Consider the following 55,499-nt stretch of genomic DNA (forward strand, 5'->3'; position numbering starts at 1 on the left):
GTTGGCCTTGACCGAGGGCACGCCGTACACCTTGGAACCGGGCGGGGCGGCGAGCCGGTCGGCGACCTCCGACTGGACCATGACGAGGGTGCGCTCGATGCTCGGGAAGGTCTCCAGCATGTGCAGCAGCACCGGGACGGCCACGTTGTAGGGCAGGTTGGCGACCAGCGCGGTCGGGGCGGGGCCGGGCAGCTCGGTGACGTGCATCGCGTCGGAGTGGACCAGCGTGAACCGCTCGGCGCGCTCCGGCATGCGGGCCGCGACGGTCGTGGGCAGCGCGGCGGCCAGCACGTCGTCGATCTCGACGGCGGTGACCCGGTCGGCGGCCTCCAGCAACGCCAGGGTGAGCGAGCCGAGCCCCGGGCCGACCTCGACGACCACGTCGTCGGGGCGGACCTCGGCGGTGCGGACGATCCGGCGGACCGTGTTCGCGTCGATCACGAAGTTCTGGCCGCGCTGCTTGGTGGGCCGCACACCGAGGGCGGTCGCGAGTTCGCGGACGTCGGCGGGGCCCAGGAGGGCGTCGGGGGTGGGGCTGGTCACGGGACAAGGGTACGGGGCGCGGGGACCCCGCAGTTCACGCCTGTGGATAACCGAAGGCGCGGGCCGTGTTCGCCGCGAGTGCGGTGGCGAGGGTGTCCTCGTCGACACCGCGTACGGCCGCCATGGCCCGCACCGTGACCGGCACCAGATACGGGGCGTTGGGCCGGCCGCGGTACGGCGCCGGCGTCAGGAAGGGGGCGTCGGTCTCCACCAGGACCAGCTCCGGCGGGGCCACGGCGAGCGCGTCGCGCAGGTTCTGGGCGTTCTTGAAGGTGATGTTGCCGGCGAACGACATGAAGTACCCGGCGCGGGCGCAGATCTCCGCCATCTCGGCGTCACCCGAGTAGCAGTGGAAGACGGTGCGCTCCGGTGCGCCCTCCTCCTTGAGGACGCGCAGCACGTCGGCGTGGGCGTCGCGGTCGTGGATCACCAGGGCCTTTCCGTGCCGTTTGGCGATCTCGATGTGGGCGCGGAAGGACCGCTCCTGCGCCTCCTTGCCCTCCGGCCCGGTGCGGAAGTAGTCCAGTCCGGTCTCGCCGACGCCCTTGACCTGGGGCAGCGCGGCCAGCCGGTCGATCTCGGCGAGCGCCTCGTCCAGGGCGGCCTCACCGCCCGGCTCCCGCGCCCCCTGCCGCGACCAGCCGTCAGGGTCGCCGAGCACGATGCGCGGGGCCTCGTTCGGGTGCAGTGCGACCGTCGCGTGGACGGCGTCGTACGCCGCCGCCGTCTCCGCCGCCCACCGGGACCCCTCGATGTCGCAGCCGACCTGCACCACCGTCGTCACCCCCACCGACGCGGCCTTGGCGAGCCCTTCCTCCACCGTGCCGGACTGCATGTCGAGATGGGTGTGCGAATCCGCGACCGGTACCCGCAGGGGCTCCGGGAGCGGCGGGGCGGCGTTCTTGTCGGGGGTGTTCGAAGGCATGCCCCGATCCTACGGATCGTGCGGAAGGGGCCTTCCCCACCACCGGGGCACCGGCCCGTCAGCCCGCCCTGCGGAAGGAGGACAGCAGGTCGGACAGGTGCCAGTGGTGGTCGCGGTGCTCGTGGTGCTCCCTGTGGGTCGCGCCCAGTGCGGAGGCGACCCGGCCGGGCCGCATGATCCGCACGACGTGGCCGTCACAGTGGAGACACGTCGGACGGCTCAGCGGAGAGGGCACGACCCGGCCGTTCGCCACATAGCGCACGACGTCGTGGCCGTCGGTGTCCTTGTGGTGCTCTATCTCGTACGACTGCTCCCAGCCGTACCCGCAGCGCATGCAGGCGAACGAGTACGACTCCCTGACGACGCCGTCGGCGCGGTGTCCGGCCCTTCCTGCGATCTCGGTCATCCTGGCTCCTGTCGGTCCACGGCGGGCACGGGCCGGTGCGGCCCGTCCCTCCTTCCAGTGGACTCCTCCGAGGACGCGAAAGCAGTAGGGACGGCAGAGTATTGGAGCCGTTTTGAGCGTTTCGTTGCCGAAGGCTCCCAAGCGCTCGGCAGACGTCCCGGGCCGCCCCGGCCCCCGCTCACCCCGCGGGGTGTTTCGCCGCCACCACCGCGTCGAAGACCTCCCGCTTGGGTACTCCCGCCTCCACCGCGACCGCCGCGATCGCCTCCTTGCGCCGCTCCCCCGCCTCCTCGCGCACGCGCACCCTGCGCGCCAGCTCGGCGGCGTCCACCTCCTCGGGGCCCCGGTCCGGCGCGCCCTCGACCACGACGGTGATCTCCCCGCGCACCCCCTCGGCAGCCCACGCGGCCAGCTCGGCGAGCGAGCCCCGCCTGACCTCCTCGTACGTCTTGGTCAGCTCACGGCAGACGGCGGCCCGGCGCTCCGCGCCGAACACCTCGGCCATCGCGGCGAGCGTGTCGTCGAGCCGGTGCGGTGACTCGAAGTAGACGAGGGTGCGCCGTTCCGCGGCCACCTCCCGCAGCCGCCCGAGCCGCTCCCCGGCCTTGCGGGGCGGGAAGCCCTCGAAGCAGAACCGGTCGACGGGCAGCCCGGACAGGGCGAGCGCGGTGAGCACGGCGGACGGTCCGGGCACCGCGGTGACCTTGATGTCCCGCTCGACGGCGGCCGCGACCAGCCGGTACCCGGGGTCGGACACGGAGGGCATCCCGGCGTCCGTCACCAGCAGCACGCGTGCGCCGCCGGCCAGTTCCTCGACCAGTTCGGGCGTACGGGCGGACTCGTTGCCCTCGAAGTACGACACCACCCGGCCCTTGGGGGTGACGCCGAGCGCCTGGGTCAGCCGCCGCAGCCGCCGGGTGTCCTCGGCGGCGACGACGTCGGCGCCGGCCAGTTCCTCGGCGAGCCGGGGCGGGGCGTCGGAGACGTCGCCGATGGGGGTGCCTGCGAGTACGAGGGTTCCGGTCACTCCCCCATCCTCCCAGGGCCCCGGCGGCCGGAGGTTCCGGCCATGGGCGGAACCGAGGGAGAGCCGGGCATACCGCCCATGCGCGGGACTCCCGCAGCGCCGTTCCCTACGATGGCGCGGTGACCAGTACCGCGTCCTCCACGGACACCCGGCAGGACCAGTCGCCGCAGGAGCGGCAACCGTCGTGGCAGCAGCGGCTGCGCCGCTTCGGCCACCCGGCGACGGGGACCGGGGGCGGTGCCCCCGGGGTTCCCGACATCCGTGACCGCCTGGTTCCGCCGTACACCCAGCCGTCCGGCAGGCTGTGGAACACGCTCGGGGTGCCGCCGGTGCTCGCCGACCGGATCACCCGCTGGTCGGCGTGGGGCGGCCCGCTGCTGGTCACCCTGTTCGCGGGGGTGCTGCGGTTCTGGAACCTGGGCAGCCCCAAGGCGGTGATATTCGACGAGACGTACTACGCCAAGGACGCGTGGGCGCTCGTCCACCGCGGCTTCGAGGTCGACTGGGACAAGAACGTCAACGACCTGATCCTCTCCAGGGGCGGGGACGTCCCCGTCCCGATCGAAGCGGCGTACGTCGTGCATCCGCCGGTCGGCAAGTACGTCATCGGGCTGGGCGAGCTGATGTTCGGGTTCGACCCGTTCGGCTGGCGGTTCATGACGGCTCTGCTCGGGACGCTCTCCGTCCTGATGCTGTGCCGCATCGGCCGGCGCCTGTTCCGTTCCACGTTCCTGGGCTGCCTCGCGGGCGCGCTGATGGCGGTGGACGGGCTGCACTTCGTGATGAGCCGCACCGCGCTGCTCGACGGGGTGCTGATGTTCTTCGTGCTCGCGGCCTTCGGGTGCCTGCTCGTCGACCGGGACCGGGCCAGGGCGCGGCTCGCCGCCGCGCTGCCCGTGGGTCCCGACGGCCGGACCCCGCCGGACCCGGACATCGCCGAGAACACCCGGCTGGGCCTGCGGCCCTGGCGGCTGGCGGCGGGGCTGATGCTGGGCCTGGCGTTCGCCACGAAGTGGAACGGGCTGTACGTCATGGCCGCGCTCTGTGTGATGGCGGTGCTGTGGGACGTCGGCGCGCGCCGGACCGCCGGCGCCCGCCGCCCCTACCGGGCGGTGCTGCGGCGCGACCTGGGCCGGGCGTTCCTCTCCACCGTCCCGGTCGCGCTCGCGACGTACGTCGCCTCGTGGCTCGGCTGGTTCCGCTCCGCGGACGACGGCAGCGGCGGCTACTACCGCGACTGGGCGGTGACCGACGGCAAGGACAGCAGCTGGTCCTGGCTGTTCCCCGACTGGTGGCGCAGCTTCTGGCACTACGAGAACCAGGTGTACGACTTCCACGTCGGCCTGTCCTCGCCGCACACCTACGAGTCCAACCCGTGGAGCTGGATCGTCACCGGCCGCCCGGTCTCCTACTTCTACGAGTCCCCGGCGCCCGGCACGGACGGCTGCCCGGCCGACGCGGGCGAGAAGTGCGCCCGCGAGGTACTGGCCCTGGGCACCCCCATGCTGTGGTGGGTGGCCTGCTTCGCGCTCCTCTACGTCCTGTGGCGCTGGTTCTTCCGCCGTGACTGGCGGGCGGGCGCCATCGCCTGCGGCGTCGCGGCCGGCTATCTGCCGTGGTTCCTGTACCAGGAGCGCACGATCTTCTTCTTCTACTCCATCGTCTTCCTCCCGTTCCTGTGCCTGGCGGTGGCGATGCTCCTGGGCGCGCTCGTCGGCCCGCCCCGCTCCAGCGACACCCGCAGGGTCGCGGGCGCGACGGCGGCAGGAGTCCTGGTCCTCCTGATCGCCTGGAACTTCATCTACTTCTGGCCGATCTACACCGGCACGTCGATCCCCATCGACGACTGGCGGGCGCGAATGTGGCTGGACACCTGGGTCTGACCGGGCGGATGCAGCACGAGGGCGCGGCAGTCTGCCGCGCCCTCGTGGTCGTCGGTGGTCCTCGCCGCCCCCCTCGGACGGCCCCAGGGCGGCCCGGCCCCGGCTCCCGACAGATTCACAGTCCCCTTGAGATCACTCGCTCGCACCCTGTCCGACCAGCAGGGATGTGCGTCCGGCGTTCAGGATGCCGCCTTCTCGTGCACGTCTCGTCCAGAGCCGACCACCGCCCTGGCTCTGCTGCGGTCCGCGCGGGAGCGGAGGAGCATGGAAGGCAAGCGACCGAGGAGGCCTGCCATGAAAACCGGAGACACCGGAGACACCGGAGACTCGGCCTACGACCCGTGGCTGTACTCTCACACGCCCTCGCAGGCCGAAGGCGAGCGTGACGATCCCGCCGAACGCGCGGCCGTGCACCCGGACGTCCCCAGGACCGAGCCGTCCCAGGCGGAGGGCGAGCAGGCGGACGACACCGGGACGGCATGACCACCGCCAAGAGATCGCCCCCGCGATCGATGAACGCGTGTGAGCACCGGGCCGGTTCACACCCTCGACGCGCCAACGCCAACCGTGCACGAGCTCGTCAGGGCGCGTGTCGGGGGGCGGCGCTCCGCCGGGTCTTCGGCTTGCTGGGCAGGCGCTCGGCGGGGTTCCTCTCCTCGGCACGATCGACTCCAGGATCGTTTCCGGTGTCGTCAGGTGGATCCGCGAGGGCACGGCTTCGTCGTTCCCGGCGGCTTGTCCGCGAGGTGGTCGAGGGCGCGGGCGACGGCCGAGTCGCAGCGGCGTCCGATCTCCGCGGCCGTGAAGACAGGGGTGCGGAACTCCCGCGGCACCGGGATGCCACGGCCCTCGAAGCTCTGCCCGGCCGCGTCCCGGTAGTCCTCGTTGCTGAGGTCGAGGGACCAGTCGCCGGGCAGTGTCCGCGACAGTTGGTCCGAGAAGACGCCCTGCGTCGGGCGGCCGATCAACGTGGGCTTCGGCGAGCGGTTCAGCAGCGTCATGACCGCCGTCTCGCCCGCGCTCACCGTGAGGTCGCTGACCAGCAGCGCGATCGGCCCGTGGAAGCCGGGGCGGGCGCTGGGCGACACCCGCAGCTTCTCGTACGGCGTGAACCCGGAGGCCGCCCGTGTGTCGCGCGCCCGCTTCTGGAACGCGAAATGGGGCTTGCCCGTCAGCCGGGAGGCCAGTGCGAGGCTGAGGTCGTCGAAACCGCCGTCGTTGAGGCGCAGATCGAGCACGAGGCCGCGCCAGCCGTCCTGCTCCGCGGCGGCGAACACCGTGTCCAGGGCTTGTTCGAACTCCTTCCGGTCGACGTCGTACGAATCGTCCGCGAAGTCGTCGAACTGTGTGATGCGCAGGTATCCCAGATCGCCCGGCAGCCCGCCGGCGTACTCCACCTTGTCGTCGATGACGGGGGTGAGCCGCTTGCCCAGCCTTGCTTCGATCGCGGGTCGGAGGGCATCGGTGTCCATGTCGTCCGATTCGCGCGTGCCCGGCCGTTTGCCGTAAAGGCTGAGGTCCTCCCCCTCGACACCGGTGTGCATGTCGCCGAGTTCGCGGACCGTGTCACCCAGCAGCTTGCCGAGCATCCGGTCGGTGTTGTCCTCGGCCAGGGCCGCCCGGTCGCGCTCTCTGTCCGCCGTGTCGAGCTTCCGGTGCGCATAGGGCGGGTAGTGCTCGGTGAGGTTCTGCCAGAAGACGTCGAAGGTCTGCAACCGGCGGTCGGCCGCGTTCCTCGAGACCTCGGACGGGCAGTCGGGCAGCTTCTTGAGCCGGTTCATGCGGATGTGCCCGGCCGACCCCGGTTCCCGCACGACCAGTCGGCCTCCCTGCCTGCGGACGACCAACTCGGCCTCACCGTCCTCACCGAAGGACGTCGCATCGCCCTCGCGGCCCACCGGTGCCGACGAGTCCCCGCCGAGGCAGCTCCCCGTTGTCCGGTCGTAGGAGGTCAGCCGCGTCTTCCCCGCACCGTCCCGGGCGATGTCGAAGACGTAGCCGTACCCGGTGCTCTGCCATGTCCCCTCGATCGCCGCGTTCCGGTCGCCAGGGGTGCGGTCCGGACCCGAGCAAGCGGTCAGCACCGCGGCGATCCCCACCAACAGCCATCGTCTCCGCACCATGAGCGCGAACGTACCGCAAGGAACCCGAACAAAAGGGCCGCCCCGGCCGCCGGAGGACATCGAGCCGGGCGAGCCGGAGAAGGCGGGCGACGGCCTTCGGGCCCCCCGGACCACCCGTCTCCGTTCGGACAACAATCGGAAACAGCCGTCCCGGTCGTCACTCCTTGTGCGTAGAGTGCTCACTCGCCGAGCGTCCTGAACACGTTCAGAAGGCGTGGGGGGTCCGGCGGGGAGGGGAAAAGCCCGATGGGCAAGGGGGTCAAGGCCACCGTCATCGGTGGCGTGTTCGCGGTCATGGTGGGGGGCGCCGGGTACGGGGTCTACAACATCGTGTCGGCGGTGAACGGCGACGGGGGAGGCGGCGGTTCGGACGCCGCCGTGACCAAGAAGTCCGGGCCGCCGGACGCGGAGGAGGTCGCGAAGGCGAGCGGGGCGTTCTTCGCGGCCTGGGAGAGGGCGCAGGCGGAGCAGGCCGCGTCGTACACGAACAACGCCGGGGAGGCGGCCCCGTTACTGGCGGCCTACGGCGAGGACGCCCGCATAGCCGATGTCGAGATCACGCCGGGCACGGCCACCGGCACCACCGTGCCGTTCCGGGTGAAGGCGACCGTCTCCTACGACGGGAAGTCCGAACCCCTCAACTACAAGAGCGAGTTGACCGTCGTACGGGGAAAGACCACCGGGCGCGCGCTGGTCGACTGGCAGCCGTCCGTGGTCCATCCGGACCTTAAGGACGGCGACACCCTGGTCACCGGGGAGGCGGCGCAGCCGCCGATCGAGGCCCTGGGCCGGGACGGCACGGTGCTCACCGAGGAGAAGTACCCCTCCCTCGGCCCGATCCTGGACACCCTGCGCGAGAAGTACGGCGACAGGGCGGGCGGCACCCCCGGCGTCGAGCTGGTGATCCGGCACGCCGACGGGACCACGGGCGAGGGCGCCGGCGACACGACGCTGCTGACCCTCGCCAAGGGCAGACCCGGCCAACTGCGTACGACGCTCAGCGCGGGGGTGCAGGCCGCGGCCGAGAAGGCGGTGAAGGAGTTCGCCGAGTCGTCGGTGGTGGCGGTGCGGCCGAGCAGCGGCGAGGTGCTGGCGGTCGCCAACCACCGCGCGGACGGGTTCAACGCGGCGTTCCAGGGCCGGGTCGCCCCCGGTTCCACCATGAAGATCGTCACCGCGGCCATGCTCATCGACAACGGCGTGGCCGCGATGAACGGCCCGGCGCCCTGCCCGCCCACCGCCACCTGGCAGAGCCAGACGTTCAAGAACCTCACCGGCATGGAGCCGAACGACAACGCCACCCTCGCCGACAGCTTCCTGCGTTCCTGCAACACGGCCTTCATCAAGCTCATCGACGAGGACCCGCTCACGGACGCCTCACTCACCCAGGAGGCCCAGGAGCGGTTCGGGCTGGGCCGGGACGACTGGAAGACCGGCATCGTCTCCTTCGACGGCAGTGTTCCCGCCGTCGCGGGTCCGGACCGTGCCGCCGGCGCCATAGGCCAGGGCCAGGTGCAGATGAACCCGCTGAACATGGCGTCGGTGACGGCGACCGCGATCACCGGCGCCTTCCGCCAGCCGTACCTGGTCCCCCCGGAGCTCGACGGCCGGCAGCTGGCGCAGGCGAAGGGCCTTCCGGCGGGCACCGCCGCCCAGTTGAAGCAGATGATGCGGCTCACCGCCACCCAGGGCACCGCCCAGGAGGCCATGGCCGGGCTCGGCGGCGACATCGGCGCGAAGACCGGTTCCGCCGAGGTCGACGGCAACGCCGCCTCCGACAGCTGGTTCACCGGTTTCCGGAACGACGTGGCGGCGGCGGCCATGAGCCAGCAGGGCGGCCACGGCGGCGACGCGGCCGGTCCGATTGTCGCAGCCGTGCTACGAGCGGGCGGCTGAGCGCGACGCGCGGGAGGGGGGACTCTAGGCTGGTGGCCGTCGTTGGCATGTGAGCGCCATGGCGGGTGAGAGCCATGGCGGATGAGAGCCACGAGGGCAGCGTACGGGCATCGGGGGAGCCCGGCGGAGTTTTTTGCGGAGGATCGGACAAGCAGTGGGCAACAGAAAGCGCGTCGCCGAGCGACGGAAGACCCCGCCCGCCGTGCTCGGCGGGGTGATCGCCGTCGTCGTCGGCGGTGCCGGGTTCGGCGCCTACGCGCTGTTCGGGGGTGGGGGCGGAGGCGAGGACGACACCCGGACGTCCTCCGCCCAGCAGGCCGAGGAGGCCAGGACCGGTCCGCTGTCCGCCGCCGAGGTCACCGCCGCGGCGGACCGTTTCCTCACCGCCTGGCAGCAGGGCGAGGTGAGCGAGGCCGCCGAGGCCACCGACGACCCGGAGGCGGCCACCGCCCTGCTCACCGGCTACACCAAGGACGCCCGCGTCGAGGACGTCACCCTCACCGCCGGCGCCCGCACCGGCGACAAGGTCCCGTTCTCCGTCAAGGGCACGGTGGCGTACGGGGACTTCTCCGAGCCGCTCGCCTACGACAGCGCGCTGACCGTCGTACGCCGGGACGGGGACGGCGAACCGCAGGTCGCGTGGGCGCCCTCCGTCGTGCACCCCGACCTCAAGGACGGCGACAGGCTGGTCACCGGGGAGGCGGGCACCCCGCCGGTCAAGGCGCTGGACCGGGACGGCGGCGAACTGACCACCGCCACCTATCCGTCCATCGGGCTGATCCTGGACGGGCTGCGCGAGAAGTACGGCAAGACGGCGGGCGGTGAGGCCGGCATCGAACTGCGCGTGGTCCGCGGCAAGGAGTCCAAGAAGGCGGAGGCCTCCGACAAGACCGTGCTGGAGCTGAGCAAGGGCACCCCCGGCACGGTGCGGACCACGCTGGACCCGAAGCTCCAGGCCGCGGCTGAGGAGCAGGTGGCCAAGAAGGCCAGGTCGTCGGTGGTGGTGCTGCGGGCGTCGACCGGTGAGATCCTCGCCGCCGCGAACGCCTCGCGCGGCTTCAACACCGCCTTCCAGGGGTCGCTGGCCCCCGGCTCGACGTTCAAGGTGCTCACGGCCTCGATGCTGATCGAGAAGGGCCTCGCGTCCATCGACGAGAAGCACCCGTGCCCGAAGTACTTCAGCTACGGCGGCTGGAAGTTCCAGAACCTCGACAAGTTCGACATCAAGGGCGGAACGTTCCGGGACAGCTTCGGCGCCTCCTGCAACACCGCCTTCATCAGTCAGGCACCCGAGTTGACGGACGACGACCTGACCAAGCAGGCGCAGCAGGTCTTCGGGCTCGCGAAGGACGACTGGCAGGTCGGGGTGTCGTCCTTCGACGGCGCGGTGCCGGTACAGAAGGACGCCCCCATGGCGGCTTCCCTGATCGGCCAGGGCGGGGTGCGGATGAACCCGCTGAACATGGCGTCGGTGTCGGCGACCGTCAAGGCGGGCGTGTTCCACCAGCCGTACCTGGTGTCGCCGGAGGTGGACAACCGCCGGCTGGCCACGGCCTCGCGCACCATGTCGCCGGAAACGCTGTCGCAGCTGCGGGAGTTGATGTCGTACACGGCGACCAGCGGCACGGCGGCGACGGCGATGGCCGGGGTGAGCGGTGACAAGGGCGCGAAGACCGGGTCGGCCGAGGTCGAGGGTCAGAAGAAGCCCAACGGCTGGTTCACCGCGTACCGCGGGGACCTGGCGGCGGCGGGGGTCGTGCAGTCGGCAGGCCACGGCGGCAAGACGGCGGGCCCGATCGTGGCGAGCCTGCTGAAGCTCGGCGACGGCTGACCCGGGCGCGGGCGGCGGTTCACCGACCGCCGCCCGTCAGCCCGGTCAGCGCGGGACCGGTTCGGCGGCGGCCGCCGCCGTGTACGTACGCCGCAGGAACCGCGTCAGGGCCTTCGTCTCGAACTGCACCACCGACACTCCCTGCGCGGAGTGGAACTCCACGACGGTCTGCACCCGGCCGCACGGCCACACCTGCACGTCGCCGCTCCCCACGGGGGTGCGCAGCCCTTTTTCGAGCAGCGCACGGGGGACGGACCACTCGTGGCTCCCGGGGCCGGGCATCCGCACCGTCACGGTGCGGGGGTCGTCCTCGGAGTCGTAACACAGCGTCACGGGCACCGCCCCGCGGTCCGCGGCCTGCGGGGCGTCCGCATCCGTGACGATCTGCGCGCGTGCGTACTGCTCGACTGCGTTCATGGGTGGCCCCTCACGGTGCTCTACCTGTACGAAAGCCGTATACCCACTTGTACTTACAATGTCGCACACATTTCGGAATCCCACCCTCCGTGCGGTGCTCGTCACTGACAAGTCGGCCTCTGCTCGACACAGCCCAGGAATCACAGGCGGACGGCCGCTGTTACGCCCCATGTCAGAGGTGAACGACGGGACTGACGACAGGTGAACAGAGAGGACCGACGGACGTGGGCGTCGAGGTGCACGGCACAGTGACCGAGGGCTTCGAGCCGGTCGGGGAAGCATTCGAACGGAACTTCGAGCACCTCGGGGACCGGGGCGCCGCCGTCGCCGTCTACCGGGACGGGCGCCGGGTCGTCGACCTGTGGGCCGGTACGAAGGACGTCGACGGCACCGAGCCCTGGCGGCGGGGCACCGCCCAGGTCGTGCGCTCGGCGACCAAGGGCGTCGCCGCCGCCGTACCCCTGCTGCTGCACCAGGACGGCGAACTGGACCTGGACGCACCGGTCGGCCACTACTGGCCGGAGTTCAAGGCCCACGGCAAGGAGCAGGTACTGGTCCGGCACGTGCTGAACCACCGGGCCGGACTCCCGCTCCTCGACCGCCCGCTCACCCCGGCGGAGGCGCTCGACCCGCTGCGGGGCGCCGAGGCGGTCGCCGCCCAGGCACCCGTGTGGGAGCCGGGCACCGACCACGGCTACCACGCCCTCACCTACGGCTGGCTGCTCGACGGACTGGTCCGGCGCGTGACGGGCCGGGGAGCCGACGAGTGGATCGCGGACCGGATCGCCGCTCCGCTGGGGCTCGACTTCTGGCTGGGGCTGCCCGACGCGGAGGCCGGCCGGGTGGGGCGGGTCGGCCCGGTCGAGGGGCCCGAGCCGTCCGGCGCGCTCCGCGCCCGCCCCAAGCGCTCGGTCACCGCGGCCTACGGCGACCCCGCCTCCGTCACCCGCCGGGCCTTCGCCGCGATCAGCCCGTCCCCGGACCAGAACGACCCGGCGTTCCGCGCACTGCCCCAGCCCGCCGCCAACGGCATCGCGACGGCGGACGGACTCGCCCGCTTCTACGCCTCACTGATCGGGCGGGTCGACGGCGTACGCCTCTTCGAGGCGGCCACCGTCGCACGCGCCCGCGCCGAGGAGTCGGCGGGCCCGGACCGCGTCCTGATCGTCGGCACCCGCTTCGGCCTCGGCTACATGCTGCACGGCAGCGCGTCGCCGTTCCTGGCCCCGGGCTCCTTCGGCCACCCCGGCCGCGGCGGCTCCCTGGGCTTCGCCGACCCGGAGTCGGGCATCGCCTTCGGCTACGTCACCAACGGTTTCCGCACGACGGTGACCTCCGACCCCCGTGCCCAGGCCCTGGTACGGGCGGTGCGCTCGGCCCTCGCCGGCTAGCTCACCCCTCGTCGCTCACACGTGGATCGGGTGCGAGGTCCGGCCGGACACTTCGTCGATCTCGTCGTGCGCCTTGGTCAGCAGTTGCATCGCGAGTTCGTTCAACGCGCGTGCGCCGGCGACCTCCTCCCCGACCCTGGGCTGGTTCGCGTCCACGTGGTGCCGGCTCGCGTGCCCGTGGGCCCGTACCTCGGTCCCGTCGGGCAGCCGGACCAGCGCCACCGCGCGCGTGTGCTGGTCGTCCTCCATGAACTCCATCTCGACGTGCCACCCGACCGTGGTGCGCATCGTGCTCGTCATGACGGTCACCTCCGGAAGTCCTGCTTCCAGGGTGCCCCTCCCCCCGCCCGACCGCACCCGGCCGCCGCGCTCACCCGGCGCGCAGCATCAGCCCGATCCCGACGACCAGCAGCCCGGCCGCGGCGACACGCGGAGCACCGAAGCGTTCCCGGAAGAACACGCCCCGATACCGGCTCCCACGATGATCGACGATTCCCGCAGGGCCGCGACCGGGGCGAGGGGGGCGCGGGTCTGGGCCCACAGGACGAGGGCGTACGCGGTGACGGAGAGGGCCGCGCCGAGCAGGCCGAGGGCCGCGTACGGGCGCAGCAGGGCGGTGGTGCCGCCCCGTCGGCGCCAGAGCGCGTAGGCCGGGATCACCGTGCTCTGGACGGCCATGAGCCAGGCGATGTAGCCGAGGGAGGAGCCGGTGACGCGTACGCCGAGGCCGTCGACGACGGTGTACGCGGCGATGGTCAGCCCGGTCGCCAGTGCCGCCCCGGTCGCCGCCCAGTCGGGCCGGTGCCCGCGCAGCCCCCACAGGGCGACGCCGGTCAGTCCCGCGCAGGACAGGGCGATCCCGGCGGCGGCCCATCCGTCGGGCACCTCGTGCGCGAACACGGCGCGAGGACCGCGACCAGCAGCGGCGCGCTGCCTCTGGCGAGAGGGTACGCCTGCCCGAAGTCGCCCAGTTCGAAGGACTTCATCAGCAGCATGTAGTAGGCGATTTGACATCCTCCGCCTCTTAAGAGAGGGGGATTCCGACCCGGGGTGGGTCGAGGTTCACGGGCGCTCGAGCGGCCGGCGGCCGCTGTCACCCCTCCGGCACCGGCTGCCCGCCGGGGGCGGGGGATCCCGCCCTGTCCTGCCGCGACGTTGACCGCCGCGTTCTCATCCGCGTTGCAGCTGAACCCGCAGGAGACGCAGACGAACTCGGCTTGGCTCTTGCGCGAGTCCTTCTCGATCCATCCGCAGGCACTGCACCGCAGCGAGGTGTAGGGGGCGGGCACGTCCTCGACCCGGCCCGGGGCCTTCTCCCCGGTCCGGCGGCGCAGCAGGCCCCAGCCCCGGGCGAGGATCGCCCGGTTCAGCCCGGCCTTCTGCCGCACCCGGGTGCCGGGCTGTGCGACGGTCCCCTTCGCCGAGCGGGTCATGGTCGTGATGTTCAGCTTCTCGAACCGGATCAGACCATAGGTGCGGGCGAGCATGGTCGAGGTCTTCTCGCACCAGTCCTTGCGCCGGTCCGCCTCCCGGGCCTTGGTCCTGGCGACTACGGGCACGTCATCGACCGCGAAGATCAGCGACTTGCAGATCTGGCTGAGCTCGCAGCCGATCGCGGCGGCGGCCTCGGGAGCGGTCCGGGCGGCGTCGGGGAAGCGCCGGACCCGCCCGATCACCTCCGGGAGCCCCAGCTCCCGCAGGGCCTCGGCGAATCGGGGGTGGGCGGCGGATCCCTCGTGGTCAGTGGCGGCTGTCGTTATGCGGGGCACGCTAGCGGGCGGCGCGGGCGGCGGGCGAGCGGGTCGTCCCGGTGGTGGGCGCGGCAGGCGCGGCAGGCGCGGAACGAGGAAGCCGGTGAGGGCTCCCCGTCCCCACGGGGCCCTCACCGGCTGGTACCGGGGACCGCAGGAGTCGACGCCCTGCGGTCCGGTGCGGTCATCCGCTGCCGTCAGACACGGACCAGTTCCTGGTCCTCGCCCTTCCTGTCGTCCTGCGTGCGCAGGCCCTCGCCCTCGACGTCCACGTTGGGCAGGACGCGGTCCAGCCACTTCGGGAGCCACCAGGCCTTCTTGCCCAGCAGGGCCAGCACCGCCGGGACGATCGCCATACGGACGACGAACGCGTCGAAGAGGACGGCGACGGCGAGGCCGAAGCCGATCATCTTGACCATCGCCTCGCTGGAGCCGATGAAGCCGGCGAAGACGGCCATCATGATCACCGCCGCGGCGGTCACGACCCGGGCGCTGTACCGGAAGCCGGTCACCACGGCCTGGCTGGGGTTCTCCCCGTGGACGAAGGCCTCCCGCATCCGGGTCACGAGGAACACCTCGTAGTCCATGGCCAGTCCGAAGACCACGCCGACCATGAAGATCGGCATCATCGACATGACCGGGCCGGTCTCCTCCACGCCCATCAGGCCGGACAGCCAGCCCCACTGGAAGACCGCGACCACGGCGCCCAGGGCGGCCAGCACGGAGAGCAGGAAGCCGAGGGCCGCCTTCAGCGGGACCAGGATCGACCGGAAGACCACGATCAGCAGCAGGAACGCCAGTCCGACCACCAGGGTCAGATACGGCACCAGCGCGTCGTTGAGCTTCTGCGACACGTCGATGTTCATCGCCGTGGCACCGGTGACCAGAACATCAACGTTGCCGTTGCCGTTGCCGTTGCCGCCGGCGTCGGCCTTGATGTCCGCTCCGGCGTCCCGGATGTCGTGCACCAGGTCCTCGGTCGCCACGGACGACGGCTTGGAGTCCGGGATGACGGTGATCGTGGCCGTGTCGCCCGCCTCGTTGGGTGTCGGCGGGGCCACCGTGACGACGCCGTCGAGGCTCTTGACGGCATCGCCGGTCTGCTGGAAGACGGCCTGCGGGTCGTCGCTGTTCTTGGCGTCGACCACGACGACCAGCGGACCGTTGAAGCCGGGGCCGAAGCCCTCGGACAGCAGGTCGTAGGCGCGGCGCTGGGTGGTGGACGTCGGCTGCGAACCGTCGTCGGGCAGGCCCAGTTCCAGGGAGCTCGCCGGGACGGCCGCCGCGCCGAGGCCGACGACGCCGAGCAGGAGGACGGCCACGGGACGGCGTACGACGAAGCTCGCCCAGCGGGTGCCCATGTTCGGACGCTGCGCCTTGTCCGCACCCTTGCCGCGGCCGCCGCCGAGCAGCCTGCTCTTCTCGCCGGCCGGGCGGACCCTGCGGCCCGCGTAGCCGAGCAGCGCCGGGACCATGGTGAGCGCGATGAGGACGGCGATGGCGACGGTGCCCGCGGCGGCGACGCCCATCTTGGTCAGCATCGGGATGTTGACGACCGACAGACCGACGAGGGCGATGACGACCGTGAGTCCGGCGAAGACGACCGCGGAGCCCGCGGTGCCGACGGCGCGGCCCGCCGCGTCCTCGCGCTCCCTGCCCTCGGCCAGTTCGGCGCGGTAGCGGGAGACGATGAACAGCGCGTAGTCGATGCCGACGGCGAGGCCGATCATCGTGGCCAGGATGGAGGTGGTGGAGCCGAGGTCCAGGGTGGCGGCCAGTGCGGAGATGCTCGCGACACCGATGCCGACGCCGATGATCGCGGTGAGCAGCGGCAGGCCGGCCGCGATCAGCGAGCCGAAGGTGATGACCAGGACGACCGCGGCGACACCGATGCCGATGATCTCGGCGGCGCCGGTCTCCGGGACGGCCTGCAGCGCGTCACCGCCGATCTCCACGGTCAGTCCGGCGTCGCGGGCGTCCCCGGCGGCGGCCTTCAGGGAGTCGCGCGAGGAGTCCTCCAGTTCCATGCCGGAGACCTTGTAGCTCACCGACGCGTAGGCGACCGCGCCGTCCTGGCTGACGCCTCCGCCCTGGTACGGGTCGGTGACGAGGGCGACCTGGGAGTCGCCGGAGAGCTCCTTGACGGTCTTCTGGACGGTCGCCTTGTTGCCGGCGTCGGTCATCTTCTCGCCGGCGGGCGCCTTGAAGACGACGCGTGCGGTCGCTCCGTCGGCACTGGTGCCGGGGAAGCGTTCTTCCAGCACGTCGAAGGCCTTCTGGGCCTCGGTGCCGGGGATGGAGAACGAGGTGTTGCCGGCTGCGGGAGCGCCGGCCGCGCCGACGCCGGCGAGTGCCAGCAGCGCCACCCAGAACAGGGCGGTGAAGTGTCGGCGCCTGAAGGCGAAGCGTCCGAGTCGATAGAGGAATGTGGCCACGAGGGAGTACTCCCGGTCAGGTCGTGGATTCTCAGGGCAGGGGGGTCCAGCCCGACGACGTGAGCGGTGGCGTCCGTCAGGTGGTGAGGGTGGTGATGGGGGGGGAGAGCCGACCGGGGCGGTCAGCAGGGGGGCACGCCGAGGGCGGGGAGGACCACGGCGTCGATGTACGAGGTGAGGAAGTCCCGCGTGGGCGGCCGGTCGTCGATCAGCGTCCGTGTGGCGAACGCCCCGACGAGCATGTGCACCATGTAGGCCAGCGCCGGGTTGTCCGGGCGGACCTCGCCGCGCTCGACCGCGCGCCGGACGATCCCCTGGAACTCGTCGACCTCGGGTTCCACGAACAGGTCTCTGAAGGCGCGCCGCAGGTCGTCGTTGGTGTGGACCGCCATGGCGAGCGCCCGCATCAGGGCGGCGTTCTGCTCCATGACGCAGTCGTCCTCGCGGCCGATGAGACCGTGCAGGTCGCCCCGCAGGGAACCGGTGTCGATGTCACCGATGCTGCCCGGCTTCTGGTGCCGCATGGCTCTCACCACCAGCTCGGCCTTGCCGCCCCACTGGCGGTAGAGGGTGGCCTTGCTGGACCGGGTGCGGGCGGCCACGGCGTCCATGGTGAGGGCGTCGTATCCGACCTCGCGAAGCAGGTCGAGCACGGCCGCGTATATCTCGGCCACGCGCTCCGGGGTGATCCGGCTGCGCCGCGCCGTCGCGGCCTCGGTCATCCCGCTCACCTCTTCTCACTCCGGATCTCACCGCGCCGAACGACACGGTTTCGTACACGACGAATGTACCGCAGCCCTTAGGGGAACGAAACCGTTTCGTACGTGCGCTGGGTCACGTCGGGAGAGCCGCCGCCGCTCCGCACGAGTTGCTGCGGTCCGTCACCGGGAAAAGCATGGGAAGAGTGAGTTATCTGCGCCTGCCGCACCTCAACGGCGACCTGCTGTGCTTCGTGGCCGAGGACGACCTCTGGCTCGCCCCGCTCGACGCCCCGGGCCGGGCCTGGCGGCTCACCGTCGACCGCACCAAGCTCGGCCACCCCCGCTTCTCCCCCGACGGCCGCCACATCGCGTACACGAGCTGGCGCAGCCTCGACCCCGAGGTCCATCTGGTGCCGGTGGACGGCGGACCGGGCCACCGACTGACCTACTGGGGCAGCCCCGACACCCGGGTCTGCGGCTGGACGCCCCCGAACCCTGACGGCGACGAGAGTCCCGAGATCCTCGCCGTCGCCTCGCACGGCCAGCCGTTCTCGTACTTCACCTGGTCCTACAAGCTCTCCGCCGACGGCGGTCCGGGCCGCAAACTGCCCTGGGGGCCGGTGAGCGACATCCAGGTCGCCGAGATCGACGGGGAACGCAGAACCCTGCTGCTCACCGGCACCCCGCCGCACGAGCCGGCCGGCTGGAAGCGGTACCGGGGCGGGGCGACGGGCAGGCTGTGGCTGCACGGACAGCGCCTGCTCGACGGGCATGACGGGCTCGACGGGTTCGCCAAGGTCGACGGGCATCTGCACTCCCCGATGTTCGTCGGCGGCCGGGTCGCCTTCCTCTCCGACCACGAGGGCGTCGGCAACCTGTACTCCTGCGCGTACGACGGCTCCGATCTGCGCCGCCACACCGACCACGACGCGTTCTACGCCCGGCACGCGTCCAGCGACGGCACCCGGGTCGTCTACCAGTGCGCCGGCGACCTGTGGATCGTCGACGACCTGTCCCCGGACTCCGTGCCGCACCGGCTGGACATCACGCTGAGCGGGCCGCGCGCCGGGCGGCGCCGTTACCAGGTGCCCGCCGCGCACCACCTGGACGGCGTCTCGGTCGACGAGACGGGCCGGGCCAGCGCCGTCGTCGTACGCGGCAGCCTGTACTGGCTCACCCACCGCGACGGCCCCGCGCGCACCCTCGCCGACACCCCCGGCGTGCGGGTGCGGCTGCCGGAGATGCTCGGCGCGAGCGGGCGGGTGGCGTATGTGACGGACGCCGAGGGCGAGGACGCGATCGAGATCGTCTCCCTGCCCCGGGCGAGCGGCCGCCGCCCCACCCGACGGCTGGCCTCGGGGAGGCTGGGACGGGTGCTGGAGATGGTGGCCGACCCGGACGGCGAACGCCTGGCCGTCGCCTCCCACGACGGCCGCCTGCTGCTCATCGACACCAGCGAGACCGACACCGGCGAAACCGGCACCGGCGAGGCCTACGACGGCCAGGGCTCCGCCCCCGCCCCCGCCCCCGAAAACCCGGTCACCGAGCTGATCCGTTCCATCAACGGGCCCGTGCGCGACCTCGCGTTCTCGCCCGACGGCGGGTGGCTCACCTGGTCGCATCCCGGTATCGGGCGGACGCTACGTCAGATCAAACTGGCCCGGATCAAGGACCGGTTCGTCATCGACGTCACCAACGGCCGCTTCGAGGACGAGAATCCGGTCTTCACCCGGGACGGCCGCTACCTCGCCTTCCTGTCCTGGCGCGGCTTCGACCCGGTCTACGACGTGCACACCGGTGACCTGTCCTTCCCGCTGGGCTGCCGCCCGTACCTGGTGCCGCTGTCCTCGGCGACCCTCTCCCCGTTCGCCCTCAGCCCCGAGGGCCGGCCGGCCGCCGGGGGCCTGGACCCGGTGGAGGCCGAGGAGGAGGACATCGGCGACAGTGGCGGCGCGGTGACCGTCGAGACCGAGGGCCTGGAGAACAGGGTCACCCCCTTCCCGGTCACCGCCTCCAAGTACTCGGCGCTGCACCCGGTCGCGGGCGGCGGGCTGGTCTGGCTGCGCTGGCCGATCTCGGGCGCACTCGGCGAGACGTTCGCGAACCCGGACGACACCAGCGGCCGGCCGACCCTCGAGCACTTCAACATCGGCAAGGCGAAGAAGTCCGAACTCGTCGATCACCTGGACCTCTTCGCGGTCAGCGGCGACGGGACGCGGCTGGTCGTGGCCGACGGGGGCGAGCCGCGCGCGGTGCCCGCGACCGAGCCGGGCGACAGCGACTCCACCGTCTGGATCGACGTCCGCCGCATCGTGCACGAGGCCGACCCGGCGGCCGAGTGGCGGCAGTCGTACGAGGAGGCCGGGCGGCTGATCCGGGCCTACTTCTGGGAACCCGGCATGTGCGGCATCGACTGGGGCGCGGCGCTCGACCAGTACCGCCCGCTGATCGAACGGGTCGCCTCCCCCGACGAGTTCGCGGACCTGTTGCGTGAACTGCTCGGCGAACTCGGCACCTCGCACGCCTACGTCAGCGCCGCCCGCCGCAACGAGGGTCCCCCGCACTACCAGCGCCGCCAGGGCTTCCTCGGCGCCAACCTCGTCCCTCGGGAGGACGGTTGGACGGTCAAACGCATTCTGCCCGGTGACTCCTCCGACTCCCGCGCGCGTTCGCCGCTGGCCGGCACCGGCATCCGTGAGGGCGCGGTCCTCACCCATGTCCACGGCCGCCCGGTGGACCCGGTCGCCGGGCCCTACCCGCTGCTCGCGGGAGCGGGCGGCACGACGGTGGAGCTGACGTTCGCCCCGGCCGAGGGCACGGGCCTGCCCCGCAGGGTCGCCGTCGTCCCGCTGATCGACGAACGCCCCCTGCGCTACCAGGACTGGGTGGCCAAACGCCGCGAGGTGGTACGGGAGTTGAGCGGCGGCCGGTGCGGCTATCTGCACATCCCCGACATGGGCGGCTCGGGCTGGGCCCAGTTCAACCGAGACCTGCGCATGGAGGTGTCCCGCCCGGCGCTGATCGTCGACGTGCGCGGCAACGCGGGCGGTCACATCAGCGAACTCGTCGTCGAGACGCTGACCCGCACCATCCTGGGCTGGGACCTCACCCGCGACGCCCAGCCGGTGTCGTACGCGGCCAACGCCCCGCGCGGGCCGGTGGTCGCCCTCGCGGACGAGGCGACGAGCTCCGACGGCGACATGATCACGGCCGCGTTCAAGCTGCTGAAGCTGGGGCCGGTGGTCGGGCAGCGCACCTGGGGCGGGGTGGTCGGCATGACCGGCCGGCACCGGCTGGGGGACGGCACGGTGATCACGGTGCCGATGAACGCGGCCTGGTTCGACGCGTACGGCTGGTCGGTGGAGAACAGGGGCGTCGCCCCCGATCTAGAGGCCCTGCGCACCCCGTTGGACTGGGCGGAGGGCCGGCACGCGGTGCTCGACGACGCGGTCCGACTGGCCCTGGAACTCCTGGAGACGGAGCCCCCGGCCACTCCCCCGACCTACAGCGACGTCCCCGACCGCTCCCGCCCGAAGCTGCCACCGAGGACGGGCAGGGTGTGAAAGGCCCGGAGACGCGAGGGACATGGAGACGTGAGAAGGGGCGCCCCCCGCGGGGGCGCCCCTTCCCGCTTCAGCGAACGGCCATCAACGGCCGTGCCGAGCAGCGGCGTTCAGCACACGACGTCAGGCGTCCTAGTCCCGGTCGTAACGCTCCTCGGAACGCTCCTCGGACTCCTGCCGCCCGCGCTGCGGGTTGTTCGGGTCCTCTTCGCGGCGACGACCGCGATTCTGGATCTGCTCCTTGGCCTGGCCGGCCTTCTGCTTGGCCTGCTGCTGCATCTGCTCGGACTTCTCCTGAAACTGGTCCTTCATGCCCATGTGAGTTCACTCCCGTTGGGGTGTGGGGGATCTTGCCCGACCAGATTCACACGGGCGGTCACCCCGCGCATGTCGATCAGTCACGCACCGTAGTTCTCTGCTGTTCATCGGCGTTGCCGCCGGCCCCGACCAGGCCCGTGCGCATGCCGGTGAGGCGGTCCGCGAACCGCCGCATCTCCCGCTGCCCGACGGTCCCGATCACGCCGGGCAGGTATCCGCGCACGCCCTGCATCCCACGCAGCCACCACTGCCCGTACACATGGCTCGAGCGCCGCTCGATCCCGGCCACGATCCGGTCCACCGCGGGCCCCGGCGGATACGTCTTGTTCGCCGGCCACGGCAGCCGCTGCCTGAGTTCCCGCATCACCTCGTCCTGGTCGGCCCCGCGCACCATGTCCGTGTCGGTCCAGGAGAGATAGCCGACGCCGACCCGCACTCCCCGGTGTCCGACCTCGGCCCGCAGACAGTGCGCGTACGCCTCCACCCCGGACTTGGAGGCGCAGTACGCGGTCATCATCGGCGCCGGGGCGATCGCGGCGAGCGAGGCGATCTGGAGCAGATAGCCGCGGCTCGCGATCAGCGGGGGCAGGAACGCGCGGGCGGTGACCGCCGATCCGATCAGGTTGACCTCGACGACCCGCCGCCAGATCTGCGGATCGGAGTCGGCGAACGGACCGCCGTTGGCCACACCGGCGTTGGCGACCACGATGTCGACCCGCCCGAACCGTTCCTCGACCTCCTCCGCGACCCGGGCCATCGCCTCGTGGTCGGTGACGTCCGCGTGCCAGTGGCCGCTCTCGCCGTGCAGCCGCGCCGAGACCTGCTTGAGCGCGTCCGGCTCCAGCCCGACCAGCGCCACCTTCGCCCCGCGCGCGGAGAGCTTGCGCGCGAGCAACTCCCCCACCCCGCGGGCCGCTCCGGTGACGACGGCGACCTTTCCTTCGAGACTGCCCCTGCTCATGCGGCCACCTCGGCGTTCTCGTGGGGCGCGGCGGTCTTCTTCGCGGGCGCGCGCAGGACGGCGTACTCGGACAGGTCCACGCGCCGGGTCTCGCGCCGGAACTCACTGGTCGTGCCCGGCCAGACGGTGGTGTTGCGGCCGTCGGCGTCCAGGTACCAGCTGGTGCAGCCACCGGTGTTCCACACCGTGCGCTTCATCCGTTGCTGCACCCGGTGGTTCCAGACGCGGACAGAACTCCGGCGGGCGTCGAGAGCCACCCGGCCGCCCAGGACGTCGAGTTGGCGGAGGTAGTCGGCGAGGTAGTTCAGCTGGGACTCGATCATGAGGATCATCGACGAGTTCCCGAGGCCGGTGTTCGGGCCGATGAGCGTCATCCAGTTGGGAAACCCGGCGGCCGAGGCGCCGCGCAGGGACTCCATCCCGCCCGTCCACGTCTCGGCGAGGGTCCTGCCCTCCGCGCCGACGACCCGCTCGGCGATGGGCATGTCGGTCACGTGGAACCCGGTGCCGAACACGATCGCGTCGACCTCGGCCTCGGTCCCGTCGGCGGCGACGACGGTCGACCCGCGGACCTCGCTCAACCCACTGGCGACGACATCGACGTTGGACCGCGCGATCGCCGGATAGTACGTACTGGAGAGCAGGATCCGCTTGCATCCGATGCGGTAGTCGGGGACCAGTTTGGCGCGCAGGGCCGGGTCCTTGACGGCACGGGCCATGTTGCGCTTGGCCAACTGCTCGACGAGACCGAGCTCGCCCGGGTGCTTGGTGAACGCCTGCACCTGCAACTCCCTGACCCCCCACAGCAGTCCGCGGCGCAGCCGGGTGGTGAAGGGCAGCGTTCGGTGCAGGGCCCGTTCGGCGCCGCTGATGGCCCGGTCCAGGCGGGGCAGGACCCAGGGCGGGGTGCGCTGGAAGAGGGTGAGCCGGGAGACGAGCGGCTGGATCGACGGCACGATCTGGATCGCCGAGGCCCCCGTGCCGACCATGGCGACCCGCTTGCCGCGCAGGTCGTAGTCGTGGTCCCAGCGGGCGGAGTGGAAGACCTTGCCGGGGAAGGTGTCGAGCCCGGGGATGTCGGGGACCCTGGGGTCGGACAGCGGCCCGGTGGCGGAGACCACGACATCGGCGGTGAGGGTGCCGCTGCCGGTCTCGATCTCCCACCACAGCCGCTCCGTGTCCCACACCATCCGCTTCACCTCCGAGTCGAAGCGGAGGTGCGGGCGCAGGCCGAAGGTGTCGGTGACGTGCTCCAGGTAGGCGCGGATGTGCTCCTGCCCCGAGAAGGAGCGCGGCCAGTCGGGGTTGGGCGCGAAGGAGAACGAGTACAGATGGGACGGCACGTCGCACGCGCACCCGGGGTAGCTGTTGTCCCGCCAGGTGCCGCCGACGGTACCGGCCCGCTCCAGGACGACGAAGTCGGTGACCCCCTCGCGCCGCAGCCGCACGGCGGCCCCCAGCCCGCCGAACCCGGCCCCCACCACCGCGACCCGTACATGCTCGTGCTCGGCCATCCCGAAGCCTCCAGCCCTCGCGCACCACCGAAAACCCCGCCAGTGAACACTGGCGCAATGGGGAGAGTAGGGCAGGGCCGTACTGATGGGTAGGGGGCACGCAAGGAAAGTTACCGCTGGTACGCCCTAGGCTGCTGCCGTGGCAGAGGAGAACGCAGGACCCGGCGAGCGGCGCGAGTACCGCATGGAGGAGCTGGCCCGACGGGCCGGCATCACCGTACGCACGCTGCGGTTCTACCGCGAACGCAAACTGCTCCCGCCACCCCGCCGCGAGGGCCGCATCGCCTGGTACGACGACCATCACCTGGCCCGGCTGCGCACGATCACGGCACTCCTGGAGCGCGGCCACACCCTGAACGGCATAGCGGAACTCGCCGAGGCCTTCGACCACGGCCGCGACGTCGGCGAACTCCTCGGCATGAACACCCCCACCGAGGAGACCCCGGTCCGCCTCACCCCCGAGGAACTCGCCGACCGTTTCACCGGCGAGGCCACCCCGGAGAACCTCGCCGCCGCGATGGACCTCGGCTACCTCGGCACCGACGGCGAGGAGATCGTCCACATCAGCCGCCGCCTGCTGGACGTCTCCTCCGCCCTGGTCCGCGAGGGCATCCCGCTCGCCGAGGTGCTGCGCGCGGGCCGGGAGGTCCGCGCCCACGCCGAGGCCATGGCCGACCTCTTCGCCGAACTGATCCTCCGTCACACCCCCGAGGACGCCGTCCACCGCCTGCGCCCCCTCGCCCGCAGCGTGGTCGACGCCGAACTCTCCCTGGCGATGGACCGCCGCCTGCGCAAGCGGGACTGACGGCTGCTAACGGTCGTAGACCACGGTCACCGGAGCATGGTCCGACCACCGCTCGGTGTGAGCGGCGGCCCGCTCGACGTACGCCTTGACCGCTCGCTCAGCAAGCCCAGGGGTCGCGACGTGGTAGTCGATCCGCCAGCCCGTGTCATTGTCGAAGGCCCGCCCCCGGTACGACCACCACGAGTACGGCCCGTCGACATCGGGGTGCAGCGCCCGTACGACATCCACGTACCCGCCGTCGGCCGGATCGAGAACGCGGGAGAGCCACTCCCGTTCCTCCGGCAGGAAGCCGGAGTTCTTGGTGTTGCCGCGCCAGTTCTTCAGGTCGGCCTGCTGGTGCGCGATGTTCCAGTCCCCGCACACCACGACCTCCCGGCCGTCGGCGGCGGCCCGCTCCCGCAGACCCTTCAGATAGGCGAGGAACTCCCCCATGAAGCGGATCTTCTCGTCCTGCCGCTCGGTGCCGACCTCGCCGGAGGGCAGGTAGAGCGAGGCGACGGTGACGCCGGGCAGGTCCACCTCCACGTACCGCCCGCTGCCGTCGAACTCGGCCGACCCGAAGCCGACCTGGACGCGATCGGGCGCGCGCCGCGCGTACAGCGAGACCCCCGCGCGCCCCTTCGCCGCCGCGGGTGCGTGCACCACATGCCACCCCTCGGGCTCCCGGACGTGCTCGGGCAGCTGCTGCGGCTCCGCGCGCACCTCCTGCAGACACACCACATCGGCGGAGGTCTGCTCCAGCCACTCCACGAAGCCCTTCTTCGCGGCGGCACGCAGTCCGTTGACGTTGACGGAGGTCACAGTGAACATCAGGGCACGATACCGGCACACTGGACGGGTCCCGCTCCGGGCCCGGAAAACGGACCCTCACCCCACCCGGATTGATATACCTTACTGCGCATGAATATCCGCCGCGTCTCCTACGACCACCCCGACGCCGTCAAGCTGAACGACGAGGTCCAGGCCGAGTACCACGTCCGCTACGGCGACGGCGGCGACGCCACCCCCATGGACCCCGCGGACTTCCGCCCGCCGAACGGCGTCTACCTGCTCGCCTACGACGAGAACGACACCCCCGTCGCCTCCGGCGGCTGGCGCGTCCAGAACACCAACGGCGAGGGCAACCGCGACGGGGACGCCGAGCTGAAGCGGATGTACGTGACCGAGGGGATGCGCGGCCGGGGCCTGGCCCGCCGCATTCTGGCCGCCCTGGAGGACGACGCCCGCGCGGCCGGCCGCCTCCGCATGGTCCTGGAGACCGGCACCCAGCAGCCGGAGGCCGTCGCCCTCTACACCTCCAGCGGCTACGAGCCCTGCGAGAAGTTCGGCTACTACCGCTTCCACGAAAGCAGCCTCTGCTACGCGAAGCCGCTGTAGCAGATCGACTACGGCCCCAGAACGACTGACCCCAGATCATCACCGATCATTGCCAGAAAACCTCTTCCACGATGATCTGCGGGTCTTCGGTGCGCCGGACAAAGGTGTAGTGCAGCCAGCCGTGTCCGTGGTCGAAGAGGAAGACACGACTGCCCTTGGGAAGGTCGGACCGCACAGGCTGGACCTTCATACCTTCGGGAAGGTCCACATCTGTGTCGACACCCCGGAAATAGGGGTCCTTCGCCGTAACCAGTTCGGCGCGCACGGCATCGATCGTCTTTCGCACATGCTCCGGCAGCGCATCGCGGACAGCCTGAGCCTTGAGTGTCCAGTCCATCTGCCAGGGCGGGCCCATGAACCCGTCGCCGGTCACTGACCGGGCTCCAGCCGCTGCACCTCGTGCCGGATGTGGGAGGCCTCCTCCATGAGCGCCTTGGCTTCGGCGATGTCGGTGGATTCTGCCGCGCGGTGGTGGAGATTCGCCATGTGAGCGTCGAGTTTCGGATCTCGGGCGATCGCGAACTCACCCCACCAGCGGGCCATGAAGGCTGGCACGGTACTGATGTCGTAGGCGTCCGCCACGGCCCACTTCCAGTGCTCGTCAAAGTTGGGAAGGAGCTGCGGGGCGTGCTGGGCGATGGCAGCACGCAGCGCCTTCGGGTTCCGCTCGGGCATGGGCGGAACGACCGGCGTGGGTTCTGCGGCGTGTGCGGTCATGACCGGATGTACTCCTTCGTGCTCCTTCGGCGCACCGTGACTCAGACGATAGCCCGCCTCGATGACGTGGGTGAGCCGTTCATTGCCGGGGTTCTGGCGCCGGGCCGGGTACGCGGCGCGAGGGATCACGCCGGTGCTCCCGGGGCGTGGGCATCGGTTCCGTGGCTGTCACCTGCGCCACAGGGCTCGTCGGTGTCGTCCGGCGAAGGCAGGCGTCGGCCGCGGGATTCCGCGACGCGCAGTGCGTCGGCGAGGCACTCGGTCAGCCGGAGCGCGGTGTAGCGGACCTCGACGTTCGGGGTCAGGGGGTCGTCCAAGACCCGGCGGGCGGCGCGGAGGACATCCAGCCCGTCCGCGAGTTGCCGGGTCTCCGTCGCGTCGGCGAACCGGGACACGATCCCGCCCTCCTCGCCGGGGACGAGGAAGCAGGGCTCGCCTTCCGGCGACAGCCAGGGCAGCAGCCGGAGCGCGGTGAACGAGTTCGTCATGCGGCCGCCCTCCGGGCGCCGCTGGTGTGCTGGTCGAGGCCGGCACCGAAGCCGGCGGCGAGCACGAGGACCCGGCGACGGTGCCGCCGACGCGCCTGCCCCTGCTCATGAGCGATGAGGTAGGGCCGGACGAGACGGGAGTCGGTGCCGTCGAGGGGGAGGTGCAAGGCAGTACGGGGAGCGGTGAAGGGGAAGGCGACCGGGGTCGACGGTAGGGGGAACGGAGTACGCGGGTCCGGCGGGGCACCGGTCCCCCGCGCGATGGGCTCCGGTGCCGGGCCCGAAGAGAAGGCCCAACCAACGGGCAACCCGGCGGATAAGGTCATGCATGTCGACGCTCCTTTTCAGCGTTGGCCATGCCCCGGGAGGTCTAGCCACCTCGCCGGGGTCTTCAGTTTGTTCTGCGGTACCCGCTTTGCATCAGGATGCGTTAGGTAGCAATAGGAACCATACGGTTGCATCCGTACGTGGTGGGTCACTTCTCGGCGCTTTAGCGTTCACGCATGCCTGATGAGCGTGACTGGAAACCCGATCCGGCAAGCCACGTCTATGTGTATCTGCAGGTCGTACACCACATCGCCGATCAGATTCGGACGGGACGACTTCCCGCGGGGGCACGCCTCCCGGCCGAACGGGACCTCGCAGAGCAGTACGGCGTAGCCGTCAACACGATTCGTCGTGCCGTCCGCGACCTCCGCGATCAAGGCCTGGTCATCACTGTCCCCATCAAGGGAACCTTCGTACGTCCCGACCCGTCCCCCAGCAGTTCACCGGCAAACGAGCCCGGGCCCACCGACTGACGGTCCGCCTGCCACCCCTGCTCAGCCGACTCCGTGCTGCACTGCCGGGCACCGTGTGACGACGCTGGGCGCGCAGGCAGCGACCGGAAACTCACGAACCCGGAACCGAGAGGCCGGGGGCGGGTGCCTTGCTGAAAACCGTGAGCAGTTGGCGAGGAAGTGTTCCTTTTTCGCTCAAACGAGCGACATATGGACAGTGACGGCCGAAGTGCTCACGGATTTACCACCGCATGGCTCAGCCGAGGCGTCGTACGGGCTCGCCGGCCAGGAACGCCTCGATGTCCTCGACGGCCTGGCCGTAATAGGTGCGGTAGTTGTGCTGCGAGACATAGCCGAGGTGGGGGGTGGCCAGGAGCCGGGGCGCGGTGCGCAGTGGGTGGTCGGCGGGCAGGGGCTCGACGTCGAACACGTCCACGCCGGCTCCGGCGATCCGTCCCTCCCGCAGCGCGGCGAGCAGGGCGTCCTGCTCGACGAGGGCCGCCCGCGAGGTGTTCACCAGGTAGGCGGTCGGCTTGAGCAGGGCCAGTTCGGGCGCGCCGAGCAGCCCGCGGGTCCGGTCGCTCAGGACGAGGTGGAGCGAGACGAAGTCGCTGGTGGCGAGGAGTTCCTCCTTGGAGCCGGCCAGTTGGACGCCGACCTCGTCCGTGCGTTCCTCGGTGAGGTTCTGGCTCCACGCGACCACCTCCATACCGAAGGCGAGGCCCACCTGGGCCACCCGGCTGCCGATCTTCCCCAGACCGAGCAGGCCGAGACGGCGGCCGTGCAGGTCGGCGCCGACCGTGGACTGCCAGGGGCCGTTCGCGCGCAGCGCGTCGTTCTCGGTGACGATGCCGCGGGCGAGGCCGAGCAGCAGCGCCCACGTCAGCTCGACCGGCGGGGTCGACGTGCTTTCCGTACCGCACACGGTCACCCCGTTGCGCTCGGCGGCCGCGTAGTCGATCACCGAGTTGCGCATGCCGGAGGCGATGAGCAGCTTGAGCCGGGGAAGCCGGTCGAGCAGGGAGGCGGGGAAGGGCACCCGCTCCCGAAGGGTCACCACGATGTCGAAGTCCTTGAGCGCGAGGGCCAGTTCGCTCTCGGTGGCGATGTGCTCGGTGAAGCTGACGACCTCCACACGTTCCTGGACGGGGCCCCAGTCGGCCACGGTGGTGGCGACGCCCTGGAAGTCGTCGAGCACGGCACAGCGAAGCCGCATGTCAGTCCTTTCCGTGGACCCCACGGTGGCGAGCGTCGGCGGCGGCCCGACGAAGGCCGAGCCGGTCGGGGAATGTACGTCCTGGGGACGTGCTCAGCCGTGCCCCGGGGGCTGCGGCAGCGGCAGGATACCCATTGCGGCGGACCGGATGTGTGTGAAGGCTCGTCCCCGGCGTACACCGATGTACAGGCCGCGCGGCAGGTCGCCACGGTCCTCCCCGACGCCGACCGGCACGGGGCCGGGCACGGACCGGTGCTCGGCCCCGTCGGTGCGCTGGTCGACGACGGCTGTGCCGCTCGCGTCCGCGTCGTGGAAGGCACCGGTTCCGGTGTCGGTGACCCGCGCGACCAGGTCCCCATGTACGCGACCCGCTTCGCGGAGCCGTCGGGACGGATGCCCGGCACGCGCTGCACCACTTCGTCGACGACGGGCTCGCCGTGGACGGGGAAGTCGCAGCCGCCGGGCAGCAGGTGCCCGACGGCTGAACTTGCCTGATGCGCCCTCGGTCCGGACGGGACGTAACCGGATCCGGGCAGCCGGGGCACGTGCGCCACCGGTCCGCGCTGCGGGCGAAGTTCGCTTACCTGTCAGGTCGTCGGCCCCGGTGGCTCTGCGTGCCATGATCCCGGTGTACGAAGTTCGACCGACCGGAAGGACACCATGCCCGCCTACGTCATAGCCCACCTGCAGGAGGCCGCTCCGCACCCGGAGATCGTCGAGTACATCGAGCGCATCCCCGCCACCTTCGAGCCGTACGGCGGACGCTTCCTCGTGCACGCCACGCAGCACGAGGTGAAGGAGGGCCGCTGGCCCGGTCACGTCGTGATGATCGGCTTCCCCGGGATCGCCGAGGCGCGGGCCTGGTGGGAGTCACCCGCATACCGGGAGATCGCACCGCTGCGCTCGCGGCACATCGAGGGCGACATCATCCTGGTCGAAGGCGTGCCCGAGGGCTACGAACCGACCGGCGTCGCACAGGCGATGCGGGAAGCCCTTCCCGCCGATTAGCCCCGCAAGCTTCCGACAGGGTCGGATCGTCCACTCGGACAAGCCGTGCGCCCCTCTTTCGGGTGATGGCGCGGGCAGCATGACGCCCGCCGCAGGACCAGGAGGGGTGCTCGCGTCGACACGAAGAAGCCCCCGCCGGTTTCCCGGCGGGGGCTTTCAGCTGCGGTGGACCTGTGGGGATTTGAACCCCAGACCCCCTCGATGCGAACGAGGTGCGCTACCAGACTGCGCCACAGGCCCTTGCAACGAGAGAAACCTTAGCACCCCGATCGGGGTGCTCGGAAATCCGTTGCCGGTGGGGGGTCGGCCGCGGGTTTTCCAAGGTCATTCGTTGACGGCCCGGGGGCGGTCACCGTCCTCGTACTGGTCGAACAGCGGGGTGCGGCCGCGCTCGCGGGCGCGGCGGGCGGAGGCCGCGCGGAGGGCGTCATTGCGCCCGTCGGCGTCGGCCTGCTCCTCCGTGCCGGCCCGGTCCCCTTCCGGAGCCGTGCCGTCGGCGGAGCCGGCCGTCTCCTCCGGGCTCGGGGCCACGGCGCTCGAACGCGCCGAGCTCCAGGTGTCCGCGGCGCCGAGGTCCACGTCGCTGGTGGCGCGCGGGGCGACCGGGGCGGTCACGTACGTGGGCAGCGGCACCGGGACCGGGTCCCAGCTGTCGCCGCCCTGGCCGGGCCGCCGCCGGCGCTCCCGCTGCTGGTCGACCCACTCGGCGTGGTCGGTCTGCTCGACGAGCGCGCGCCGGTCGGCGGCGAGCGCCAGGAGGCCGGGGTCGGTCTCCGGACCCGGCTCGAGGCCGGGGTCGACGCCCGGCTCGTGCCCCTCCGGTTCGTCGGGGTCCACCTCGTCGACGGACGGGCGGCGGCGCGGCTGACGCTCCCGCAACCGCTGTGCCGCGGCCTCGGCCTGACGGCGGTCCATCTGGTACGCGAAACGGCGGCGTTCCTGGGAGCGCAGGTAGGCGATGTAGACGCTCAGCAGCACCGCGGGCACTCCGGGCGCCCACAGGAAGGCGAGCCCACGGACCGCGGCGACGATCGCGCCGAGCGTGAAGGCAAGGAAGAGCATCGTGGTGGTGCGCCGACGCCGGGCGAGCACCTTCGAGCGCCGGGCGCGCGCCGCGGCGGCCTGCGCGGACGGAGACGGCTGGGACGGCTGGGACGCCGGGGAGGACGCGACGGACTGCGACGGCGGGGCCTGCTGGGCCGGGAGCGCGGGCTGCGCCCTTCGCGGGGGTGCTCCGCGCCGGGCGGACGGGACGCGCTCGCGCGGGGGGCGTCCGGTCGGCTCGTCGGGGGCCGGTTCGGATACCGCCCGTTCCGGCCGCTGCGCGGGGTGTGGCCGTACGGGCGCCTGCACCTGCTGCGGACGGGTCTGGGACACGGCGAAGGCCCGGACGTCCACCGAATCGGTGACCGCGTCCGGGTCGTGGACGTCCTGCTCCCCCTCGTCGGCGGAGCGCGCCCGCAGGTCCTTGGCGTACCGGCGCTCCATTCCCGCCCGTCCGGACAACAATCGGATGGCGGTGCTGAAGCGTTCCGTCGGACGGGCCTCGTTCAGCTCGTCCTGCCTACGGAGCCACATCGGCACCAAGTAGGCGGCCCAGGCCCCGACAATGACTGCGTAGATGAGGCCGCTGCTGCTCACGCCTCACACGGTAGAGGGGTTTAGGTGAGGCCATCCGCCAATTGAGCCGGTGTGTCGCCCGATCCGGCTGATATTTCGAACTTTTTTTGCGAACGGTGCGATCAGCTGACCACTTAAGCCGGGAATTTTCCCACCTTCAGACGGTCATCACGCGATCAAATTCGAACATTTATTCAATTACTTGGGCGGTGCGGGATTCCGGGATTACGCCGCTCGCCACCGGATCGCTCGTCGCCGGCTCGCTCCTCACCGGGCTGCCCGTTCCCGCCCGGCCGCTCGTTCCGGGAGCGTGCCCGTTGCCAGCGCCCGAGCAAACCCTCGGGCACTTCCTCCGCCGTGAGCGCGAAGACGAGATGGTCGCGCCAGTCGCCGTCGATGTGCAGATACCGCGGGCGCAGCCCCTCCTCGCGGAATCCGAGTTTCTCCACGACCCGGCGGCTGGGCCCGTTCTCGGGGCGAATGCACACCTCGACGCGGTGCAGCCCGACGGTACGGAAACAGTGGTCCACGGCCATCGCCACGGCCGTCGGCATCACCCCGCGGCCGGCCACCGCCTCGTCGACCCAGTAGCCGACGTGCCCCGAGCACATCGAGCCCCAGGTGATCCCGGCGACCGTCAACTGGCCGACCAGGCGCTCCTGGTACTCGATGACGAACGGCAGCATCCGCCCCGCGTGCGCCTCCGCCCTCAGGTGACGGACCATCTGGCGGTAGGTCGGCCGGTGCACGATCGGACCGGACGGGGTGGGCGGCGGGATCGTCGCCTCCCAGGGGCGCAGCCAGTCGCGGTTGCGCCGGTTGACCTCGCGCCAGGCCCGCTGGTCGCGCAGCTTTATCGGCCGGAGGACGACGTCGCCGGCCACCAGCTCCACGGGCCAGGATGAACCGTTCAGCTCGCACCCCCGCCACTGGTGCCGGTTCCGGAGTGGTCACCGCCGCGCAGCTGGTCGACCGCGTGCCTCAGCAGCGGTTCCAGGACGGCCAGGCCGTCCTTCACCCCGCCGCTGGACCCGGGCAGGTTGACGATCAGCGTCCGGCCCGCGACGCCCGCGAGGCCCCGGGAGAGGGCCGCCGTGGGCACCTTGTCCCGGCCGTACGCCCGGATGGCCTCCGCGATGCCGGGCACCTCGTGATCGAGCACCGCGCGGGTCGCCTCGGGGGTGCGGTCGGTGGGCGAGACGCCGGTGCCGCCGGTGGTCACGACGACGTCGTACCCGGCCTCGGCGCCCGCGCGCAGCGCGGCCTCCACGGGCTCGCCGTCCGGGACCACCTGCGGGCCGTCGACGGCGAAGCCGAAGCGCCGCAGGCCCTCGGCGATCAGGGGGCCGCCCGTGTCCTGGTAGACGCCGGCGGCGGCCCGGTTGGAGGCGGTGACCACCAGTGCGCGATAGCTCATGCCCTGCTCCAGTCGCCCGACTTGCCGCCCGTCTTCTCCTCCACCCGCACGTCCGTGATGACCGCCTTCTTGTCGACCGCCTTGACCATGTCGATCACGGTGAGCGCGGCGACGGAGACCGCGGTGAGCGCCTCCATCTCCACGCCCGTGCGGTCCGTCGTCCTCACCGTGGCCGTGATCTCCACGGCGTCGTCCGCGACCGACAGGTCCAGTTTCACACCGGACACCGCCAAGGGGTGACACAGCGGAATCAGGTCGGGGGTGCGTTTGGCGCCCATGATGCCCGCGATCCGCGCGGTGGCGAGGGCGTCGCCCTTGGGGACGCCCTCGCCGCGCAGCAGTTCGATCACACGGGGCGAGACCAGGACGCGGCCGGTGGCGCGGGCGGTGCGCGCGGTGACGTCCTTGCCGGACACGTCGACCATCCGGGCGGCGCCCGCCTCGTCGATGTGCGTCAGACGGCGCTGGTCGGGGTGTCCGGGGGTCTCCCCCCGGGAAGGCACGGTCATGATCGTGTGGCGCTCCCGGTCCGGGCCCGCCGCGGTGCGGCGCGCGGGCCTCCTGTGCGCGACACGGTACCGCCAACCGGTCGGGCTCAGCCGAGCAGGACCACCTCGACCTCGGTGCCGGGCGCGACGGACTCGACGTCCTCGGGGACGACGATCAGCGCGTTCGCCTGGGCGAGGGCGGCCACCAGGTGGGATCCGGCGCCGCCGACCGGGGTCACCTCGCCGTCGGCGTACCGGCCGCGCAGGAACTGGCGCCGGCCCTTCGGCGAGGTCAGCGGACCGCCCGCGGTCAGGGTCGCGCGGGCTCTCGGCCGGTGGACGTCCGTGAGGCCCATCAGGGTGCGGATGGCGGGGCGCACGAACAGCTCGAAGGAGACGTACGAGGAGACCGGGTTGCCGGGGAGGGCCAGCAGCGGAATGTGGTCGGGGCCGATGGAGCCGAAGCCCTGGGGCTTGCCGGGCTGCATGGCGAGCTTGCGGAAGTCGATGCCGCTGCCCGGCTCGTCCTCGTCGCCCACGGACGACAGCGCCTCCTTGACGACGTCGTACGCCCCGACGCTCACCCCGCCGGTGGTGACCATCAGGTCGGCGCGCACCAGCTGGTCCTCGATGGTGTCGCGGAGGGTGTCGGCGTCGTCCGCGACGGCGCCCACGCGGTAGGCGATGGCGCCGGCGTCCCGGGCGCAGGCGGTGAGGGAGAAGCTGTTGGAGTCGTAGATCTGACCGGCGCTCAGCTCCTCGTCGGGCTGGACGAGTTCGCTGCCGGTGGACATCACCACCACGCGCGGGCGCGGGTGCACGCGTACCGTGCCGCGGCCGATCGCGGCCAGCAGGGAGATCTGCAGCGGGCCGAGGACGGTCCCGGCCGTCAGGGCGCGGTCACCGGCCCGTACGTCGCTGCCCTCGGCGCGCACATGCGCGCGTGCCCGGGCCGGGCGGTGGACGAGCACCTGCCCGGTGGCGCCCTCGGGGGCCAGGCTGCGGGCCCGCATCCCGGTGACCGGGCCCTCGCCGAGCCCGCCGTCGGTCCACTCGACGGGGACGACGGCCTCGGCGCCGGGCGGGAGCGGGGCGCCGGTCATGATGCGTACCGCCTGGCCGGGTCCGACCCGGAACAGGTCGGACTGGCCGGCCGCGACGTCACCGACGACCTCGAGGGCGGCCGGGTACCGCTCGCTCGCGCCCGCGACATCCGCGACCCGTACCGCGTACCCGTCCATGGAGCTGTTGTCGAACGGCGGCAGCGACACCGGCACCGTGACGTCCTCGACCAGGACGCAGCCCTGGGCGTCGAGGAGGTGCAGCTCGATGGGTTCCAGGGGGCGGACGGTGGCGAGGATGTCGTCCAGGTGCTCGTCCACCGACCAGAGGTGGTCCGGGCCTGCGGTGCGGGGCGCGGCGGTGCTCAACGTTCCTGCATCTCCTCGGTGACGTAACGGCGGAGCCAGGTCCGGAAGTCCGGGCCCAGGTCTTCACGTTCGCACGCGAGTCGGACAATGGCACGCAGGTAGTCGCCTCGGTCGCCGGTGTCATAGCGGCGGCCCTTGAAGACCACGCCGTGCACCGGGCCGCCGATCTCCTCGTCCGCGGCCAGTTGCTGGAGGGCGTCGGTGAGCTGGATCTCGCCGCCGCGGCCCGGCTCGGTCTTGCGCAGTACGTCGAAGACGGCCGGGTCGAGGACGTAGCGGCCGATGACGGCGTAGTGGGAGGGCGCTTCGGCCGGTTCGGGCTTCTCGACCAGGCCGCTGACCCGGACCACGTCGGAGTCGGCGGTGGGCTCGACGGCGGCGGAGCCGTAGAGGTGGATCTGCTCCGGGGCGACCTCCATGAGCGCGACGACGCTGCCGCCGTGCTGCTCCTGGATCTCGATCATGCGCTGGAGCAGGCAGTCGCGCGGGTCGATCAGGTCGTCGCCGAGCAGGACGGCGAAGGCTTCGTCGCCGACGTGCGGGGCGGCGCACAGGACGGCGTGGCCGAGCCCTTTGGGGTCGCCCTGGCGGACGTAGTGCATGGTCGCGAGGTCGCTGGATTCCTGGACCTTGGCGAGGCGCGCGGCGTCACCCTTCCGGTCGAGGGCCGACTCCAGTTCGTAATTTCGGTCGAAATGGTCCTCCAGGGGGCGCTTGTTGCGGCCCGTCACCATGAGGACGTCGTCGAGACCGGCGGCTGCGGCCTCTTCGACCACGTACTGGATCGCCGGCTTGTCGACGACCGGCAGCATCTCCTTGGGAGTGGCCTTGGTGGCCGGCAGGAACCGGGTGCCGAGGCCTGCTGCGGGGATGACAGCCTTGCTGATCCGAGGGTGCGACTGAATCATGTCCGCAACCATATCCGGTGCCTTTGCGGGGAATCTGCGACTCCGCATATTTAATGCTCATATGAGCACAATGAGACAGTTCAAGGACAGAGTTGAGACACGACGACCGCGCGAACGATCCTGACAAGCGGGTATTGCGACGGGAAATCCTTCTGGCGAGGAACAGGTTGACGGCGGATGACGTGCGGGAGGCCGCGACCGCGTTGGCCGACCGCGCGCTCGGGCTGCCCGAACTGACCCACGCGCGCACGGTGGCGGCGTACGTCTCCGTCGGAAGCGAGCCCGGCACGCTCGTGCTGCTCGACGCGCTGCGCGCGCGGGGTGTACGCGTGCTGCTGCCGGCCCTGCTTCCCGACAACGACCTGGACTGGGGCGCGTACACCGGCGAGGGCTCGCTCACGCGTGTGCGCCACGGCGGGCGGATGGCCCTGCTCGAGCCGGCCGGGGAGCGCCTCGGGCCGGACGCCGTGACCGGAGCGGACGCCGTGCTGCTGCCGGGCCTGGCCGTGGACGCCCGCGGGATGCGACTGGGGCGCGGCGGCGGCTCGTACGACCGGGTGCTGGCCCGGCTGGAGCGCGCGGGCGCGCACCCGGCCCTGGTGGTGCTGCTGTACGACACCGAGGTGGTCGAGCGGGTTCCCGAGGAGCCCCATGACCGGCCGGTGCACGCGGTGGCGACCCCGTCGGGGGTGCGGCGGTTCGGCTGAGCGACGACACCGTTTCGGCGGTCCGGCAGCCCCGGCAGTCCCGGCATGAGGAAAGCGGCCGCCACGCGCGCGTGGCGGCCGCTTTCCTCATGCCTCATGCGTCGGGGGCCGGGCCTCTCAGGGCTTGAGCAGCAGCGTGTCGCTGGTGCTGCCCTCGACCGCCTTGTCCGAGTACGCCCACTCGAGCAGTTCGCCCTCGGCCCACTTGTCCGTCTGGTCGACGTAGTGGGAGTTGTAGGCGTGGCCGGAGGCGCCGGTGAGGTTGATCCACCGCGACTTGTCGAGGTCGCCGAGGTTGACCACCATCCGCATCGACGGCACCCACACCACCCCGTAGCCGCCCGCGGCGTTCCAGCCGGTCGCGTTGACCGTGGCCTCGCCGCCGCCGAGCTTCCAGGGGCCGCGGTTGAGGACGTACTGCAGGAAGTCGGGGCCGGAGGTGCCCAGGGTCTGGTTCTTCAGGAACAGGCGGTGCAGCCGGCCCCAGCTCCAGGTGTCGATGTCCTTGCCGAGCTTGGCGGTGAGCTCCCAGCGGGCGTCGACCATGGCGCGCCTGAACAGCTTGTCGCGGTTCTCCGCGCCGTCGCGGGAGCCCGCCTTAGGAGTCGTCCACCAGTCGTTGTCCTCCTTCTCCATCAGCGTGCGGACCACCTCGAACCAGCGGTCGCCGCCGTCGGGCTGGGCCTGGTCGGCCTCGCGCATGCCGCACTCGCGCACCTTGCCGCCCTCGTCGGCGGGCCCGGTGGGGTTGACCGCGTCGACCCACAGGCACTGGCCCTTGACCCGCAGCTCCTTGGGCAGCTTGTGGCTGAAGGCGAGCCTGAGGATGTTGCGCCAGACGGAGTTGAAGTAGGCGGCTGCCGCGGAGTCGGCGTCCTGGGTGTAGTCCCAGCCCTCCAGCAGCTTCTGCGCCTTGCGGACCTCCGCGTCCTTGACGTCGATCTTGAGCAGTTCGGGCACCAGCAGCTTGGCGATACCGCTGCTGTTGTCGAGCTGCATCTGCCGCATGTCGTCGGTGGAGATCTTGCCGCCGTCCTTGATCTTCGACTGGATCAGATCGTTGATCCGCTGGCTGCGGGCGCCGTAGCCCCAGTCGGTGGTCAGGGTGTACGGGTACGTGTCGGGGTCGACCACGGCCTGGTTGGCGGTGACGATGTAGCCGCGCTTGGGGTCGAACTCGTAGGGCAGCGCCTCCTGGTCGACCCAGCCGGTCCAGCGGTACTTCGAGTTCCAGCCGGGCGCCGGGACGGAACCGTCGTGGTTCTCCGCGCGGGTGGGGATCCTGCCCGGCAGGGTGTAGCCGATGTGGCCCTCGGTGTCCGCGTAGACGAGGTTCTGCGAGGGCACCTCGAAGAGGGTGGCCGCCTTGCGGAAGTCGTCCCAGTCCTTCGCGCGGTTCATCGCGAAGACGGCGTCCATGGTGCGGCCCGCCTCCAGCGCGGTCCAGCGCAGCGAGACGCCGTAGCCGTCGCCCCGGTCGGGCGCGGCGGAGTCGACGGTGGCCTTCTTCCCGGTCCGCACCAGGTCGGGGGACCGGTCGGAGAGCAGCGGGCCGTTGCCGGTCTCCCTGACGACGATCTTCCGCGGCGCGCCGCCGGCGACCTTGATGGTCTCCTCGCGCGCCTTGAAGGGCACCACCTTGCCGTCGTGCTGGTAGCCCTCGCCGGTGATCTTCTCCAGGTAGAGGTCGGTGACGTCGACGCCGGAGTTGGTCAGGCCCCAGGCGACGTCCGCGTTGTGTCCGATGACCACGCCGGGCATGCCCGCGAAGGTGAAGCCGGTGACGTCGTACTGGCACGTGGCGGAGACGCTGCGGCAGTGCAGGCCCATCTGGTACCAGACGGACGGCAGCGAGGCCGACAGGTGCGGGTCGTTGGCCAGCAGCGGCTCACCGGTGACGGTGTGATTGCCGGAGACCACCCAGGAGTTGGAGCCGATGCCGTCGCCGTTGACGCCGACGGCCGTGGGCAGGTTCTGCAGGACCTCCTGGAGGCCCGAGAGCTGGCTCTCCAGACCGCCCCCGGTGCCGGCCGTCCCGGACTCGCCCTCCACGCCGCCGACGCCCGTGCCCGGGACGGTGCCGTCGCCGATTCCGGTTCCGGTGCCGTCGCCGGTTCCGGTGCCGTCGCCGGTCCCGGTCCCGTCGCCGGTGCCGCTCTCGCCGCCCGCCTCGTAGGCGCCGGTCAGCTCGTTGTACTGGCCCTCCTGGACCACCGGCTTGTTCCGGCGGGACGGATACGCCGGGTACAGGTCGGCGATCTGCTCGGAGTCGAGGCGGCTGGTCATCAGGGCGCGGTCGATCTCGTCCTGCATGTTGCCGCGCAGGTCCCAGGCCATCGCCTTCAGCCAGGCCACGGAGTCCACCGGGGTCCACGGCCCGGGCGTGTAGTCGTTGGTGAAGCCCAGCGCCGCGTACTCCAGGGAGATGTCCGCGCCCTCCTTGCCCTCCAGGTAGGCGTTGACTCCCTTGGCGTAGGCGTCGAGGTACTTCTTCGTGGCGGGGGAGAGCTTCTTCTCGTACTCCTGCTTCGCGACCCGGTCCCAGCCCAGGGTGCGCAGGAACTCGTCGTTCTCGATCTGGCTCTCGCCGAACATCTCCGACAGGCGTCCGGAGGTCATGTGCCGGCGCACGTCCATCTCGTAGAACCGGTCCTGCGCCTGGACGTAGCCCTGCGCCATGAACAGGTCCTCGTCGGAGGAGGCGTAGATCTGCGGGATGCCGTGGCCGTCACGTTTGACGTCGACGGGGCCCGACAGGCCCTTGAGCGTGATCGATCCCTTGGTCTGCGGGAAGGAGGCGCGCACGGTGCCGATCGACCAGTACGCCCCGTAGGCGACACCGCCGATCAGGGCCAGCACCAGGACGAACACGAGCAGACGGGCTTTGCGCCCCTTTTTCCTGCCGGACTTGCCGAGTTGCTGACCCGTGGAGGCGGTGGTGTCGGTGGGCATCGCTGTCCTTGCTGTCCTTACGCGAGCGGCAGGGCGGGCTGTGCTTTTAACTGAGCGCTGGAGCAACGATAGGCGCAGGGCCCCGCGCCGCTTGACGCGGAGTCGGGAACCAGCCCGGACGGACGTTCGATCATGCCAGGCGAGTGCGTCAAGAACGCGTCAAGAGTTAGGTAAGGTAACGAAGCGGTTTGCCGCGAACGCGTCGGCTCCACGCGCCCCGCAGTCGAGGTCGGGCGCGCCGCGCGTGAGCCAGGGAAGGGAACGGCCGCTGACTGTCCACCACCTCAACCAGCTCCTGCTCGTCTGCTCGCTGGTCCTGCTCGTCGCCGTCGCGGCGGTCCGGATCTCCTCGCGCAGCGGGCTCCCCAGCCTGCTCGTCTATCTCGGCATCGGCATCGCCATGGGCCAGGACGGCATCGGCGACATCCAGTTCGACAACGCCGAGCTGACGCAGGTCTTCGGGTACGCGGCCCTGGTGGTGATCCTGGCCGAGGGCGGTCTGGGCACCAAGTGGACCGAGATCAGACCCGTCCTGCCCGTCTCCGCCGCCCTCGCGACCGTCGGCGTCGCGGTGAGCGTCGGGGTCACCGCGACGGCCGCGCACTTCCTGGTCGGGCTGGAGTGGCGGCAGGCGCTCATCATCGGCGCGGTGGTGTCCTCGACCGACGCGGCGGCCGTCTTCTCCGTGCTGCGGCGCATTCCGCTCCCCCCGCGCGTGACGGGCTCGCTGGAGGCCGAGTCCGGCTTCAACGACGCCCCCGTGGTCATCCTGGTGCTCGCCTTCTCCACGGCCGGCCCGATCGAGCACTGGTACACCCTGCTCGGCGAGATCACCCTGGAGCTGGCCATCGGCGCCGTCATCGGACTCGCGGTGGGCTGGCTGGGTGCCTGGGGGCTCAGGCATGTGGCGCTGCCCGCCTCCGGCCTCTACCCGATCGCCGTCATGGCCATCGCCGTCACCGCCTACGCGGCGGGCGCCATGGCCCACGGCAGCGGCTTCCTCGCCGTCTACCTCGCCTCGATGGTGCTGGGCAACGCCAGACTGCCGCACTGGCCCGCCACCCGCGGATTCGCCGAAGGGCTCGGCTGGATCGCCCAGATCGGCATGTTCGTCCTGCTCGGCCTGCTGGTCTCCCCGCACGAACTGGGCGACGACATCGTGCCCGCGCTGGTCATCGGGCTGGCGCTGACCGTGGTGGCCCGCCCGCTGAGCGTCGTGCTGTGCCTGCTGCCGTTCCGGGTGCCCTGGCAGGAGCAGACGCTGATGTCGTGGGCGGGACTGCGCGGCGCCGTGCCCATCATCCTGGCGACGATTCCGATGGTGGAGGGCGTCGAGGGCAGCCGGAGGCTCTTCAACATCGTCTTCGTCCTGGTCGTCGTCTACACCCTCGTCCAGGGGCCGACGCTGCCGTGGCTGGCCGGCAAGCTGCGTCTCGGCACGGGCGCGGAGGCCGCCGACCTGGGCATCGAGTCGGCACCCCTGGAGCGGCTGCGCGGGCATCTGCTGTCGGTCGACATCCCGGAGGAGTCGAAGATGCACGGTGTGGAGGTCGCCGAACTCCGGCTGCCGAAAGGGGCGGCCGTCACACTCGTCGTACGCGGGGGCACCTCGTTCGTCCCGCTGCCGACGACGATGCTGCGGCACGGGGACGAACTCCTCGTCGTCGCCACCGACCCGGTCCGGGACGCCACCGAACGCCGCCTGCGCGCGGTGGGCCAGGGCGGCAAACTGGCCGGCTGGCTGGGGACCGACGGCGGAGATCCGGGGCGCTGACTGGCCCGTCATTCACAGGGCCACGGTCCCGCAGTGCTCGGTTTCACAGGCTCACAAGCCCTTGCCGCCTGTGGATACCCGATCGCGCCAAGACAACGCCTGTAACATGCAACGAGTACCCAGATCGAACCAACTCTGCCTGACGCAGAGCTGGCGCGACCGTATGGCGGCCGGCACGCCCCGAGCTGTGGCACCCGGCATCTACCGCAGTCAGCGCAAGAGGACAGCTCTCGGCGTGCCCGAAGCCCGACCGTGAAGGGCCGCGCGCCACCAGGCGGCAGAAAGGCACGGGCCGTGGCATCCACGGTCACCACGTCGAAGGGCTCTGCGGCCACCTCCCGTCCGGGGTACGGCCGACTGCTGCGCACCCGCGGCGCCTGGACGTTCCTGCTCCCCGGTTTCGCGGCACGCCAGCCGTTCGCGATGCTCACCATCTCCATCGTGCTGCTGGTGCAGCACACCACCGGTTCGTACGGCGCGGCCGGCGCCGTCGCGGCGGCCACCGGTGTGTCCATGGCCCTGTTCGCGCCCTTCAGCGGCCGGCTCGCCGACCGCCACGGGCAACGCGCCGTACTCGTCCCCGGCGTTCTGCTGCACACCCTGGCCGCGCTGGTCCTGACCTCGCTGGCGCTGACCGACGCCCCGCTGTGGGCACTGTTCGCCGCGGCCGTGCCCACCGGCGCCTCGGTGCCCCAGATCGGGCCCATGGTGCGCGCCCGCTGGGGCGTGAAGCTCAAGGACTCCCCGCTGATGACCACCGCGGCGGCCTTCGAGTCCGTCACCGACGAGCTGACCTTCGTCGTCGGACCGCTGCTGGCCACCGCCCTGTGCACGGCCGTGAACCCGGCTGCCGGCCTGGTGACCGAGGCCGCGCTGACCCTGGTCGGCGGCCTGCTGTTCGCCGCGCAGAAGGGCACCCAGCCCGAGGTCGCCGCCGGCGGGCACGCGCGCATGGAGCACGCTTCCGCCCTGCGCGTCCCCGGGGTGCGCGTCCTGATCGTCACCTTCCTGGGCATCGGGTCCGTCTTCGGCGGCATGCAGGTGTCGCTGGCCGCGTACACCGAGTCGATCGGCGAACCCGGCCTGAACGGCGTCCTGTACGGCGTCTTCGCCGCGGGCAACATGCTCTCCGGCATCGCCTGCGGCGCCATCGCCTGGAAGGTCGCCCCGCAGCGGCGCCTCGTCGTCGGGTACGCGGCGCTCGCGGTGACCGCGTCCGCCCTGTGGACCGCCCAGTCGTCGCTGCTCCTCGCGGGGCTCGGGCTCCTGGTCGGCATGTGCATCGCGCCCGCCCTGATCACCGGCTTCACCATGGTCGACGACCTGGTCCCGGCGGGGGCCCGCACCGAGGCCTTCACCTGGCTGACCGGCGCGGTGGCACTCGGTCAGGCGGCCGCGGTCACGGTCTCCGGCCAGTTCGAGGACCGCCTGTGGGACGGCGCCGGTTTCCTGGTGCCGATGGGCGGCACGGTGCTCGCCCTGGTGACCCTGCTGGCGCTGCGGTCACGGCTGGTGCCGGCCCCGCACGGACGCACCGTCGCACGTGGCGTGGGTCACCGCTCGCCCGTCGCAGTGGACTGAACACGGGGAATACGGCACTATGAATCGTCGTTTAGCACTCATCGAGTGAGAGTGCCAGGAGGAAGACAGTGCCCACCTATCAGTACCAGTGCACCGAGTGCGGCGAGGGCCTCGAGGCGGTGCAGAAGTTCACCGATGACGCTCTGACCGAGTGCCCGAACTGCCAGGGCCGCCTGAAGAAGGTGTTCTCGGCGGTCGGCATTGTCTTCAAGGGATCCGGCTTCTACCGCAACGACAGCCGCGGCTCCTCGTCGAGCAGCACCCCGGCGGCGTCGAAGTCGTCCGACTCCTCGACGAGCTCGTCCTCGGACTCGTCGGCTTCCTCGACTTCCTCGACGTCGTCTGCTTCCTCGACGTCGTCGGGCTCGTCGACCGGTTCCAGCAGCACCACCGCCGCTTAGGGCCGGTTTCCCGCGGACCCCTGTCGTCGTCCGACGACGGGGTCCTCGGTGTTTTCCGGGGCGGCCCCGGGGCGTTTTCGGGGCGGTTAGGGTGCGGAGCATGGCGAACATGGCGCACAAGGCGAACGCCGAGATCGGCGTGATCGGCGGCTCCGGTTTCTACTCCTTCCTCGACGATGTGACCGAGGTCCGGGTGGACACCCCGTACGGGGCGCCCAGCGACTCCCTCTTCCTCGGCGAGCTGGCCGGCCGGCGGGTCGCCTTCCTCCCCCGGCACGGGCGCGGCCACCATCTGCCGCCGCACCGGATCAACTACCGGGCCAACCTGTGGGCGCTCAGGTCGGTCGGCGCCCGCCAGGTGCTCGGGCCGTGCGCGGTGGGCGGGCTGCGGCCCGAGTACGGACCGGGGACGCTGCTGGTCCCGGACCAGCTCGTGGACCGTACGAAGTCCCGGGTCGGCACGTACTTCGACGGGCTGCCGCTGCCCGACGGCACGGTGCCGAACGTCGTGCACGTGTCACTGGCCGACCCCTACTGCCCCGTCGGCCGGGCGGCCGCCCTGAAGTCGGCGCGCGGGCGGGACTGGGAGCCGGTGGACGGCGGCACGCTGGCCGTGGTCGAGGGTCCGCGCTTCTCCACCCGCGCCGAATCGTTGTGGCACCGGGCGCAGGGCTGGTCGGTGGTGGGCATGACCGGCCATCCCGAGGCGGTGCTCGCCCGTGAGCTGGAGCTCTGCTACACGTCCCTGACCCTGGTCACCGACCTCGACGCCGGCGCCGAGACCGGCGAGGGTGTCTCGCACGACGAGGTGTTGCGGGTGTTCGCGGCGAACGTGGACCGCCTGCGGAACGTGCTCTTCGACGCGGTGGCGGCGCTGCCCGCCACGGAGGAGCGGGACTGCCTGTGTGCCTCGGCACTGGGTGGGATGGATCCGGGGTTCCCGCTGCCGTAGGGCCGCACGTTCGGGTGAGGGAGTTTTCCACAGGGCGCGGTGTGTCCACAGGCTCCGGCGGAGAACGGCGGGAAGCCTCATCGTGGGGTGCGCAAACCGTTCCCTCGCCGCCAGGTGGTGTCCCGTGTCGTTCCCCCCGTCCCGTGAACCCTCACGCCACTCCCCTACCTTCTCTTCCTCCCTCTTCTCGCCTTCTTCGCCTCCCTCCCCTTCCTCCCCTTCTTCACCTTCCTCGCCTTCCTCTCTCTCGGCCGGTGTCCCGCACCCTCCCCGTGCCGGTGTCCCGCCCCGGCGCGAGGTGCCGCACTTCGCACCGGTGCGGGTGCGTGGCGGTCTGCTGCGGTCCGGTCGGCTCGTCCGGCACCGGCGGCGGGCTGCGGCGGTCGGCCTCGCCGTCACGGCGGTGGCGCTGGTGGCGGCGGGCCCACGGGAGACGGACCGGTCCCGCGGGCATCCGGACGGCACTTCGGGCACACGCGTCGCCTCGGCGTCGGCCGCCTCGGCGGGCGGGTCCACGGGAGACCGTGCCGTACGGACTCGGCGTGCGGGAGCCCGCGTCACAGCACCGGTGCGGATCGCCGACGCCGCCACGGTGCGACTGCTGCGGCCGGGCGACCGGGTCGACGTCATCGCCGCCGAGGAGCGGGGCACGGGCGGTGCGGCCGGCGGTGGAGCCCGCGTGGTCGCGCGTGGAGCACGGGTCACGGAGGTGCCGGAGCCGCTGGAGGCCCCGGACGCGGGCGGGGCCCTGGTGGTGCTGTCGGTTCCGCGTGCCACCGCTGCCGAGCTCGCGGGCGCGAGCGCCACGGCCCGGCTGGCGGTGACGCTGTGGTGAGGGGTTCTTCGACCGTTGGCACCACCTTCATGTCACGTGCCTCGTTCGAAGGGCCCCACTGGGCAGATGGGCGATGCCCTGTCGTAGGTTGCGGAGCGTTCGATCACCGGCGTCACGCATACGAGATGGAGCTCCGAGGTGAGCGAGAAGAACGAACCGAGCGTCTGGCAGGGCTTCAAGGCCTTTCTGATGCGCGGGAACGTCGTCGACCTGGCGGTGGCCGTGGTCATCGGCGCGGCCTTCACCAACATCGTCAACTCGGTGGTGAAGGGCGTGATCAATCCGCTGGTCGGCGCCTTCGGCACCCAGAACCTGGACAGCTACAGCTTGTGCCTGAAGGGCCGCTGCACGGGCACCGGCGACGCCGCGACGGGAGTCAGGATCCTGTGGGGCTCGGTCCTCGGCTCGACACTCCAGTTCGTGATCACGGCCGCTGTCGTCTACTTCCTGATGGTGCTGCCGATGGCTCGCTACCTGGCCCGGGTGGAGGCCCGCAGGAAGGCGAGGGAAAGCGCGCAGGAGGTCTTCGAGATCTCCGAGCTGGAGGTGCTCAAGGAGATCCGCGACGAGCTGGTCGCACAGCGCGGCTCGAACAACGGCGGGCGATAGCCGGCACCGGCACGGCATCCGGTCGTCGGACCGCCGGGCCGCGCCCGGTCAGATGTGGTGGGGCGGCTTCTCGTCGAGGAAGCGCTTCAGGTCCGAGGCGCTGTCGCCGGACGGGCGCTCGCCCCATCCCCGGTCCGTGTCGTCCGAGGACTGCTGGTCCAGCGGATCGTCGAAGACCAGCGCGGGCTTCGGCTCGCGCGGCCGGGGTTCGGGGGCAGTGCTCATACCCCCAGAGTACGGCCTCGCCGTTCCCTTCCTCCGCCGGTGACCGCGTGGGGGGAGGCCCTGCACGAGACTGGCGCCATGACAGTTGACGCGCTCACAGATGTGGCCGGTGTTCGCGTGGGACACGCGACCCGCTCCGGCGGCGGCCTGCTCACCGGCACCACGGTCGTGCTCGCGCCCGAGGGCGGGGCCGTGGCCGCCGTGGATGTACGCGGTGGTGGTCCCGGCACGAAGGAGACCGACGCGCTCGATCCCCGCAACCTCGTGCAGAAGGTCGAGGCGGTCGTCCTGACCGGCGGCAGTGCTTACGGACTCGACGCGGCCTCCGGGGTGATGGCCTGGCTGGAGGAACGGGGCCGCGGGGTCCGCGTCGGACCGGAACCCGCGCACGTGGTGCCGGTGGTGCCGGCCGCCTGTGTCTTCGACCTGGGCCGGGGCGGCGACTTCCGGGCCCGTCCGGACGCGGCCACCGGGCGGGCCGCGGTGGAGGCGGCAGCGGCGACCGCACCGGGGGCACGGGTGCCGGAGGGATGCGTGGGTGCCGGCACGGGGGCCGTGGTCGGGGCGGTGAAGGGCGGGATCGGCACCGCGAGCCGGGTGCTGGATTCGGGGATCACGGTGGCCGCGCTGGTGGTGGCCAACGCGGCGGGGGCGGCGATGGATCCGGAAACAGGGGTGCTGTACGGGGAGTTGCTCCGAGGTGGCCGGGTCCGCCATCCGGACCCGGAGGTGCACGAGGCGGCGCTCCGGCGGCTCGCCGACCTCTCCGAGCGGAACGCCCCTCCCCCGCTCAACACCACACTCGCGGTGGTCGCCACCGACGCGGACCTGTCCAAGGCCCAGGCGCAGAAGCTGGCCGGTACCGCGCACGACGGCATCGCGCGGGCGGTGCGGCCGGTGCATCTGCTCAACGACGGGGACACGGTGTTCGCCCTCGCCACGGGCACCCGCCCGCTCGACGCCGCGAACCCCCTCGCCCTGAACGAGATCCTCGCGGCCGGCGCCGACTTGGTGACGCGCGCGATCGTACGGGCCGTGCGCGCGGCCGAGTCGGTGGACGGGCCGGGTGGAGTCTGGCCGTCGTACCGGGAGTTGTACGGCGAGACGGACGTGTAGACACGCGGAGGTCGACGGGCGAACCGGCGTCGACCGGTGGGCGGAGAGCGGTGACCGCTGAGCGGAGTCCGGGTTCGACGGCCGACGAGTCGGCGGCTCGCACCAGGGATGGCGACTGAGCAGGAGGTATGGGAGGTCCGCCGGAGCGGGTGGGAATTTCTCGCGCCTCTCGTTCGTTTCCCCGCCGTACCTTTTTCTCAGTTCCCGGACATGATGTCCGCCCGAGGGGCTACGGTATGCACCCACTGGGTGACATGCAGCAACGCCGGGAGAAACCTTGAGCGTTCCGTACGAGACGGCAGCGTACGAACCAGCCGACTCGCCCGAGTCTCCTGAGGAGCACCTCGCGCGACTGCTCGGTCGTGCCCTGAACTCCTTCGAACTGCCCGACGAGGCGGTGCACCGGCTCGACTGCGCGCTGGCACACGACAGTTCGCTGCACTCCGCGCATCACAGCGCCGGCCTGCACCGGGAGACATACCGGCACACCTGGCTGCTCGCCGACGGCTCGGCGCTCACGCTCTGGGAACTCGTCCACAACGCCACCCCGGGCAGCGAGCCCGAGCACGAGGTGTACGCGGACGAGGAGGAACTGCGGGTCGCGACCGCCCGGTTGCCGTTGCCGCCGGAGACCCCGGACTTCGAGCTGCCGGTGGTGGTGCAGCTGTCCCGGATCCCCACGCCCCGGCCGGTCTACGTCCCCGACGGTTCGGCGGACCACGCGCGCCGCTTACTGCGCCGGGCGGAGAACGCGGACCGTCCGGGCCCCGGGACGGCCGCGCTGCTGACCACGGCGTTCGCCCACCAGATCACCCAGGCCTTCGGCCGCCCGTTCCGCGCGGGACGCCCGGGGCGTTCAGGACTGAGCTTCTCCCTGTACGAGCACGCGTTCCTGCTGCGTGACGGCGTGGAGATGTCCCTCTGGGAAGTGGAACACACGGCCACGCCCGACGGGCGGCACATGTGCGAGGTGTACACCACCGAGGACGCCGCCCGGGACGCGATGGAGCGCCGCGCGGCACAGGTTTCCTGACCCCGGGCCCCGACGACCCCGGGCTTCGCCCCGACCCGGTTCAACGGTCGCCCGTGGTGCCGTCGGCCAAGCGCCGTACCAGCACGGCGAACGCCTCGCGCTCCGCCGGCGTGAGCCGCACCTCCTCCGCCCACGGCCCCGTCCGCCGCTGACGCGGAATCGCGCGCAGCCCCTGAAGCGCCTGCCCTGCCGGGGCCGCGTACCCCGGCGCCGGTCCCGGCTCCGGTCCCTGCCAGGGGTGAATGTCCCCGCCCCGCCCGCGTTCGCGCCACAGGACACCGGCCAGGCCCACAGTGCAGGCCACGGCCACCACGGTGAGGACGGCGGCGCCCGCCACCCTCAAGATCGAGTCGTGCTCAGGCATGCGCCCCAGTACACACCACGGTCCGGGACTTTGGTCCCGGACCGTGGTGAACGTGATCTATATCGCAGCTGCCGTAAACGGCTGCGAATCATCTTGAGTTGCCTATATGCGCCCAGGGGGCACCTATAAGAACCTAAAGGGGCAATCCGCCGCCCGTTCCCGGCTGCCGCGTCACGCGGCCACCGGCTGCTTCGCCTCGGCCGCCGAGGCCGCCGAGCCCTTGCCCGCGCTCGCGCCGTCCACTCCCGGAGCCGACTTGCGCAGGCCCTTCAGGACGATCACCAGAGCCGCCGTGACGCAGACACCCGCCGCGATGGCGACCAGGTAGAGGAACGGGTTGCCGATCAGCGGGACCACGAAGATACCGCCGTGGGGTGCGCGCAGGGTGGCGCCGAAGGCCATCGACAGGGCACCGGTGATCGCGCCGCCCACCATCGAGGCGGGGATCACGCGCAGCGGGTCGGCCGCCGCGAACGGGATCGCACCCTCGGAGATGAAGGAGGCGCCCAGGACCCAGGCGGCCTTCCCGTTCTCCCGCTCGGTCCGGTTGAAGAGCTTGCCGCGGACCGTGGTGGCCAGGGCCATCGCCAGCGGCGGAACCATACCGGCCGCCATCACCGCGGCCATGATCTTCATCGCGGAGTCACTGGGGCTCGCGACCGCGATGCCGGCCGTGGCGAAGGTGTACGCGACCTTGTTGACGGGGCCGCCGAGGTCGAAGCACATCATCAGGCCGAGCAGGGTGCCGAGCAGGATGGCGTTGGTTCCGGTGAGGCCGTTCAGCCAGTCGGTCATGCCCTTCTGCGCCGAGGCGATCGGCTTGCCGATCACCACGAACATCAGGAAGCCGACCACCGCCGAGGAGATCAGCGGGATCACCACCACCGGCATGATGCCGCGCAGCGCCGCCGGGATGCGCACCCGCTGGATCGCCAGCACGACCGCACCGGCGATCAGACCGGACGCGAGGCCGCCGAGGAAACCGGCGTTGATGGTGAGGGAGATCGCACCGCCGACGAAGCCGGGCACGAGTCCGGGCCGGTCGGCCATGCCGTAGGCGATGTAACCGGCCAGGACCGGGACGAGGAAGCCGAAGGCGACGCCGCCGATCTGGAAGAGCAGGGCGCCCCAGCTGTCGGCCTGGGTCCACACGAAGTGTTCCATCACCGACGGCGCCTCGTTGATCTCATAGCCGCCGATCGCGAAGCCGAGGGCGATGAGGAGACCGCCCGCCGCGACGAACGGGACCATGTAACTGACGCCGGACATGAGCCACTTGCGCAGCTTGGTGCCGTAGCCCTCGCCGGGTTCACCGGCGCGGTCCACGGGCGTACCGGTGGAAGTGGCGGCCGCGGTGACCTCACCGCGCTCGGCCTTGCCGCGGACCTCGGCGATCAGCTCGGCGGGGCGGTTGATGCCCGCCTTGACGCCGGTGTCGACGGTCGGCTTGCCCGCGAAGCGCTCCTTCTCCCGGACGGGCACGTCGTGGGCGAAGATCACACCGTCCGCCGCCGCGATCACGGCCGGGTCGAGCCGTTCGAAGCCCGCCGAGCCCTGGGGCTCGACGGCGATCTCGACGCCCGCCTCCCGGCCGGCGTTCTCCAGTGCCTCGGCCGCCATGTACGTGTGGGCGATACCGGTGGGGCAGGAGGTGACGGCGACGATCCGGAAGGGACGCGCCTCCTCGTCCGCACCGGACGTGCCCGCCGCGTCGGTGGTACCCGTGGCGGCGCCGGTGGAGGCCGCCACCGGCGCCGCCACGGAGTCTGCGGCGTCCGCGGCGTCCGCGGCACCGGCGGAGCTGTCGGAGCTGTCGGAGCTGTCGGAGCTGTCGGAGCTGTCGGAGCTGTCAGCCCCAGCCGTACCCGCCGTGGATGCCGTGGATGCCGACTCGTCCGCCGCCGGCCGCTCGTCACCGCGGACGAGCGCCGCAGCGCTCTCCGCGTCGCCGACCGACCGGAGCGCGTCGGTGAACTCGGCGTTCATCAGTTTCCGGGCCAGCGACGAAAGGATCGTCAGGTGAGCGTCGTCCGCACCCGCCGGCGCGGCGATCAGGAAGATCAGGTCGGCCGGCCCGTCCGCGGCACCGAAGTCGATCCCGGCGGCGCTGCGCCCGAAGGCCAGCGTCGGCTCGGTGACATGCTCGCTGCGGCAGTGCGGGATGCCGATGCCGCCGTCGAGGCCCGTCGGCATCTGGGCCTCACGGGCGGCCACGTCGGCGAGGAAACCCTCCAGGTCGGTCACCCGGCCGAGGGTCACCATCCGCTCGGCGAGGGCTCGCGCCGCCGCTTCCTTGGTGTCGGCGGACAGGTCGAGGTCGACCAGATCCGCGGTGATCATCTCGCTCATCGCGGGCTCCTTCGCACGCGTATCGCCCGTGGCGTGGGGTGGGCGAAAGGGACAACGGGGACGGTGATGCGGTGGGGGACGGTGGGGCTGCGGGAGCCGGCGCCCGAGGCAGCGGAGGCGGCGTGCGCGGCACGGGTGGTACGGGCGGTACGGGCGGTACGGGCGTTCACGAAACCGGCTCCTTCAGTACACGGTCGACCGGCACCGTCGTCATGACCGTCACCGCGGCCGGGTCCAGGTCGCCCGGCGTGGGCATCACGCTGCCGGGTGTCTGGACGGCCGCCGCTCCGTGGGCGAGCGCCGAGGCGAGTGCCTCCGGCCCGTGCCCGCCGGCGATGAGGAAGCCGGAGAGCGAGGAGTCGCCCGCGCCCACGTTGCTGCGGACGACGTCCACCCGGGCGGTGCCGAACCAGGTGCCGTTCTCGTCGACGAGCACCTGCCCGTCGGCGCCCAGGCTGGCGAGCACGGCGCGGGCGCCCATCTCGCGCAGTTCCCCGGCCGCCTTCACCGCGTCGCCGACGGTGGCCAGGGGGCGTCCGACGGCCTCGGCGAGTTCCTCGGCGTTCGGCTTCACCACGTCGGGCCGCTCGCGCAGCGCCGCGACCAGCGCGGGCCCGGACGTGTCCAGGGCGATGCGCACTCCGGAGGCGTGCGCCCGTGCGACCAACTCGGCGTACCAGGAGGGCTCCAGGCCGCGCGGAAGGCTGCCGCAGCAGGCGATCCAGTCGGCGCCCCGCGACTTCAGGTGGACCGTGTCCAGGAGCAACTCCTGTTCGTCCGCCGTCAGTTCCGGACCGGGTGCGTTGATCTTCGTCAGGACGCCGTCCGCCTCGGCGAGCGCGATGTTGGAGCGGGTGGCACCGGCCACCGGAACCGGAGCGACCTCGATGCCCTGCGCGTCCAGCAGTTCGGCGACCAGAGCGCCCGGCGCGCCGCCCAGGGGCAGTACGGCCACGGTGCGCCGGCCGGCCGCGGCGACGGCGCGGGAGACGTTGACTCCCTTGCCGCCCGGGTCCACGCGTTCGCCGGTGGCCCGGATGACCTCGCCGCGGTCCAGCGCGGGGACCTCGTACGTACGGTCCAGGGACGGATTGGGAGTGACGGTGAGGATCATGCACGCACTACTTCCGTGCCGCCGCGCTCGATCGCGAGGGCGTCTTCGGGGCTCAGCCCGCTGTCGGTGATCAGCAGGTCCACGTCGTTCATTCCGCCGAAGCGGGCGAAGTGCTCCTGGCCGTGCTTGGAGGAGTCGGCGAGCAGCACCACGCGACGGGCGGCCGCCATGGCCGCGCGCTTCACCGCGGCCTCGGCGAGGTCGGGGGTGGTCAGGCCGTGTTCGACGGAGTAACCGTTGGCCGCGACGAACAGCACGTCCGCGCGGATCTCGCCGTACGCGCGCAGCGCCCAGGCGTCCACGGCGGCACGCGTACGGTGCCTCACCCGGCCGCCGATCAGGTGCAGTTGGATGCCGGGGTGGTCGGCGAGGCGGGCCGCGACGGGAAGACTGTGGGTGACGACGGTGAGCGAGAGCTCCACCGGCAGTGAGCCGGCGAACAACGCCACCGTCGAACCGGCGTCGACGATCATCGTGCCCTCGTTCGGGAGTTCCGCGAGGGCGGCCTTGGCGATGCGTTCCTTCTCGTCGGCGGCGGTCGTCTCACGCTCGGCGAGGTCCGGCTCGAGGTCGAGGCGCCCGGCGGGGATGGCCCCGCCGTGCACCCTGCGGACCAGGCCCGCGCGATCGAGGGACTTCAGGTCCCGGCGGATCGTCTCCGCCGTCACCTGGAAATGCTCGGCCAGCGAGACCACGTCCACCCGGCCGCCGTCACGGGCGAGCCGCAGGATCTCCTGCTGACGCTCCGGTGCGTACATGCTCACTCACCTCCGAACAATGCCCGAACGCGTGGTTTCTCTTCGAAGGCTACGGCGAGATGCCCGAAAAGTAAACAGGAACGGATCCAAGCGGGCACGAACGGACTTCTGTTTATGTCTGTTCTCTGATGACGCCCTCTGATGGCGACACGGAAACAGGTGAACGGGTACCCGAAACAGGTCAGATCCTGTCCTGGTTCTGCGGCACCCTCGAGCCCATGACGACGGACACCCCCGCTCGGCTCCTCCAGCTCCTCTCCCTCCTCCAGACGCCCCGCGAATGGCCCGGCGGCGAACTCGCCGACCGTCTCGGGGTCTCCCGCCGCACGATCCGGCGGGACATCGACCGGCTGCGCGACATCGGCTACCCGGTACGGGCGACGCTGGGCTCGGGCGGCGGCTACCGGCTGGTCGCGGGCAAGGCGATGCCACCGCTGGTGCTCGACGACGAGGAGGCGGTGGCCATCGCGGTCGGACTGCGCGCCGGCGCCGGGCACGCCCTCGAAGGCGTGGAGGAGGCCTCCGTGCGGGCGCTGGCCAAGCTGGAGCAGGTGCTGCCCGGCAGGCTGCGCCACCGGGTCACCACGCTCCAGGCCGCCACCACCCCGCTGACCAGCGGGGACGGTCCGACCATCGCACCCGAGACGCTGACCGTCATGGCCGCCGCGGTGGCCGGGCAGGAACGGCTGCGGTTCGCCTACCGGGCAGCCGACGGCACCGAGTCCCGGCGCGTCACGGAGCCGTACCGACTGGTGTCGACCGAGCGACGCTGGTACCTCGTGGCATACGACCTCGACCGCGCCGACTGGCGCACGTTCCGCGTCGACCGGGTGAGCGAGCCGTTCGCGACCGGGGCGAGGTTCACGCCGCGTGAGCTGCCGACCGGGAGCGCGGCGGAGTACCTGCGGCAGTCCATGCACCGCGCTCAGGAGTCGTACGACCTCGACGTCACCTTCGCCGCACCGGCCGAGGCCGTCGCGGCACGGCTGTCGGACTGGCTGGGCACGCCCGAGCCGCTGGACGAGCGGAGCTGCCGGCTGCGCACGACGATGGGCGGCCCCAAGGACTGGACGGCAGTACGCCTGGCCATGCTCGGCTACGACTTCACGGTGCGGGAACCCGCTGAACTGGTTCAGATCGTAAGGAAGTTGGGAGAACGAATGACGAGGGCGGCGGTAGGGCACTGAAGGAAGCACACGCGGACTTCCACCGTCAGGACCTCGCCGTCAGGACCTCGCCGTCAGGACCTCGCCGTCAGATCGTCCCAGGGGAAGTCCCGCAGCACCGCGAGGTTGGCCAGGGCCAGTTCCGCCGGCCCCTGCGGGCCCTCGGCCGGGTCGTCGCCCGCCGCCCAGCCCTCCGTCGCCGTGCGTACGGCGGCACTGGCGACGGCGGCGGCGAAGCGCAGCCGCGTATCCACGGCAACGTTGTCGGACGGGAGTTGACCGCCCGTCACCCGGTTCTCCCCCGACCCGCCGGCCGACAGCCGCGACGCCAGCGCCTCCGCCAGCGCACGCTCCGACGCCTGGCACGCCTCCGCCCACACCCGGCGCAGGGACGGGTCGGCGCGTGCCAGCCGGATCAGGGTGCGCACCCACGCCCAGGAGGCCTCCGACACCCCGACACCCGGCGTCAGGGTGTACCGCACGGCGTCCTCCAGGGCCTGCGGCACGGATGTTCCGGGCGGCGCCGTCCGCACCGCCTCCACCCAGCGTCGGGCCCCGGCCTCGTAGAGGGGGGCGATGGCCTCTTCCTTGGCGGCGAAGTACCGGTAGAAGGTGCGCGGGGCGATGCCCGCCGCCTGGGCGATGTCCTCGGCACGGGTGGCCCGCAGGCCCTCACGGACGAAGAGACCGGCCGCCGCGCGGGCGATCTCCATACGGGTCTCGGCTTTGCGCCGCTCGGTCAGCGAGACCCGCGGAGCCGACGGGGCCTGCGAGGCCGAGACCCCCGAGGACGCTGCTGACGCCGAAGCCGTCGAAGGCCTCGAAGGCGTCGAAGGCGTCGAAGGCGTGGGGGTGGTGCTGTTCACGCCCAGCAGGCTATGCCCATGTGGCACAATCTGCCATCTGGCGGGCCACCCCGGGGTTCAGGTTCGGGGTGGCCCGCTTCCTCGTCCGTCCGGCCGTCCGTTCGGCCGTCCGTCCGGTGGAGATGGAGAAAGCCGGGCCCGGCGCCCGGGGGGAGGGCGCCGGGCCCGGCTCGGGAAGTCCCGGCGCCGGGGGGGTGGTGCGACGGGACGTGGTCCAGAAGGCCCAGGAGGCCGAGACCCCGAGACCCGAACTCCCGGGCCTTGCCTTCTTGTTCCCTGAGCCCAGGGAGTTGAAGCAGTGTCACGGCGTCAGGTTTGCGCCGTCTTTCACCATCCAGCACTCACGGCGACGGCACAGCACTCCTGCTCCGGCGCCGCGCCGGCACTACGCCACCGCGTCGAACCCGGTGTCGCGGGCCAGCTTCTTCAGCTCCAGCAGCGCGTGCTTCTCGATCTGGCGGATGCGCTCACGGGTCAGGCCGTGCTGCTTGCCGACCTCGGTCAGCGTGCGCTCCCGGCCGTCCTCGATGCCGTACCGCATCTTGATGATGGAGGCCGTGCGCTGGTCGAGGCGGCCTATGAGGTCGTCCAGTTCCTCGCTGCGCAGCAGCGTCATCACCGACTGCTCCGGCGACACCGCCGACGTGTCCTCCAGGAGGTCGCCGAACTGGGTCTCCCCCTCGTCGTCCACCGACATGTTCAGCGAGACCGGGTCGCGGGCCCAGTCGAGCACGTCCGTCACCCGCTCCGGGGTGGAGC

53 protein-coding genes, 1 tRNA gene and 3 pseudogenes (2 of these 57 running past the window's edge) are annotated in these 55,499 nt (G+C 71.6%); 21 read left to right on the forward strand and 36 right to left on the reverse strand.

All coding sequences use genetic code 11. The features are described from left to right. The 4 genes from rsmA to rsmI all read right to left on the reverse strand — a co-directional run. A protein-coding gene (rsmA, locus tag ACVW19_RS13835; RefSeq protein WP_457459683.1) for a 16S rRNA (adenine(1518)-N(6)/adenine(1519)-N(6))-dimethyltransferase RsmA crosses the window boundary here: on the reverse strand, positions 1–543 show its 5' portion. Its footprint begins 345 nt before the window's first position; 543 of the gene's 888 nt are visible here — the first part of the coding sequence; it begins with the start codon at positions 541–543; its stop codon lies off the left edge, out of view. Positions 544–577: 34 nt separating this feature from the next. Beyond that, the gene (locus tag ACVW19_RS13840; protein ID WP_457459685.1) at positions 578–1,468 is read right to left on the reverse strand and encodes a TatD family hydrolase; all 891 of its coding nucleotides are present in this window, start codon (positions 1,466–1,468) and stop codon (positions 578–580) included. Positions 1,469–1,526: 58 nt separating this feature from the next. Then, complete coding sequence (locus tag ACVW19_RS13845; RefSeq protein WP_457459687.1) at positions 1,527–1,874, reverse strand: hypothetical protein; 348 nt, start codon at positions 1,872–1,874, stop codon at positions 1,527–1,529. A gap of 178 nt (positions 1,875–2,052) precedes the next feature. Further along, entirely contained in the window at positions 2,053–2,901 is an 849-nt protein-coding gene (gene rsmI / locus ACVW19_RS13850) for a 16S rRNA (cytidine(1402)-2'-O)-methyltransferase (RefSeq protein ID WP_457459689.1), read from the reverse strand. 119 nt (positions 2,902–3,020) lie between these two features. Here rsmI and ACVW19_RS13855 point away from each other — a divergent pair, with 119 nt between their 5' ends. Together ACVW19_RS13855 and ACVW19_RS13860 are read left to right on the forward strand one after the other, a co-directional pair. Continuing rightward, complete coding sequence (locus ACVW19_RS13855) at positions 3,021–4,784, forward strand: dolichyl-phosphate-mannose--protein mannosyltransferase (protein ID WP_457459691.1); 1,764 nt, start codon at positions 3,021–3,023, stop codon at positions 4,782–4,784. Between the two features lie 294 nt (positions 4,785–5,078). Further along, entirely contained in the window at positions 5,079–5,267 is a 189-nt protein-coding gene (locus ACVW19_RS13860; protein ID WP_457459693.1) for a hypothetical protein, read from the forward strand. Between the two features lie 209 nt (positions 5,268–5,476). Here ACVW19_RS13860 and ACVW19_RS13865 read toward each other — a convergent pair whose 3' ends face one another. After that, on the reverse strand, positions 5,477–6,907 hold the full coding sequence (locus ACVW19_RS13865) for a S41 family peptidase (RefSeq protein ID WP_457459695.1): 1,431 nt from the start codon (positions 6,905–6,907) through the stop codon (positions 5,477–5,479). A 246-nt stretch (positions 6,908–7,153) separates the two neighbouring features. Here ACVW19_RS13865 and ACVW19_RS13870 point away from each other — a divergent pair, with 246 nt between their 5' ends. Both ACVW19_RS13870 and ACVW19_RS13875 read left to right on the forward strand, forming a co-directional pair. Next, positions 7,154–8,803: a penicillin-binding transpeptidase domain-containing protein gene (locus tag ACVW19_RS13870; protein ID WP_457459697.1), complete on the forward strand. Its 1,650-nt coding sequence runs from the start codon at positions 7,154–7,156 to the stop codon at positions 8,801–8,803. A gap of 154 nt (positions 8,804–8,957) precedes the next feature. After that, positions 8,958–10,634 carry a penicillin-binding transpeptidase domain-containing protein gene (locus ACVW19_RS13875; RefSeq protein WP_457459699.1) on the forward strand — a complete coding sequence of 559 codons (1,677 nt, stop codon included), beginning with the start codon at positions 8,958–8,960 and terminating at the stop codon, positions 10,632–10,634. Positions 10,635–10,679: 45 nt separating this feature from the next. Here the strand turns inward: ACVW19_RS13875 and ACVW19_RS13880 are convergent, their stop codons facing one another. After that, entirely contained in the window at positions 10,680–11,051 is a 372-nt protein-coding gene (locus ACVW19_RS13880; protein WP_457459701.1) for an SsgA family sporulation/cell division regulator, read from the reverse strand. Between the two features lie 224 nt (positions 11,052–11,275). Between ACVW19_RS13880 and ACVW19_RS13885 the strand changes: the two genes are divergently transcribed. Then, positions 11,276–12,442: a serine hydrolase domain-containing protein gene (locus ACVW19_RS13885; protein WP_457459703.1), complete on the forward strand. Its 1,167-nt coding sequence runs from the start codon at positions 11,276–11,278 to the stop codon at positions 12,440–12,442. A gap of 15 nt (positions 12,443–12,457) precedes the next feature. On the opposite strand, the gene ACVW19_RS13890 is transcribed toward ACVW19_RS13885, so the two are convergent. The 6 genes and pseudogenes from ACVW19_RS13890 to ACVW19_RS13915 form a co-directional block, all read right to left on the reverse strand. Further along, complete coding sequence (locus ACVW19_RS13890) at positions 12,458–12,742, reverse strand: DUF1876 domain-containing protein (protein WP_457459705.1); 285 nt, start codon at positions 12,740–12,742, stop codon at positions 12,458–12,460. 70 nt (positions 12,743–12,812) lie between these two features. Next, a pseudogene (locus tag ACVW19_RS13895) lies at positions 12,813–13,452 on the reverse strand (EamA family transporter); the annotation flags it as partial. A gap of 201 nt (positions 13,453–13,653) precedes the next feature. Next, a pseudogene (locus tag ACVW19_RS13900) lies at positions 13,654–13,929 on the reverse strand (RNA-guided endonuclease TnpB family protein); the annotation flags it as partial. A gap of 60 nt (positions 13,930–13,989) precedes the next feature. Next, positions 13,990–14,202: pseudogene (locus ACVW19_RS13905) on the reverse strand (YbaK/EbsC family protein); the annotation flags it as partial. Between the two features lie 188 nt (positions 14,203–14,390). Further along, positions 14,391–16,628 (reverse strand): MMPL family transporter, encoded by a 2,238-nt coding sequence (locus ACVW19_RS13910; RefSeq protein WP_457459707.1) that lies wholly within the window; start codon positions 16,626–16,628, stop codon positions 14,391–14,393. Positions 16,629–16,750: 122 nt separating this feature from the next. Next, the gene (locus tag ACVW19_RS13915; protein WP_457459709.1) at positions 16,751–17,350 is read right to left on the reverse strand and encodes a TetR/AcrR family transcriptional regulator; all 600 of its coding nucleotides are present in this window, start codon (positions 17,348–17,350) and stop codon (positions 16,751–16,753) included. 182 nt (positions 17,351–17,532) lie between these two features. Between ACVW19_RS13915 and ACVW19_RS13920 the strand changes: the two genes are divergently transcribed. Continuing rightward, positions 17,533–20,892: a S41 family peptidase gene (locus tag ACVW19_RS13920; RefSeq protein ID WP_457459711.1), complete on the forward strand. Its 3,360-nt coding sequence runs from the start codon at positions 17,533–17,535 to the stop codon at positions 20,890–20,892. A 132-nt stretch (positions 20,893–21,024) separates the two neighbouring features. Here the strand turns inward: ACVW19_RS13920 and ACVW19_RS13925 are convergent, their stop codons facing one another. The 3 genes from ACVW19_RS13925 to ACVW19_RS13935 all read right to left on the reverse strand — a co-directional run bounded on the left by ACVW19_RS13925 (position 21,025) and on the right by ACVW19_RS13935 (position 23,685). Continuing rightward, positions 21,025–21,204, reverse strand: a complete 180-nt coding sequence (locus ACVW19_RS13925; protein WP_457459713.1) for a hypothetical protein — start codon at positions 21,202–21,204, stop codon at positions 21,025–21,027. 82 nt (positions 21,205–21,286) lie between these two features. After that, on the reverse strand, positions 21,287–22,171 hold the full coding sequence (locus ACVW19_RS13930; RefSeq protein ID WP_457459714.1) for an SDR family oxidoreductase: 885 nt from the start codon (positions 22,169–22,171) through the stop codon (positions 21,287–21,289). Further along, a complete protein-coding gene (locus tag ACVW19_RS13935; RefSeq protein ID WP_457459715.1) occupies positions 22,168–23,685 on the reverse strand; it encodes a flavin-containing monooxygenase in 1,518 nt (505 codons plus the stop codon). The genes ACVW19_RS13930 and ACVW19_RS13935 overlap by 4 nt, the downstream gene beginning before the upstream one ends. 184 nt (positions 23,686–23,869) lie before the next feature. Between ACVW19_RS13935 and ACVW19_RS13940 the strand changes: the two genes are divergently transcribed. Continuing rightward, positions 23,870–24,490, forward strand: coding sequence for a MerR family transcriptional regulator (locus tag ACVW19_RS13940; protein ID WP_457464600.1), 621 nt, complete (start codon positions 23,870–23,872; stop codon positions 24,488–24,490). Between the two features lie 6 nt (positions 24,491–24,496). Here the strand turns inward: ACVW19_RS13940 and ACVW19_RS13945 are convergent, their stop codons facing one another. Next, entirely contained in the window at positions 24,497–25,300 is an 804-nt protein-coding gene (locus tag ACVW19_RS13945) for an exodeoxyribonuclease III (RefSeq protein WP_457459716.1), read from the reverse strand. A 90-nt stretch (positions 25,301–25,390) separates the two neighbouring features. On the opposite strand from ACVW19_RS13945, the gene ACVW19_RS13950 reads away from it, so the two are divergent. Continuing rightward, positions 25,391–25,867, forward strand: a complete 477-nt coding sequence (locus ACVW19_RS13950; RefSeq protein WP_457459717.1) for a GNAT family N-acetyltransferase — start codon at positions 25,391–25,393, stop codon at positions 25,865–25,867. A gap of 46 nt (positions 25,868–25,913) precedes the next feature. On the opposite strand, the gene ACVW19_RS13955 is transcribed toward ACVW19_RS13950, so the two are convergent. The 4 genes from ACVW19_RS13955 to ACVW19_RS13970 all read right to left on the reverse strand — a co-directional run bounded on the left by ACVW19_RS13955 (position 25,914) and on the right by ACVW19_RS13970 (position 27,239). Beyond that, positions 25,914–26,240, reverse strand: a complete 327-nt coding sequence (locus ACVW19_RS13955) for a hypothetical protein (RefSeq protein ID WP_457459718.1) — start codon at positions 26,238–26,240, stop codon at positions 25,914–25,916. Then, positions 26,237–26,584 carry a DUF6247 family protein gene (locus tag ACVW19_RS13960; protein WP_457459719.1) on the reverse strand — a complete coding sequence of 116 codons (348 nt, stop codon included), beginning with the start codon at positions 26,582–26,584 and terminating at the stop codon, positions 26,237–26,239. The genes ACVW19_RS13955 and ACVW19_RS13960 overlap by 4 nt, the downstream gene beginning before the upstream one ends. 125 nt (positions 26,585–26,709) lie before the next feature. Then, on the reverse strand, positions 26,710–27,072 hold the full coding sequence (locus ACVW19_RS13965; protein ID WP_457459720.1) for a hypothetical protein: 363 nt from the start codon (positions 27,070–27,072) through the stop codon (positions 26,710–26,712). Beyond that, positions 27,069–27,239, reverse strand: coding sequence for a hypothetical protein (locus ACVW19_RS13970; RefSeq protein WP_457459721.1), 171 nt, complete (start codon positions 27,237–27,239; stop codon positions 27,069–27,071). The genes ACVW19_RS13965 and ACVW19_RS13970 overlap by 4 nt, the downstream gene beginning before the upstream one ends. A 336-nt stretch (positions 27,240–27,575) precedes the next feature. Between ACVW19_RS13970 and ACVW19_RS13975 the strand changes: the two genes are divergently transcribed. Further along, positions 27,576–27,872, forward strand: coding sequence for a GntR family transcriptional regulator (locus ACVW19_RS13975; protein ID WP_457459722.1), 297 nt, complete (start codon positions 27,576–27,578; stop codon positions 27,870–27,872). A gap of 235 nt (positions 27,873–28,107) precedes the next feature. On the opposite strand, the gene ACVW19_RS13980 is transcribed toward ACVW19_RS13975, so the two are convergent. Next, positions 28,108–29,067 (reverse strand): D-2-hydroxyacid dehydrogenase family protein, encoded by a 960-nt coding sequence (locus ACVW19_RS13980; RefSeq protein ID WP_457459723.1) that lies wholly within the window; start codon positions 29,065–29,067, stop codon positions 28,108–28,110. 150 nt (positions 29,068–29,217) lie between these two features. On the opposite strand from ACVW19_RS13980, the gene ACVW19_RS13985 reads away from it, so the two are divergent. Together ACVW19_RS13985 and ACVW19_RS13990 are read left to right on the forward strand one after the other, a co-directional pair. After that, entirely contained in the window at positions 29,218–29,562 is a 345-nt protein-coding gene (locus tag ACVW19_RS13985) for a hypothetical protein (protein WP_457459724.1), read from the forward strand. Between the two features lie 165 nt (positions 29,563–29,727). Next, the gene (locus ACVW19_RS13990; protein ID WP_457459725.1) at positions 29,728–30,075 is read left to right on the forward strand and encodes a DUF1330 domain-containing protein; all 348 of its coding nucleotides are present in this window, start codon (positions 29,728–29,730) and stop codon (positions 30,073–30,075) included. A gap of 166 nt (positions 30,076–30,241) precedes the next feature. Here ACVW19_RS13990 and ACVW19_RS13995 read toward each other — a convergent pair. The 7 genes from ACVW19_RS13995 to galU form a co-directional block, all read right to left on the reverse strand. Further along, positions 30,242–30,315: transfer RNA gene (locus ACVW19_RS13995), tRNA-Ala, on the reverse strand. Between the two features lie 84 nt (positions 30,316–30,399). After that, positions 30,400–31,716 (reverse strand): divisome protein SepX/GlpR, encoded by a 1,317-nt coding sequence (gene sepX / locus ACVW19_RS14000; protein ID WP_457459726.1) that lies wholly within the window; start codon positions 31,714–31,716, stop codon positions 30,400–30,402. 173 nt (positions 31,717–31,889) lie between these two features. Then, entirely contained in the window at positions 31,890–32,588 is a 699-nt protein-coding gene (locus ACVW19_RS14005) for a GNAT family N-acetyltransferase (RefSeq protein WP_457459727.1), read from the reverse strand. A gap of 17 nt (positions 32,589–32,605) precedes the next feature. Then, on the reverse strand, positions 32,606–33,112 hold the full coding sequence (locus ACVW19_RS14010) for a MogA/MoaB family molybdenum cofactor biosynthesis protein (protein ID WP_457459728.1): 507 nt from the start codon (positions 33,110–33,112) through the stop codon (positions 32,606–32,608). Then, complete coding sequence (moaC, locus tag ACVW19_RS14015) at positions 33,109–33,621, reverse strand: cyclic pyranopterin monophosphate synthase MoaC (RefSeq protein WP_457459729.1); 513 nt, start codon at positions 33,619–33,621, stop codon at positions 33,109–33,111. Before moaC ends, ACVW19_RS14010 begins: the two co-directional genes overlap by 4 nt. An 86-nt stretch (positions 33,622–33,707) precedes the next feature. After that, a complete protein-coding gene (gene glp, locus ACVW19_RS14020) occupies positions 33,708–35,030 on the reverse strand; it encodes a molybdotransferase-like divisome protein Glp (RefSeq protein ID WP_457459730.1) in 1,323 nt (440 codons plus the stop codon). Continuing rightward, positions 35,027–35,938, reverse strand: a complete 912-nt coding sequence (gene galU, locus ACVW19_RS14025) for a UTP--glucose-1-phosphate uridylyltransferase GalU (RefSeq protein ID WP_457459731.1) — start codon at positions 35,936–35,938, stop codon at positions 35,027–35,029. Before galU ends, glp begins: the two co-directional genes overlap by 4 nt. A gap of 92 nt (positions 35,939–36,030) precedes the next feature. On the opposite strand from galU, the gene ACVW19_RS14030 reads away from it, so the two are divergent. Next, entirely contained in the window at positions 36,031–36,645 is a 615-nt protein-coding gene (locus ACVW19_RS14030; protein ID WP_457459732.1) for a 5-formyltetrahydrofolate cyclo-ligase, read from the forward strand. 117 nt (positions 36,646–36,762) lie between these two features. Here the strand turns inward: ACVW19_RS14030 and ACVW19_RS14035 are convergent, their stop codons facing one another. After that, the gene (locus ACVW19_RS14035; protein ID WP_457459733.1) at positions 36,763–39,597 is read right to left on the reverse strand and encodes a penicillin acylase family protein; all 2,835 of its coding nucleotides are present in this window, start codon (positions 39,595–39,597) and stop codon (positions 36,763–36,765) included. A 244-nt stretch (positions 39,598–39,841) separates the two neighbouring features. Between ACVW19_RS14035 and ACVW19_RS14040 the strand changes: the two genes are divergently transcribed. From ACVW19_RS14040 to mscL, 6 genes are all read left to right on the forward strand, one after another. Then, complete coding sequence (locus ACVW19_RS14040; RefSeq protein ID WP_457459734.1) at positions 39,842–41,371, forward strand: potassium/proton antiporter; 1,530 nt, start codon at positions 39,842–39,844, stop codon at positions 41,369–41,371. A 294-nt stretch (positions 41,372–41,665) separates the two neighbouring features. After that, a complete protein-coding gene (locus tag ACVW19_RS14045) occupies positions 41,666–42,952 on the forward strand; it encodes an MFS transporter (RefSeq protein ID WP_457459735.1) in 1,287 nt (428 codons plus the stop codon). Between the two features lie 68 nt (positions 42,953–43,020). Beyond that, the gene (locus ACVW19_RS14050) at positions 43,021–43,353 is read left to right on the forward strand and encodes an FmdB family zinc ribbon protein (RefSeq protein WP_457459736.1); all 333 of its coding nucleotides are present in this window, start codon (positions 43,021–43,023) and stop codon (positions 43,351–43,353) included. 109 nt (positions 43,354–43,462) lie between these two features. Further along, positions 43,463–44,305: an S-methyl-5'-thioadenosine phosphorylase gene (locus tag ACVW19_RS14055; RefSeq protein ID WP_457464601.1), complete on the forward strand. Its 843-nt coding sequence runs from the start codon at positions 43,463–43,465 to the stop codon at positions 44,303–44,305. Positions 44,306–44,603: 298 nt separating this feature from the next. Then, positions 44,604–45,140, forward strand: a complete 537-nt coding sequence (locus tag ACVW19_RS14060; protein WP_457459737.1) for a hypothetical protein — start codon at positions 44,604–44,606, stop codon at positions 45,138–45,140. A gap of 138 nt (positions 45,141–45,278) precedes the next feature. Beyond that, the gene (mscL, locus tag ACVW19_RS14065) at positions 45,279–45,749 is read left to right on the forward strand and encodes a large conductance mechanosensitive channel protein MscL (RefSeq protein ID WP_457459738.1); all 471 of its coding nucleotides are present in this window, start codon (positions 45,279–45,281) and stop codon (positions 45,747–45,749) included. A 48-nt stretch (positions 45,750–45,797) separates the two neighbouring features. On the opposite strand, the gene ACVW19_RS14070 is transcribed toward mscL, so the two are convergent. Further along, positions 45,798–45,974 carry a hypothetical protein gene (locus ACVW19_RS14070; RefSeq protein WP_109380318.1) on the reverse strand — a complete coding sequence of 59 codons (177 nt, stop codon included), beginning with the start codon at positions 45,972–45,974 and terminating at the stop codon, positions 45,798–45,800. Between the two features lie 78 nt (positions 45,975–46,052). Between ACVW19_RS14070 and ACVW19_RS14075 the strand changes: the two genes are divergently transcribed. Next, a complete protein-coding gene (locus ACVW19_RS14075) occupies positions 46,053–47,090 on the forward strand; it encodes a P1 family peptidase (protein WP_457459739.1) in 1,038 nt (345 codons plus the stop codon). Positions 47,091–47,367: 277 nt separating this feature from the next. Continuing rightward, entirely contained in the window at positions 47,368–48,123 is a 756-nt protein-coding gene (locus ACVW19_RS14080; RefSeq protein ID WP_457459740.1) for a DUF6227 family protein, read from the forward strand. A 40-nt stretch (positions 48,124–48,163) separates the two neighbouring features. Here the strand turns inward: ACVW19_RS14080 and ACVW19_RS14085 are convergent, their stop codons facing one another. From ACVW19_RS14085 to ACVW19_RS14100, 4 genes are all read right to left on the reverse strand, one after another. Continuing rightward, a complete protein-coding gene (locus ACVW19_RS14085; RefSeq protein ID WP_457459741.1) occupies positions 48,164–48,487 on the reverse strand; it encodes a hypothetical protein in 324 nt (107 codons plus the stop codon). 171 nt (positions 48,488–48,658) lie between these two features. Further along, a complete protein-coding gene (locus tag ACVW19_RS14090) occupies positions 48,659–50,836 on the reverse strand; it encodes a PTS fructose transporter subunit IIABC (protein WP_457459742.1) in 2,178 nt (725 codons plus the stop codon). A 166-nt stretch (positions 50,837–51,002) separates the two neighbouring features. Then, complete coding sequence (gene pfkB, locus ACVW19_RS14095; protein WP_457459743.1) at positions 51,003–51,950, reverse strand: 1-phosphofructokinase; 948 nt, start codon at positions 51,948–51,950, stop codon at positions 51,003–51,005. Beyond that, complete coding sequence (locus ACVW19_RS14100) at positions 51,947–52,708, reverse strand: DeoR/GlpR family DNA-binding transcription regulator (protein ID WP_457459744.1); 762 nt, start codon at positions 52,706–52,708, stop codon at positions 51,947–51,949. Before ACVW19_RS14100 ends, pfkB begins: the two co-directional genes overlap by 4 nt. A 218-nt stretch (positions 52,709–52,926) precedes the next feature. Between ACVW19_RS14100 and ACVW19_RS14105 the strand changes: the two genes are divergently transcribed. Further along, the gene (locus ACVW19_RS14105; protein ID WP_457459745.1) at positions 52,927–53,895 is read left to right on the forward strand and encodes a helix-turn-helix transcriptional regulator; all 969 of its coding nucleotides are present in this window, start codon (positions 52,927–52,929) and stop codon (positions 53,893–53,895) included. 53 nt (positions 53,896–53,948) lie between these two features. Here ACVW19_RS14105 and ACVW19_RS14110 read toward each other — a convergent pair whose 3' ends face one another. Together ACVW19_RS14110 and ACVW19_RS14115 are read right to left on the reverse strand one after the other, a co-directional pair. After that, positions 53,949–54,587 carry a TetR/AcrR family transcriptional regulator gene (locus ACVW19_RS14110; protein WP_457464602.1) on the reverse strand — a complete coding sequence of 213 codons (639 nt, stop codon included), beginning with the start codon at positions 54,585–54,587 and terminating at the stop codon, positions 53,949–53,951. A 538-nt stretch (positions 54,588–55,125) separates the two neighbouring features. After that, a protein-coding gene (locus ACVW19_RS14115) for a sigma-70 family RNA polymerase sigma factor (RefSeq protein WP_457459746.1) crosses the window boundary here: on the reverse strand, positions 55,126–55,499 show its end. The gene runs 625 nt beyond the window's last position; the window shows 374 of its 999 coding nt (coding positions 626–999); its start codon lies off the right edge, out of view — the gene reads right to left on this strand; its stop codon occupies positions 55,126–55,128.

It is taken from the genome of Streptomyces sp. TE5632, from assembly GCF_054061295.1.

Excerpts from the sequence above, each read along its gene's own strand:
- ACVW19_RS14035 (WP_457459733.1), bottom strand. The coding sequence starts at position 39,597 with ATGCCCACCGACACCACCGCCTCCACGGGTCAGCAACTCGGCAAGTCC.
- ACVW19_RS14105 (WP_457459745.1), top strand. The coding sequence starts at position 52,927 with ATGACGACGGACACCCCCGCTCGGCTCCTCCAGCTCCTCTCCCTCCTC.
- ACVW19_RS13925 (WP_457459713.1), bottom strand. The coding sequence starts at position 21,204 with ATGAAGGACCAGTTTCAGGAGAAGTCCGAGCAGATGCAGCAGCAGGCC.
- ACVW19_RS13890 (WP_457459705.1), bottom strand. The coding sequence starts at position 12,742 with ATGACGAGCACGATGCGCACCACGGTCGGGTGGCACGTCGAGATGGAG.
- ACVW19_RS13845 (WP_457459687.1), bottom strand. The coding sequence starts at position 1,874 with ATGACCGAGATCGCAGGAAGGGCCGGACACCGCGCCGACGGCGTCGTC.
- ACVW19_RS13960 (WP_457459719.1), bottom strand. The coding sequence starts at position 26,584 with ATGACCGCACACGCCGCAGAACCCACGCCGGTCGTTCCGCCCATGCCC.
- ACVW19_RS13965 (WP_457459720.1), bottom strand. The coding sequence starts at position 27,072 with ATGACGAACTCGTTCACCGCGCTCCGGCTGCTGCCCTGGCTGTCGCCG.
- ACVW19_RS14010 (WP_457459728.1), bottom strand. The coding sequence starts at position 33,112 with ATGAGCTATCGCGCACTGGTGGTCACCGCCTCCAACCGGGCCGCCGCC.
- ACVW19_RS13950 (WP_457459717.1), top strand. The coding sequence starts at position 25,391 with ATGAATATCCGCCGCGTCTCCTACGACCACCCCGACGCCGTCAAGCTG.
- ACVW19_RS13980 (WP_457459723.1), bottom strand. The coding sequence starts at position 29,067 with ATGCGGCTTCGCTGTGCCGTGCTCGACGACTTCCAGGGCGTCGCCACC.
- ACVW19_RS13945 (WP_457459716.1), bottom strand. The coding sequence starts at position 25,300 with ATGTTCACTGTGACCTCCGTCAACGTCAACGGACTGCGTGCCGCCGCG.
- ACVW19_RS13865 (WP_457459695.1), bottom strand. The coding sequence starts at position 6,907 with ATGGTGCGGAGACGATGGCTGTTGGTGGGGATCGCCGCGGTGCTGACC.
- ACVW19_RS14090 (WP_457459742.1), bottom strand. The coding sequence starts at position 50,836 with ATGAGCGAGATGATCACCGCGGATCTGGTCGACCTCGACCTGTCCGCC.
- ACVW19_RS13930 (WP_457459714.1), bottom strand. The coding sequence starts at position 22,171 with ATGAGCAGGGGCAGTCTCGAAGGAAAGGTCGCCGTCGTCACCGGAGCG.
- ACVW19_RS13880 (WP_457459701.1), bottom strand. The coding sequence starts at position 11,051 with ATGAACGCAGTCGAGCAGTACGCACGCGCGCAGATCGTCACGGATGCG.
- ACVW19_RS13860 (WP_457459693.1), top strand. The coding sequence starts at position 5,079 with ATGAAAACCGGAGACACCGGAGACACCGGAGACTCGGCCTACGACCCG.
- moaC (WP_457459729.1), bottom strand. The coding sequence starts at position 33,621 with ATGACCGTGCCTTCCCGGGGGGAGACCCCCGGACACCCCGACCAGCGC.
- ACVW19_RS14100 (WP_457459744.1), bottom strand. The coding sequence starts at position 52,708 with ATGTACGCACCGGAGCGTCAGCAGGAGATCCTGCGGCTCGCCCGTGAC.
- ACVW19_RS13870 (WP_457459697.1), top strand. The coding sequence starts at position 7,154 with ATGGGCAAGGGGGTCAAGGCCACCGTCATCGGTGGCGTGTTCGCGGTC.
- ACVW19_RS14055 (WP_457464601.1), top strand. The coding sequence starts at position 43,463 with ATGGCGCACAAGGCGAACGCCGAGATCGGCGTGATCGGCGGCTCCGGT.
- ACVW19_RS14075 (WP_457459739.1), top strand. The coding sequence starts at position 46,053 with ATGACAGTTGACGCGCTCACAGATGTGGCCGGTGTTCGCGTGGGACAC.
- ACVW19_RS14070 (WP_109380318.1), bottom strand. The coding sequence starts at position 45,974 with ATGAGCACTGCCCCCGAACCCCGGCCGCGCGAGCCGAAGCCCGCGCTG.
- pfkB (WP_457459743.1), bottom strand. The coding sequence starts at position 51,950 with ATGATCCTCACCGTCACTCCCAATCCGTCCCTGGACCGTACGTACGAG.
- ACVW19_RS13940 (WP_457464600.1), top strand. The coding sequence starts at position 23,870 with ATGGAGGAGCTGGCCCGACGGGCCGGCATCACCGTACGCACGCTGCGG.
- galU (WP_457459731.1), bottom strand. The coding sequence starts at position 35,938 with ATGATTCAGTCGCACCCTCGGATCAGCAAGGCTGTCATCCCCGCAGCA.
- ACVW19_RS13935 (WP_457459715.1), bottom strand. The coding sequence starts at position 23,685 with ATGGCCGAGCACGAGCATGTACGGGTCGCGGTGGTGGGGGCCGGGTTC.
- ACVW19_RS13915 (WP_457459709.1), bottom strand. The coding sequence starts at position 17,350 with ATGACCGAGGCCGCGACGGCGCGGCGCAGCCGGATCACCCCGGAGCGC.
- ACVW19_RS13990 (WP_457459725.1), top strand. The coding sequence starts at position 29,728 with ATGCCCGCCTACGTCATAGCCCACCTGCAGGAGGCCGCTCCGCACCCG.
- ACVW19_RS13975 (WP_457459722.1), top strand. The coding sequence starts at position 27,576 with ATGCCTGATGAGCGTGACTGGAAACCCGATCCGGCAAGCCACGTCTAT.
- ACVW19_RS14110 (WP_457464602.1), bottom strand. The coding sequence starts at position 54,587 with ATGGAGATCGCCCGCGCGGCGGCCGGTCTCTTCGTCCGTGAGGGCCTG.
- ACVW19_RS13840 (WP_457459685.1), bottom strand. The coding sequence starts at position 1,468 with ATGCCTTCGAACACCCCCGACAAGAACGCCGCCCCGCCGCTCCCGGAG.
- ACVW19_RS14085 (WP_457459741.1), bottom strand. The coding sequence starts at position 48,487 with ATGCCTGAGCACGACTCGATCTTGAGGGTGGCGGGCGCCGCCGTCCTC.